The following is a 51123-nucleotide window of genomic DNA, read 5'->3' on the forward strand; positions in this document are numbered from 1 at the left end:
GCGAGCAATGGTCTGACGGCTCCGAACGGTCCGTCGCAGCAGCGGGTGATCCGGCAGGCGCTGGCGAGTGCCGGGCTGTCGGCTGCCGATGTGGATGCGGTGGAGGCGCACGGTACGGGTACCCGGCTGGGTGACCCGATCGAGGCGCAGGCGCTGCTGGCGACGTACGGTCGTGAGCGGGGCGGGGGTCGTCCGCTGCTGTTGGGTTCGGTGAAGTCGAACATCGGGCACACGCAGGCCGCGGCCGGTGTGGCCGGTGTGATCAAGATGGTGCTGGCCATGCAGCATGGGGTGCTGCCGCAGACCCTGCACGTGGATGCCCCGACTCCGCACGTCGACTGGTCGGCCGGAGACGTCGAGCTCCTGACGGAGGCCGTGGACTGGCCGCAGACCGACCGGCCGCGCCGCGCCGGCATCTCCTCGTTCGGCATCAGCGGCACCAACGCCCACACCATCATCGAGCAGGCACCGGACCCCGAACCGTCGGCGGACACCGCCCCCCGCCCGGCCGACCGACCTACCGCCGCCCGCTTCCTTCCGTACCTCCTTTCCGGCAAGACCGAGGAAGCCCTCCAGGCGCAGGCGGCAGCCCTGGCCGCCCACCTCGACGCCGCCGTCGACCGGGCCGACGTGGCCGACGTGGCCTACTCGCTCGCCACGAGCCGCGCGCACCTCGACCACCGCGCCGCCACCCTCCTGACCGGCGGGAACGAAGAGGACCTGCGGGACGCACTGGCCCGGCTCGCCGCCGGCGAGTCCGCGCCCCGGACGGTGACGGGCTCGACCAGTGACGGCCGTACCGCCTTCCTGTTCACCGGGCAGGGCAGCCAGCGGCTCGGCATGGGCCAGGAACTGTACGACGCCCTCCCGGCATTCGCGGACGCGCTGGACGCGGTCTGCGCACACCTGGACGCGGTGCTCGACATGCCGCTGAAGGAGGTGCTGTTCGGTTCCGATGCCGCTGTTCTGGACCGCACCGAGTACACGCAGCCGGCGCTGTTCGCGGTCGAGGTGGCGTTGTTCCGGCTCGTCGAGAGTTGGGGTGTGCGGCCGGACTTCGTCGCCGGGCACTCGATCGGTGAGATCGCCGCCGCGCATGTGGCGGGTGTGCTGTCGTTGGACGACGCGTGTGCGCTGGTCGCGGCCCGTGGTCGGCTGATGCAGGCGCTGCCGGTCGGTGGCGTGATGATTGCCGTCCAGGCTTCGGAGGACGAGGTCCTGCCGCTGCTGACGGACCGGGTGAGCATTGCTGCGGTCAATGGTCCGCAGTCGGTCGTGGTCGCGGGTGACGAGGACGCTGTTGTCGCCGTTGCCGAGAGCTTCCAGGTGCAGGGTCGGAAGACCAAGCGGCTGACGGTGAGCCACGCGTTCCACTCGCCGCACATGGACGGCATGCTGGCCGACTTCCGTCAGGTGGTGGCGGGGCTGGCGTTGGCGGCCCCCACCATCCCGGTCGTGTCGTGCCTGACCGGTGTCGTCGTCACCGATGAGATGGCCTCGGCTGAGTTCTGGGTGCGGCACGTTCGGGAGGCCGTGCGGTTCGTCGACGGCGTCCGCGCCCTGGAAGCGGCCGGCGTGACCACGTACGTCGAGCTCGGCCCGGACGGCGTGCTCTCCGCGCTCGCCCAGGAATGCCTCACCGACACCCCGCACGCCGTCTTCGCACCCGTGCTTCGATCCGGTCGCCCCGAGGCCGAGACGGTCGTCACCGCTCTCGCGCAGGCGCACGTCCACGGCGTGACCGTCGACTGGGACGCGTTCTTCGCGGGCTCGGGTGCCCGCCGGGTCGCGCTTCCGACGTACGCCTTCCAGCGGCAGCGGTTCTGGCCGAGTGCGGCGGCGTTCGTCGCCGGGGATCCGGAGTCGATCGGTCTGGGCGATGCCGGTCACCCGCTGCTCGGCGCGGCGGTCGCGCTCGCCGACTCGGAGGGTGTGCTGCTCGCCGGCCGGCTGTCGCTCGACACGCAGCCCTGGCTCGCCGACCACACCATCCATGGTTCTGCCCTCCTGCCGGGAACGGCCTTCGTCGACCTGGCGATCCGTGCCGGTGACCAGGTCGGTTGCGATGTGGTGGAGGAGCTGACGCTGGAGGCGCCGCTCGTCCTGCCCCAGCGGGGCGGTGTTCAGCTTCAGCTCGTGGTCGAGCCGCCCGCGGCCTCCGGTAGCCGGCCGTTCGCGGTGTACTCCCGCCGTCAGGACGCTGTTGCCGAGGAGCCGTGGACCCGCCACGGGTCGGGTGTCCTCGCGGTCGGTGGCCGGCCGGAGGCCGAGTTGGGCTTCGGTGAGCTGGCCGCCTGGCCGCCTGCCGGCGCCGTACCGGTCGACGTGCGCGGGCTCTACCCGCAGCTGGCCGACGAGGGCGTTTCCTACGGGCCGCTGTTCCAAGGTCTGACGGCGGCCTGGCGCCGCGGTAACGAGCTGTTCACCGAGGTCGTGCTCCCGGAGGACGGCCGCGGGGACGCGGCCCGGTTCGGGCTGCACCCGGCACTCCTCGACGCCGGCCTGCACGCCATCGGACACGGTGACACCGCCGAACAGAGCGATGCCGGCGCCCTGCTGCCCTTCTCCTGGGCGGGTGTCTCGCTCTACGCGGTGGGCGCCTCCGCCCTCCGCATGCGTCTGACCCCTGCTTCGCCCGACGACCCCCACACCCTGGCCCTGCTGGTCGCCGACGAGACCGGACGCCCGGTGGCGGCCGTGGAGTCGCTGACGCTGCGCCCGGCCTCCGCCGATCAGGTCCACGCGGCCGGCGGCAACCTGGAGTCGCTGTTCCGGGTGGAGTGGCTGCCCGTGCCCGCGGCCCCCGCCGCCTCGGCCGCGGCATCCGGCGGTATCCGGTGGGCCGTGCTGGGACGGGACGAGATCGGCCTGGCCGGTACGGGCGCCCAGGTCACCGAGTACGCCGACCTGGCCGGGCTCGGTGCGGCACTCGCGGCCGGCGCTCCGGCTCCGGACGCCGTCTTCGTCCTCCCGGCAGCCGCCGACCAGTTCGAGGACATGGTCGGCCGCGTCCACGGAGCCGTGAACGAGGCACTCGCAGTCGCCCAGGAGTGGCTGGCCGACGAGCGTTTCGCGGCCACGCCCCTGGTGTGGCTGACGTCGGGTGCCGCAGCCGTCGAGCGCGGTGCGGGAGTGCAGGATCTGCCGGGCAGTGCGGTGCGCGGCCTGCTGCGCTCCGCGCAGTCGGAGAACCCCGGCCAGTTCCTCATACTGGACCTCGGTTCGGACGTCGACGGGGCGTCGCTGGCAGCGGTTCCCGCCGCGCTGGCGGCCGGGGAGCCGGAGCTGGCGATCCGTGGCGGTGTCGTCACCGCCCCGCGCCTGGTCCGTGTGGCGTCCCCGGAGAGCGCGGGCGGGCCGTCGGCCGTGGTGCTCGGCGACCGGGCCGGCACGGTGCTGGTCACGGGTGCGACGGGTGGTCTGGGCCGGCTGTTCGCCCGGCACCTGGTGACCGCGTACGGGGTACGGCGGCTGCTGCTCACCAGCCGGCGCGGTACGGCTGCTGCCGGTGCCGCCGAACTGGTGGCGGAGCTGGAGCTGTTGGGTGCGCAGGTGGACCTCGTCGGCTGTGACGTCGCGGACCGGGAGGCGCTGGCCGGGCTGCTGGCGTCCGTACCGGCCGAGCATCCGCTGATCGCCGTCGTGCACACGGCGGGCGTCCTGGACGACGGCGTTCTGGCCTCGCTGACCCCGGAGCGCGTGGCGACCGTACTGCGCCCCAAGGTGGACGCGGCATGGAACCTTCACGAGCTCACCCGCGATCTCGACCTGTCCGCCTTCGTCCTCTTCTCCGGCGCGGCCGCTGCGTTCGGCGCGGGCGGTCAGGCGAACTACGCCGCCGCCAACGCCTTCCTGGAGGCGTTGGCCGAGCAGCGGCGTGCCGAGGGGCTGACCGCGACGTCGCTCGCCTGGGGCCTGTGGGCCCCGCAGACGGGTGTCGACGGTGGCATGGCGGGGCAGCTCGACGAGGTCGACCTGCGCCGCATCGCCCGGGACGGTGTCGCCGCTCTCGCCGCCGGCGAGGGCCTGGCCCTCTTCGACACGGCGATGACGGTCGACGCGGCAGTGCTGCTGCCCATGCACCTCGACGTGGCGGTGTTGCGTGCGCAGGCGGTGTCGGCGGGCTCGACCCCGGCCCTGCTGCGGGCCCTGGTACGCGTACCCGCGCGCCGCACGGTCGAACGGCGCAGTGGTGGCGGCACGGATGCCGGCTCGCCGTTGGTGGCACGGCTGCTGGCCCTCCCGGCGGCCGAGCACGAGGGTGTGCTGCTGGACCTGGTGTGCGGCCGGGTCGCGGCGGTGCTGGGGCACTCCGGTGGCGGCGCGGTCGACGCCGAACGCGCCTTCCGTGACCTCGGCTTCGACTCCCTCACCGCCGTCGAGCTGCGCAACGTCCTCAAGGCGGAGACGGGCCTGCGGCTGCCGCCGACCCTGATCTTCGACTACCCGACGCCGGCCGCACTGGCCCGGCACCTGCTGGCGGAGCTCGCGCTGTCCGCCGACCTTGACGGCCGCGGCGGTGTACGCGGGCAGCTCTCGGCGCCGGTACGGACGATCACCTCCGTTACCGACGACCCGATCGTGATCGTCGGCATGGGCTGCCGCTTCCCCGGCGGCATCCGGACCCCCGAGGACCTGTGGCAGCTCGTCGCCACCGGCGGCGACGGGATCACCGCGTTCCCGGCCGACCGCGGCTGGAACGTGGAGGCCCTGTACCACCCCGACCCGGACCATGCGGGTACGTCCTACACCCGTGAGGGCGGGTTCCTCCTCGACGCGGCCGAGTTCGACCCGGCGTTCTTCGGGATCTCGCCGCGCGAGGCCCTGGCCATGGACCCGCAGCAGCGGCTCCTGCTGGAGACCTCCTGGGAGGCGTTCGAGCGGGCCGGCATCGACCCCACGTCGATGCGCGGCAGCCGTACCGGCGTCTTCGCCGGCGTCATGTACCACGACTACGTCTCGGGTATCGGCATCGGCGACAGCGCAGGCTCCGGCGACGACCTTCCCGAAGGCGTCGAGGGCTACCTCGGCACCGGGAACGCGGGCAGCATCGCCTCCGGCCGGATCGCCTACACCTTCGGGCTGGAAGGCCCGGCGGTCACCGTTGACACGGCATGCTCGTCGTCGCTGGTCGCGCTGCACTGGGCGATCCAGGCCCTGCGCAACGGCGAGTGCGACATGGCGCTCGCCGGCGGTGTCGCGATCATGGCGACGCCCGAGACCTTCGTCGACTTCAGCCGCCAGCGCGGACTCGCCGTGGACGGCCGCTGCAAGTCGTTCGCGGAGGGCGCGGACGGTACGGGCTGGGCCGAGGGTGCGGGCATGCTGCTCGTCGAGCGTCAGTCGGACGCCGTGCGCAACGGTCATCCGATCCTGGCCGTGGTGCGGGGTTCGGCGATCAACCAGGACGGTGCGAGCAACGGTCTGACGGCCCCCAACGGCCCCTCCCAGCAGCGCGTCATCCGCGAGGCCCTGGCCGTGGCCGGCCTGTCGGCCGACGATGTGGATGCGGTGGAGGCCCACGGCACGGGGACGCGGCTCGGTGACCCGATCGAGGCGCAGGCGCTGCTGGCCACGTACGGTCAGGACCGGCCCGAGGGCCGCCCCCTGTTCCTGGGCTCGATCAAGTCGAACATCGGGCACACGCAGGCCGCGGCCGGTGTCGCCGGCGTGATCAAGATGATCATGGCGATGCGGTACGGAGTGCTGCCGCAGACCCTCCACGTCGATGCCCCGTCGAGCCGGATCGACTGGGAGGCCGGCGACGTCAGCCTCCTGCGGGAGGCCGTGGACTGGCCGGAGACCGGGCGTCCGCGCCGGGCCGGTGTCTCGTCCTTCGGCATCAGCGGCACCAACGCCCACACCATCATCGAGCAGCCGCCGGCCGCGGCACCGGCGACGGTGTCCGACGCACACTCGGCGCTGCCCGTCCTTCCGTGGGTGCTCTCGGCGAAGGGCGAGGAGGCCCTTCGTGCGCAGGCCCGTCAGCTCCAGGACTTCGTCCTGTCCGCGCCGGATGCGCCGCACCCGGTGGACATCGCGTGGTCGCTGACGGCGGGCCGGGCGCAGTTCGAGGACCGGGCGGCGGTCGTGGCCGCGGACCGCGAGGGCCTGCTGGCCGGCCTAGCGGCCCTGGCGGCGGGCGGTTCGGCGGCAGGCCTGGTCACGGGCTCGCCGGTCGGCGGGAAGCTCGCCTTCCTGTTCACCGGGCAGGGCAGCCAGCGCCTCGGCATGGGCCACGAGCTCTACGACTCCTTCCCGGTGTTCGCGGACGCGCTCGACGCGGTGTCCGAGCGTCTCGCCCTCGAACTGCCGCTCAAGGAGGTGCTGTTCGGATCCGAGGCTGATCTGCTCGATCGGACGGAGTACACGCAGCCGGCGCTGTTCGCGGTCGAGGTGGCGTTGTTCCGGCTCGTGGAGTCGTGGGGTGTGACGCCGGACTTCGTCGCCGGCCACTCGATCGGTGAGATCGCCGCCGCGCATGTGGCGGGCGTGCTGTCGCTGGACGACGCGTGCACGCTGGTCGCGGCCCGTGGCCGGCTGATGCAGGCCCTGCCCGCCGGCGGCGGGATGATCGCCGTCCAGGCTTCGGAGGACGAGGTCGCGCCGCTGCTGACCGAGACCGACCGGGTGAGCATCGCTGCGATCAACGGCCCGCAGTCGGTCGTCATCGCCGGTGACGAAGTCGCTGCCGCCGCCGTCGTGGAGGCCTTCGAGGGCCAGGGTCGGAAGACCAAGCGGCTGACGGTCAGCCACGCGTTCCACTCGCCGCACATGGACGGCATGCTGGACGGCTTCCGCGAGGTGGTGGCTGGTCTCTCCTTCGCCGCGCCGCGGATTCCGGTCGTGTCGAACCTGACCGGTGCCGTTGTTACCGATGAGATGGCGTCCGCCGAGTTCTGGGTGCGGCACGTCCGCGAGGAGGTCCGCTTCCTCGACGGCATGCGGGTCCTGGAGGACGCGGGCGTCACGACGTACCTCGAACTCGGCCCGGGCGGTGTGCTCTCGGCCATGGGCCAGGAGTGCGTGACGGGCGAGGGCGCCGCCTTCGTGCCGGTTCTGCGGAGCGGGCGATCCGAGACCGAGACGGTCGTCGCTTCGCTGGCTCAGGCCCATCTGCGTGGTCAGAGCGTGAACTGGCAGGCGTTCTACGCCAGTTCCGGTGCCCGGCGGGTGGAGCTGCCGACGTACGCCTTCCAGCGGCAGCGCTACTGGCTGCAGCTGACGGGCACGGGGCGGAACGCTTCCGGCCATGACGTCGATGCCCGCTTCTGGGACGCGGTCGAGCGCGAGGACCTGGAGTCGCTCGCCGGAACGCTGAACGTGGACGACGAGAACGCCTGGGGCCAGGTGCTCCCTGCCCTGTCGGCCTGGCGCCGTGGCCTGCGGACGCAGTCCGAGGTGGACCGCTGGCGTTATCGGGTGTCGTGGCAGCCGCTGACGGACGTGGCCTCCGGTGCGCGTCTGTCGGGGGCCTGGCTGGTCGTGGCGCCTGCTGCCGCGGGCGTGGACGACGCCGCTGTGGTGGGCGCCCTGGCCGGGCGCGGTGCCGAGGTCCGGCGGGTCGTGGTCGAGGGCGGTGCGGATCGTGTTGCGCTGGCCGGGCTGTTGGCCGAGGGCGAGGCCGAGGGTGTTGCCGGTGTGGTCTCCCTGCTGGCCCTGGACGAGGCCGCGGGTGTGGTGGCCACGGCTGGTCTGGTGCAGGCGTTGGGTGATGCCGGGGTGGAGGCGCCGCTGTGGTGCCTGACCCGTGGCGCGGTGAGCGTGGGTCGCTCGGACCGCCTGGTCTCGGCGGTACAGGCCCAGACGTGGGGTCTGGGCCGCGTGGCCGCCCTTGAGCTGCCCGAGCGTTGGGGCGGTCTGGTGGACCTGCCCGAGGTGTGGGACGAGCGGGCGATGGGCCGCCTGGTCGGGGTACTGGCCGGTGGCGCGGCCGGTGAGGACCAGGTCGCGGTGCGGTCGTCCGGTCTCTTCGGACGCCGGCTGGTCCGCGCTGCCGGAGGCAGCACGGGCTCGTGGGAGCCGTCCGGGACGGTGCTGGTGACCGGTGGCACGGGAGCCCTCGGCGGGCGTGTGGCTCGCTGGCTGGCCGGTGCGGGCGCGGAGCGGCTGGTGCTGACCAGCCGCCGGGGCCCGGATGCGCCGGGCGCCGCCGAGCTGGCGGCCGAGCTCTCCGAGCTCGGTGTGGAGGTGTCGGTCGTCGCGTGCGACGCCGCTGACCGCGAGGCCCTCCGCAACCTCCTGGCCGCCGAGGCCGAGACGCTCACCGCTGTCGTGCACACCGCTGGTGTCCTCGACGACGGTGTCCTGGACGCCCTGACGCCGGAGCGGTTCGACGGAGTTCTCCGGGCGAAGGCCACCTCGACGCTCAACCTCCACGACCTCACCGTCGAGCTGGGCATCGAACTGAACGCCTTCGTGCTCTTCTCCTCGATGAGCGGCGTGATCGGTGCGCCGGGCCAGGCGAACTACGCTGCTGCGAACGCCTACCTGGATGCCCTCGCCGAGCAGCGGCGCGCGGCCGGACTCGCCGCGACCTCGCTCGCGTGGGGTCCGTGGGCCGAGGGCGGCATGGCCGCCGACGAGGCGCTGGACGCGCGGATGCGGCGCGAGGGGCTGCCGCCCATGGCGCCGGAGACGGCGTTGGCGGTCCTGCGGCAGAGTGTTGCGGCCTCGTCCGATGCGGCTCTGCTGGTCGCCGACGTGGACTGGCAGCGGTTCGGTCCCGCGTTCGCCGTCGTCCGTCCCAGCGCCCTCATCGCCGAGCTGGTGGAGAGCCGTCCCGCCGGGGCCACCGGCACCTCCGAGGCCGGGGCGGGTTCTCCGGTCGAGCGGTTCGCGGGTCTTGGCGCGGCTGAGCTGGAGCGGGAGCTGCTCGGTCTGGTCCGGGCGCAGGTCGCAGCGGTCCTGGGCCACGACGGCTCGGAGGCGGTCGGCGCTGACCGCGCCTTCAAGGAGCTCGGGTTCGACTCGCTGACCGCGGTGGAGCTGCGCAACCGGCTCGGTGCCGCGACCGGTGTGACGTTGCCGGCGACTTTGATCTTCGACTATCCGTCCGCTGCTGCCCTGACGGCGTTCCTCCGGGACGAACTGCTGGGCAGCCAGGCCGAGATCGCCGGCCCGGTGGCCGGGGCCGTTGATGACGATCCGATCGCGATCGTGGCGATGAGCTGCCGCTTCCCGGGTGGGGTCCGGTCTCCGGAGGACTTGTGGCAGCTGCTCGCAGCCGGCGGTGACGCCATCGGTGAGTTCCCGGCCGACCGCGGTTGGGACCTGGAGCGGCTCTACAGCCCGGACCCGGACCAGCAGGGCACGTTCTACGCCCGTGAGGGTGGCTTCCTCTACGACGTCGCCGACTTCGACGCCGACTTCTTCGGCATCTCGCCGCGCGAGGCCCTGGCGATGGATCCGCAGCAGCGTCTGCTGCTGGAGACCACGTGGGAGGCGTTCGAGCGGGCGGGGATCGACCCGGTGAGTGTCCGCGGCAGCCAGGCCGGTGTGTTCGTCGGCACCAACGGCCAGGACTACGACTCTTCCTTCCAGGTGATCCCGGACGGTATCGAGGGCTTCCTCGGCACCGGCAACGCGGCGAGTGTCGTCTCGGGCCGTCTCTCGTACGCGTTCGGGCTGGAAGGCCCGGCCGTGACCGTCGACACCGCCTGCTCGGCGTCGCTGGTCGCCCTGCACTGGGCGATCCAGGCCCTCCGCAACGGCGAGTGCTCCCTCGCCCTGGCCGGTGGTGTGACGGTCATGTCGTCGCCGGGTGCGTACATCGACTTCAGCCGCCAGCGCGGCCTCGCCGCGGACGGCCGCATCAAGGCCTTCGCCGCGGGCGCCGACGGCACCGGCTGGGGCGAAGGCGTCGGCATGCTGCTCGTGGAGCGGCTGTCGGACGCCCGCCGCAACGGCCACCCCGTGCTGGCGGTGATCCGTGGTTCGGCGATCAACCAGGACGGTGCCAGCAACGGGCTCACCGCCCCGAACGGCCCGTCCCAGCAGCGCGTCATCCGTGCCGCCCTCGCCAGCGCCGGCCTGTCGGCCACGGAGATCGACGCGGTCGAGGCGCACGGCACGGGTACCCGGCTGGGTGACCCGATCGAGGCCCAGGCCCTGCTCGCAACCTACGGCCAGGACCGCCCGGCGGACCAGCCGCTCCACCTCGGCTCCATCAAGTCGAACATCGGGCACACCCAGGCCGCGGCCGGTGTGGCCGGTGTGATCAAGATGGTGCTGGCCATGCAGCACGGGGTGCTGCCGCAGACCCTGCACGTGGCCGAGCCCACCCCGCACGTCGACTGGACCGCCGGCGACATCGCGCTCCTCACCGAGCAGCGGGCGTGGCCGGAGACCGGCCGTCCGCGCCGGGCCGGTGTCTCCTCGTTCGGCTTCAGCGGCACCAACGCGCACACCATCATCGAGCAGGCCCCGGAAGCCGACGCCGTCACGCCGGCCGAGCTCCCGCAGCAGCGGCCCGGGCTCCTGCCCTGGGTACTGTCCGCGAAGACCGACACAGCCCTCCAGGCGCAGGCCGAGCGCCTGGCAGCCCGGATCGCCGCCGACGAGACCCTCGAACCCGCGGACGTGGCCTACTCCCTGGCCACCTCCCGGTCGGCGCTCGACCGCCGGGCCGTCGTCGTCGCGGGGAAGCAGGACGAGTTCCTCACTGCCCTCACCGCGCTGGCTGCTGGTGAGCAGACGACCGGCCTGGTGCGTGGAACCGCGACCGGCGGCGGAGCCTCCGCCTTCCTGTTCACCGGGCAGGGCAGCCAGCGCCTCGGCATGGGCCGTGAGCTGTACGACGCCTTCCCGGCGTTCGCCGATGCCCTCGACGCCGTCTGCGCCCGCATGGACGCCCACCTCGAACTGTCCCTGAAGGAGGTGCTGTTCGGTTCCGATGCCGCTGTGCTGGACCGCACCGAGTACACGCAGCCGGCGCTGTTCGCGGTTGAGGTGGCGTTGTTCCGGCTCGTCGAGAGTTGGGGTGTGCGGCCGGACTTCGTTGCCGGGCACTCGATCGGTGAGATCGCTGCCGCGCATGTGGCGGGTGTGCTGTCGTTGGACGACGCGTGTGCGCTGGTCGCGGCCCGTGGTCGGCTGATGCAGGCGCTGCCTGCGGGTGGCGTGATGATCGCGGTGCAGGCTTCGGAGGACGAGCTCGCGCCGCTGCTGACCGAGACCGACCGGGTGAGCATCGCTGCGATCAACGGCCCGCAGTCGGTCGTCATCGCCGGTGACGAAGTCGCTGCCGCCGCCGTCGCGGAGGCCTTCGAGGGCCAGGGCCGGAAGACCAAGCGGCTGACGGTCAGCCACGCGTTCCACTCGCCGCACATGGACGGCATGCTGGACGACTTCCGTCAGGTGGTGGCGGGGCTGGCGTTGGCGGCCCCCACCATCCCGATCGTGTCGTGCCTGACGGGTGCCGTCGTCACCGATGAGATGGCCTCGCCCGACTTCTGGGTGCGGCACGTCCGCGAGGCCGTCCGCTTCCTCAACGGCATCCGCGCTCTGGAAGCCGCTGGCGTGACCACGTACGTCGAGCTCGGCCCGGACGGGACCCTGTCCGCGTTGGCCCAGGGCTGCACGGGCGGTGACACCGACGGCATGGTGTTCGCACCCGTGCTCCGTTCCGGTCGCCCTGAGGCCGAGACGGTCGTCACCGCTCTCGCGCAGGCGCACGTCCACGGCGTGGCCGTCGACTGGGACGCGTTCTTCGCGGGCTCGGGTGCCCGGAGGGTGGAGCTTCCGACGTACGCCTTCCAGCGGCAGCGGTTCTGGCCGAGTGCGGTGGCGTTCGTCGCCGGGGATCCGGAGTCGATCGGTCTGGGCGATGCCGGTCACCCGCTGCTCGGCGCGGCGGTCGCGCTCGCCGATTCGGAGGGTGTGCTGCTCGCCGGTCGGCTGTCGCTCGACACGCAGCCCTGGCTCGCCGACCACACCATCCACGACAGTGTCCTGCTGCCGGGAACGGCCTTCGTCGACCTGGCGATCCGGGCCGGTGACCAGGTCGGTTGCGATGTGGTGGAGGAGCTGACGCTGGAGGCGCCGCTCGTCCTGCCCGAGCGGGGCGGTGTTCAGCTTCAGCTCGTGGTCGAGGCGCCTGCGGCCTCCGGTAGCCGGCCGTTCGCGGTGTACTCCCGCCGTCAGGACGCTGTTGCCGAGGAGCCGTGGACCCGCCACGGGTCGGGTGTTCTCGCGGTCGGTGGCCGGCCGGAGGCCGAGCTGGGCTTCGGTGAGCTGGCCGCCTGGCCGCCGGCCGGCGCCGTACCGGTCGACATCGACGGCCTGTACCAGGAGCTCGCCGGCGACGGCATGGCCTACGGGCCGCTGTTCCAGGGCTTGACGGCGGCCTGGCGCCGCGGCAGCGAGCTGTTCACCGAGGTCGTGCTCCCGGAGGACGGCCGCGGGGACGCGGCCCGGTTCGGGCTGCACCCGGCACTCCTCGACGCCGGCCTGCACGCCATCGGACACGGTGACACCACCGAACAGACCGATGCCGGCGCCCTGCTGCCCTTCTCCTGGGCGGGTGTCTCGCTCTACGCGGTGGGCGCCTCCGCCCTCCGCGTGCGTCTGACCCCTGCTTCGTCCGACGACCCCCACGCCCTGGCCCTGCTGGTCGCCGACGAGACCGGACGCCCGGTCGGGGCCGTGGAGACGCTGATGCTCCGCCCCGCTTCCGCGGGCCAGGTCCAGGGGTCCGGTGCCGCACACATCGAGTCGCTGTTCCGCGTGGAATGGGTGGGCGTGCCCGCCGCGGTCGTGCCGGCGGCTGCCGACCTCCGGTGGGCCGTGCTCGGCCGCGACGAGATCGGCCTGGCCGGTACGGGCGCCCAGGTCACCGAGTACGCCGATGCGGGCGAGCTCGCTGCGGCCCTCACCGCCGGCGCACCGGCTCCGGACGCGGTGTTCGTCCTTCCGGCCGCCGCCGACGCCCGGCCGGGCGACACGGTGCCAGCCGTCCACGCGGCGGTGAACGCAGCACTGGCATCGGTACAGGGATGGCTGGCCGACGAGCGCTTCGCCGGCACGCCCCTGGTGTGGCTGACGTCGGGTGCGGTGGCCGTCGAGCGCGGCGCGGGCCTGCGGGACCTGGCGGGCAGTGCGGTGCGCGGCCTGCTGCGCTCCGCGCAGTCGGAGAACCCCGGCCAGCTCGTCATGATCGACCTGGACCTGGACCTGGACCTGGACCTGGAGCCGGACCGGGCGGCGTCGCTGGCAGCGGTTCCCGCCGCGCTGGCGGCCGGGGAGCCGGAGCTGGCGATCCGTGGCGGTGTCGTCACCGCCCCGCGCCTGGTCCGTGTGGCGTCCGCGGAGAGCGCGGGCGGGCCGTCGGCCGTGGTGCTCGGCGACCGGGCCGGCACGGTGCTGGTCACGGGTGCGACGGGTGGTCTGGGCCGGCTGTTCGCCCGGCACCTGGTGACCGCGTACGGGGTGCGGCGGCTGCTGCTCACCAGCCGGCGCGGTGCGGCTGCTGCCGGTGCCGCCGAACTGGTGGCGGAGCTGGAGCTGTTGGGTGCGCAGGTGGACCTCGTCGGCTGTGACGTCGCGGACCGGGAGGCGCTGGCCGGGCTGCTGGCGTCCGTACCGGCCGAGCATCCGCTGATCGCCGTCGTGCATACGGCGGGCGTCCTGGACGACGGCGTTCTGGCCTCGCTGACCCCGGAGCGCGTGGCGACCGTACTGCGCCCCAAGGTGGACGCGGCGTGGAACCTCCACGAGCTCACGCGGGATCTCGACCTGTCCGCCTTCGTCCTCTTCTCCGGCGCGGCCGCTGCGTTCGGCGCGGCCGGTCAGGCGAACTACGCCGCCGCCAACGCCTTCCTCGACGGCCTGGCCGAACTGCGCCGCGCCCAGGGCCTGCCGGCGACCTCGCTCGCCTGGGGCCTGTGGGCCCCGCAGCCCGGCAACGGCGCCGACGGTGGCGGCATGGCCGCGAGCCTCGACGACGCCAACCTGCGCCGTCTCGCCCGGGAGGGCGTGGCCGCCCTCGCCGCCGAGGAGGGCCTGGCCCTCTTCGACAAGGCGATGACGGTGGACGCAGCAGTGCTGCTGCCCATGCACCTCGACGTGGCGGTGTTGCGTGCGCAGGCGGTGTCGGCGGGCTCGACCCCGGCCCTGCTGCGGGCCCTGGTACGGGTGCCCGCGCGCCGCACGGTGGAGCGGCGCGACGGTGGCGGCACGGATGCCGGCTCGCCGCTGGTCGCACGCCTCACGGGTCTGCCGGTCGCCGAGCACGAGGGTGTGCTGCTGGACCTGGTGTGCGGCCGGGTCGCGGCGGTGCTGGGGCACTCCGGTGGCGGCGCGGTCGACGCCGAACGCGCCTTCCGTGACCTCGGCTTCGACTCCCTCACCGCCGTCGAGCTGCGCAACGTCCTCAAGGCGGAGACGGGCCTGCGGCTGCCGCCGACCCTGATCTTCGACTACCCGACGCCGGCCGCGCTGGCCCGGCACCTGCTGGCGGAGCTCGGGGTGACCGGCGGTTCCGGTGATCACGGGGGTACGGCGCAGGGCGCCCGGACGCCGGTGCGGACCACCGCGGGGGTCGCGGAGGACCCGATCGTGATCGTCGGCATGGGCTGCCGCTTCCCCGGCGGGGTCCGGACGCCCGAGGACCTGTGGCAGCTCGTCGTCACGGGCGGCGACGGGATCACCGCGTTCCCGGCCGACCGCGGCTGGAACGTGGAGGCCCTGTACCACCCCGACCCGGACCACGTGGGAACCTCGTACACGCGTGAGGGCGGGTTCCTGCTCGACGCGGCCGAGTTCGACCCGGCGTTCTTCGGGATCTCGCCGCGCGAGGCCCTGGCCATGGACCCGCAGCAGCGGCTCCTGCTGGAGACGTCCTGGGAGGCCTTCGAGCGGGCCGGCATCGACCCGACGTCGATGCGCGGCAGCCGTACCGGCGTCTTCGCCGGCGTCATGTACCACGACTACGCGACGGGCTACGGAAACGGCGAGGAGCTGCCCGAGGGCGTCGAAGGCTACCTCGGCACCGGCAACTCCGGCAGCATCGCCTCCGGCCGCGTCTCGTACGCCTTCGGCCTGGAGGGCCCGGCGGTGACGGTCGACACCGCGTGCTCGTCGTCGCTCGTCGCGCTGCACTGGGCGATCCAGGCCCTGCGCAACGGCGAGTGCGACATGGCGCTCGCCGGTGGCGTCGCGATCATGGCGACCCCTGAGACGTTCATCGACTTCAGCCGCCAGCGCGGCCTCTCGGCCGACGGCCGCTGCAAGTCCTTCGCGGAGGCCGCGGACGGTACGGGCTGGGCCGAGGGTGCGGGCATGCTGCTCGTCGAGCGTCAGTCGGACGCCGTGCGCAACGGTCATTCGATCCTGGCCGTGGTGCGGGGTTCGGCGATCAACCAGGACGGTGCGAGCAACGGTCTGACGGCCCCCAACGGCCCCTCCCAGCAGCGCGTCATCCGCGAGGCCCTGGCCGTGGCCGGCCTGTCGGCCGACGATGTGGATGCGGTGGAGGCCCACGGCACGGGTACGCGGCTCGGTGACCCGATCGAGGCGCAGGCGCTGCTGGCCACGTACGGTCAGGACCGGCCCGAGGGCCGCCCCCTGTTCCTGGGCTCGATCAAGTCGAACATCGGGCACACGCAGGCCGCGGCCGGTGTCGCCGGCGTGATCAAGATGATCATGGCGATGCGGTACGGAGTGCTGCCGCAGACCCTCCACGTCGATGCCCCGTCGAGCCGGATCGACTGGGAGGCCGGCGACGTCAGCCTCCTGCGGGAGGCCGTGGACTGGCCGGAAACCGGGCGTCCGCGCCGGGCCGGTGTCTCGTCCTTCGGCATCAGCGGCACCAACGCCCACACCATCATCGAGCAGCCGCCGGCCGCGGCACCGGCGACGGTGTCCGACGCGCACTCGACGGGGCCTCTCGTCCCCTGGGTGCTCACCGGCAAGGGCGAGCAGGCGCTCCGGGCGCAGGCCCGTCGACTCCAGGACTTCGTCCTGTCCGCGCCGGAGGCCCGTCCGATCGACATCGCCTGGTCGTTGGCGGCGGGCCGGGCCCGGTTCGAGGACCGGGCGGCGGTCGTGGCCGCGGACCGCGAGGGTCTGCTGGCCGGTCTCGCCGCCTTGGCGGAGGGGCACTCGGCGGCAGGCGTCGTCACCGGCTCACCGGTCGGTGGGAAGCTCGCCTTCCTGTTCACCGGGCAGGGCAGCCAGCGCCTCGGCATGGGCCGCGAGCTCTACGACTCCTTCCCGGTGTTCGCGGACGCGCTCGACGCGGTGTGCGAACATTTCGAACCGCTCCTCGAACTGCCGTTGAAGGACGTCCTGTTCGGGGTGGACAAGGAGCTCCTGGACCGCACCGCGTACACCCAGCCCGCCCTGTTCGCGGTTGAGGTGGCGCTGTTCCGCCTCGTCGAGTCGTGGGGTCTGCGGCCCGACCTCCTGGCGGGTCACTCCATCGGCGAGATCACTGCCGCGCACGTGGCGGGTGTGCTGTCGCTGGACGACGCGTGTGCGCTGGTCGCGGCCCGTGGCCGGCTGATGCAGGCGCTCCCGGCCGGCGGCGTGATGATCGCGGTGCAGGCCTCGGAGGACGAGGTCCTGCCGCTGCTGACCGGGACCGACCGGGTGAGCATTGCCGCGATCAACGGCCCGCAGTCGGTGGTCATCGCCGGTGACGAGGACGCCGCGGTCGCGATCGCAGAGTCGTTCGCGGGTCGCAAGACCAAGCGGCTGACGGTGAGCCACGCGTTCCACTCGCCGCACATGGACGGCATGCTGGACGGCTTCCGCGAGGTGGTGGCTGGTCTCTCCTTCGCCGCGCCGCGGATTCCGGTCGTGTCGAACCTGACCGGTGCCGTTGTTACCGATGAGATGGCGTCCGCCGAGTTCTGGGTGCGGCACGTTCGCGAGGAGGTCCGCTTCCTCGACGGCATGCGAGCTCTGGAGGACGCGGGCGTCACGACGTACCTCGAACTCGGCCCGGGCGGTGTGCTCTCGGCCATGGGCCAGGAGTGCGTGACGGGCGAGGGCGCCGCCTTCGTGCCGGTTCTGCGCAGCGGCCGCTCCGAGGCCGACACCGTCGTGGCCTCGCTGGCCCAGGTCCACGCGTGCGGCGTCGAGGTGGACTGGACGTCCTTCTACGCCGGTTCGGGCGCGCGGCGGGTGGAGCTGCCGACGTACGCCTTCCAGCGGCAGCGCTACTGGCTGCCGATGGCGAGCGGCGGCACGCGGCCCGGCACCGCCGACGAGCTGGACGCCCGGTTCTGGGACGCCGTCGAGCGCGAGGACCTGGAGTCGCTCGCCGCCGCCCTGGACGTGGCCGACGAGAACACCTGGAGCACGGTCCTGCCGGCGCTCCCGGCCCTGTCGGCCTGGCGGCGTGGCCTGCGGACGCAGTCCGAGGTGGACCGCTGGCGCTACCGGGTGTCGTGGAAGCCGCTGGCCGACAGCACCTCCGGTGTGCGGGTGTCCGGTTCCTGGCTGGTCGTGGTTCCGGCCGCCGGCGTGGACGACACCGCCGTCGTGGGCGCCCTCGGCGGGCGTGGTGCCGAGGTCCGGCGGGTTGTCGTCGGGGCCGGTGCTGACCGTGCTGCCCTGGCCGGACTGCTGGCCGAGGGCGAGATCGACGGCGTCGCCGGTGTGGTCTCCCTCCTCGCGCTGGACGAGGCCGCCGGTGTCGTTGCGACGGCTGGTCTGGTGCAGGCGTTGGGTGATGCCGGGGTGGAGGCGCCGCTGTGGTGCCTGACCCGTGGCGCGGTGAGCGTGGGTCGCTCGGACCGGCTCGTCTCCGCCGTTCAGGCCCAGACGTGGGGTCTGGGCCGCGTGGCCGCCCTGGAGCTGCCCGAGCGCTGGGGCGGTCTGGTCGACCTGCCCGAGACCTGGGACGAGCGCACCATGGCCCGCCTGGTGGGCGTACTGGCCGGTGGCGCGGCCGGCGAGGACCAGGTCGCCGTCCGGTCCTCCGGTGTCTTCGGACGCCGACTGGTCCGTGCCTCCGGCGGCCAGGCCGACCGTGCCTGGGCCCCGAACGGGACGGTGCTGGTGACCGGCGGCACGGGCGCTCTGGGAGGCCGGCTCGCCCGCTGGCTGGCCGGTGCGGGGGCCGAGCGGCTGGTGCTGACCAGCCGCCGCGGCCCGGACGCCCCGGGCGCCGCCGAGCTGGCGGCCGAGCTCTCCGAACTCGGTGTGGAGGTGTCGGTCGTGGCGTGCGACGCCGCTGACCGCGAGGCCCTCCGCAACCTCCTGGCCGCCGAGGCCGAGACCCTCACGGCCGTCGTGCACACCGCTGGTGTCCTCGACGACGGTGTCCTGGACGCCCTGACACCGGAGCGGTTCGAGACCGTGCTGCGGGCCAAGGTCGACTCGGCCCGCAACCTTCACGAGCTGACCGTCGAGCTCGGCATCGAGCTCTCCGCCTTCGTGCTCTTCTCCTCGATGAGCGGCATGACCGGCGCGGCCGGCCAGGCCAACTACGCCGCCGCCAACGCACATCTGGACGCCCTCGCCGAGCAGCGGCGCGCCGCCGGGCTCGCCGCGACCTCCCTCGCCTGGGGTCCGTGGGCCGAGGGCGGCATGGCCGCCGACGAGGCGCTGGACGCGCGGATGCGGCGCGAGGGGCTGCCGCCCATGGCGCCGGAGACGGCCATGGCCGTGCTGCGGCAGAGCGTCGCGTCGCCCGCCGATGCGGCTCTGCTGGTCGCCGACGTGGACTGGGAGCGGTTCGGCTCCGCGTTCACCGTCGTCCGTCCCAGCGCCCTCTTCGCCGAGCTGGTGGAGACCCGGCCCGCCGGGCCCGCCGGCCCTGCCGAGTTCGGCGCCGGTACGGGGGTCGAGCGGTTCGCCGGTCTCGGCGCGGCTGAGCTGGAGCGGGAGCTGCTCGGTCTGGTCAGGGCGCAGGTCGCGGCGGTCCTGGGCCACGACGGCTCGGAGGCGGTCGGCGCTGACCGCGCCTTCAAGGAGCTCGGGTTCGACTCGCTCACCGCGGTCGAGCTGCGCAACCGGCTGGGCGCGGCGACCGGTGTGAGCCTGCCGGCGACGCTGATCTTCGACTACCCGTCGGCCTCGGCCCTGACGGCGTTCCTCCGGGACGAACTGCTGGGCACCCAGTCCGAGATCGCCGGGCCGGTGGCCGCGGCCGCCCTCGGAGTGGACGACGATCCGATCGCCATCGTGGCGATGAGCTGCCGCTTCCCCGGCGGCGTCCGGACCCCCGAAGACCTGTGGCAGCTGCTCGCCACCGGTGGTGACGCCATCGGGGAGTTCCCGGCCGACCGCGGTTGGGACCTGGAGCGGCTCTACAGCCCGGACCCGGACCAGCAGGGCACGTTCTACGCCCGGGAAGGCGGTTTCCTCTACGACGTCGCCGACTTCGACGCCGACTTCTTCGGCATCTCGCCGCGCGAGGCCCTGGCGATGGACCCGCAGCAGCGTCTGCTGCTGGAGACCTCGTGGGAGGCGTTCGAGCGGGCGGGTATCGACCCGGTGAGTGTCCGCGGCAGCCAGGCCGGCGTGTTCGTCGGCACCAACGGCCAGGACTACGGGACCATGCTCGACTCCGTCCCGGACGGCATCGAGGGCTTCCTCGGCACCGGCAACGCGGCGAGTGTCGTCTCGGGCCGTCTCTCGTACGCGTTCGGGCTGGAAGGCCCGGCCGTGACCGTCGACACCGCCTGCTCGGCGTCGCTGGTCGCCCTGCACTGGGCGATCCAGGCCCTCCGCAACGGCGAGTGCTCGCTTGCGCTGGCCGGTGGTGTGACGGTCATGTCGTCGCCGGGTGCGTACATCGACTTCAGCCGCCAGCGCGGCCTCGCCGCGGACGGCCGCATCAAGGCCTTCGCCGCGGGCGCCGACGGCACCGGCTGGGGCGAAGGCGTCGGCATGCTGCTCGTGGAGCGGCTGTCGGACGCCCGCCGCAACGGCCACCCGGTCCTCGCGCTCGTCCGCGGTTCGGCGATCAACCAGGACGGCGCGAGCAACGGCCTGACGGCCCCGAACGGCCCGTCGCAGCAGCGCGTGATCCGCGCCGCCCTCGCGAACGCCGGCCTGTCGCCCGCCGAGGTCGACGCGGTCGAGGCGCACGGCACCGGCACCCGCCTCGGTGACCCCATCGAGGCGCAGGCGCTGCTGGCCACGTACGGCCAGGCCCGCCAGGCCGCCCAGCCGCTCCACCTCGGCTCCATCAAGTCGAACATCGGGCACACCCAGGCCGCGGCCGGTGTCGCCGGCGTCATGAAGATGGTCCTCGCCATGCAGCACGGGGTGCTGCCGCAGACCCTGCACGTGGACGAGCCCACCCCGCACGTCGACTGGGAGGCGGGGGAGATCGCCCTGCTGACCGAGCGGCGGGCGTGGCCGGAGACCGGCCGTCCGCGCCGGGCGGGCATCTCCTCGTTCGGTTTCAGCGGCACCAACGCGCACACGATCATCGAGCAGGCCCCGGAAGCCGACGACGTCACGCCGGCCGAGCTCCCGCAGCAGCGGCCCGGGCTCCTGCCCTGGGTACTGTCCGCGAAGACCGACACCGCCCTCCAGATGCAGGCCGAGCGGCTCGCGGCGCAGATCGCCGCGGACGAGACGCTCGAACCCGCGGACGTGGCCTTCTCCCTGGCCACCTCCCGGTCGGCGCTCGATCACCGGGCCGTCGTCGTCGCGGAGGAGCGCGAGGAGTTCCTGGCCGCCCTGAAGGCCCTGGCGGCCGGTGAGCAGCCGGCAGCGCTCGTACGCGGACGGGTGTCCGCAGGCGCCTCGGCGTTCCTGTTCACCGGGCAGGGCAGCCAGCGCCTCGGCATGGGCCGCGAGCTGTACGACGCCCAGCCGGCGTTCGCAGTCGCACTGGACGCGGTCTGCGCCCGGATGGACGCCCACCTCGAACTGCCCCTGAAGGACGTCCTGTTCGGCGCCGATGCCGTGGTGCTGGACCGGACCGAGTACACGCAGCCGGCGCTGTTCGCGGTCGAGGTGGCGTTGTTCCGGCTCGTCGAGAGCTGGGGCGTGCGCCCGGACTTCCTCGCCGGACACTCGGTCGGTGAGATCGCCGCCGCGCACGTCGCCGGGGTGCTGTCCCTGGACGACGCCTGCACCCTGGTCGCGGCCCGCGGCCGGCTGATGCAGGCCCTCCCGGCCGGCGGTGCGATGATCGCGGTGCAGGCTTCGGAGGACGAGGTCCTGCCGCTGCTGACCGGGACCGACCGGGTGGACATCGCTGCGGTCAACGGACCGCAGTCCGTCGTCATCGCCGGTGACGAGGACGTGGCGGTCGCCGTCGCGGAGGCCTTCGCGGCCGAGGGTCGGAAGACCAAGCGGCTGACCGTCAGCCACGCGTTCCACTCGCCGCACATGGACGGCATGCTGGACGACTTCCGCCAGGTCGTCGAGGGGCTGTCCTTCGACGCGCCGCGCATCCCGGTCGTGTCGAACCTGACCGGCGCCCTCGTCACCGACGAGATGGCCTCCGCCGACTTCTGGGTCCGGCACGTCCGGGAAGCCGTCCGCTTCCTCGACGGCATCCGCGCCCTGGAAGCCGCCGGCGTGACCACGTACGTCGAGCTCGGCCCCGACGGGACCCTCTCCGCGCTCGCCCAGGACTGCGCCACGGAGCAGGCCGCCTTCGTGCCCGTGCTCCGCAAGGGCCGCGACGAGACCGGGACACTGGTCACCGCACTCGCCCGGGCGCACGTCCAGGGCCTGGCCGTGGACTGGTCGGCGTATTTCTCCGGCACCGGAGCCCGCCGCGTCGACCTGCCCACCTACGCCTTCCAGCGCAGGCGGTACTGGCTGGAGGAGCCCACCCGCACCCCGGCGGCAGCGCCCGCGACCGCGGCCGGCGGTGCGGCGGACGCGGCGTTCTGGGAGGCCGTCGACAACGCCGACCTCGCCGCCCTCACCGCCACCCTCGACATCGACGCGGAGCAGCCGCTGAGCGCCCTGCTGCCCGCCCTGTCCGCCTGGCGGCGACAGCGCACGGAGCGATCGGTCGTCGACGGCTGGCGCTACGGGGTGACCTGGAAGCCGCTGGGTGACCCGGCCGGGGCCGCCCGCCCCGCCGGCACCTGGCTGCTCGTCACCGCCGCCGGCGGCGAGACCCCCGGGCCCGACCGGCTCCTCGGGATCGCGGACGCGCTGCGGGCCCAGGGCGTGGACGTGCGCGAGGTCGACCTCGGCCTTGCCGCGACCGACCGGGCCGTCGTCGCCGACCGGCTGCGCACGGCACTCGCCGGGAACCGGGCCGACGGCGTGCTGTCCCTGCTGGCGCTCGCCGAGGCCCCGCACCCGGCCCACCCCGCGGCGCCCGCCGGACTGCTGCTGACCGGGGCGCTGGTCCAGGCCCTCGGGGACGCCGGCGTCGACGCACCCCTGTGGTGCGTCACCTCCGGCGCCGTGGCGACCGGTCCCGCCGACCGGGTCCGCAGCGCCGCACAGGCCGCGCTGTGGGGCTTCGGCCGCGCGGTCGCCCTGGAGCACCCCGAGCGCTGGGGCGGCCTCGTGGACCTGCCCGGCCGGGTGGACGCACGTGTGCTCGACCGGCTGCTCGCCGTACTCGGCGGCGCCGCCGGACACGGGAACGCGCAGACGTACGGGCAGGGGTACGGGCAGGGGCACGAGGACCAGGTCGCCGTACGCTCCGCCGGGCTCCTCGCCCGCCGCATCGGTCGCGCCGCCACCCCGGCGGCCGCCGACGGCGGCGCCCCCGGGACCGACCGCGCACCGTGGCGGCCCCGCGGCACCGTCCTCGTCACCGGCGGTACGGGCGCCCTCGGCGCCCACGTCGCCCGCTGGCTCGCCGCACACGGCGCCGAGCACCTGGTGCTGGCCGGCCGACGCGGACCGCAGGCCCCGGGCGCCGAAGCCCTGGTCGCGGAACTGTCGCAGCTCGGCGCCCGGGCCACGGCCGTCGCCTGCGACGTGACCGACCGGCAGGCCCTCCGTGACCTGCTCGCCGCCCTCCGCGACGGCGCCGACACCCCCGCCCTCACCGCGGTCTTCCACACGGCGGGCGTCGGCCAGCTCGCGCCGCTCGCCGAGACCGCACCGGAGGACATCGCCGCGGTCCTCGCCGCCAAGGTCGCCGGCGCCGAGCTCCTCGACGAGCTGCTCGGCGACGCGGAGCTGGACGCCTTCGTCCTCTTCTCCTCCATCGCCGGCATCTGGGGCAGCGGCGGCCAGGCCGCCTACGCAGCTGCCAACGCCCACCTCGACGCCCTGGCGCAGCAGCGCCGCGACCGCGGGCTGGCGGCCACCGCCGTGGCCTGGGGGCCGTGGGGCGAGGGCGGGCTCGTCGGCGACGACGAGGCGGTCGGGCAGCTGCGCCGCCGCGGACTGCCGGTGATGGCCCCCGACCTGGCCGTCGCCGCCCTCCGGCAGGCCCTCGACGCGGGCGACACGACGGTGACGGTCGCCGACGTCGACTGGGACCTGTTCGTCCCGGCCTTCACCGCGGCCGGGCCGCGCCCGCTGATCGCCGACCTCCCCGAGGTGCGCCGCATCCTCGACGCCGAGCAGCACGCCGGCACCGGCACCGGCAACGGCACCGGCAACGGCGCCGGCGGCGACGGTGTCGCGGCGGACGCGGACCGGCTGGTCGCCGAGCTGCGCGGCATGAGCGCCGACGAGGCCGAACGGACCCTGCTCGGCCTGGTCCGTACCCACGTCGCCGCGGTCCTCGGGCACGACGGGGCCGCCGCGGTCGAGGCGAGCCGCGCCTTCAAGGACTTCGGCTTCGACTCCCTCACCGCCGTCGAGCTGCGCACCCGCCTCGGCTCGGCCACCGGGCTGCGGCTGCCCGCCAGCCTCGTCTTCGACCACCCCACCCCCGCCGCCCTGGCCGCGCACTTCCGCGCCGAACTCCTCGGCGAGGACACGGCGCCCGCCCTGCCGGCGCTCGCGGAGATCGACAAGCTGGAGTTCGCCCTCGCCTCGGTCCCCGAGGACGACGCCGCCGAACGCGCCCGCGTCACGGCCCGGCTCGAAGCGCTCCTGGCGAACTGGAACAGGACCGAACGCGCCGCGCACGCCCGGGAGGACGAGGAAACAGCCATCGAATCGGCGTCCGCCGAGGACCTCTTCGACATCATCAACAACGAATTCGGAAAATCCTGACCTTTGATGCCCGATCCGATGCCCCAGCCGAATCCCGCATGCAATCCGCAGTTCTCCAGGAGGTGACGTTCCAGTGGCCGGCACGAACGAAGAAAAGCTTCTCGAAAACCTGAAGTGGATGACCACGGAGCTCCGACGGGCCCGCCGCCGTCTCCAGGAGGTCGAGCAGGACGCCCACGAGCCCATCGCCATCGTCGCGATGAGCTGCCGCTTCCCCGGCGGCGTACGGTCCCCCGAGGACCTGTGGCGACTGGTCTTGGAGGGCGGTGACGCCATCACCGGATTCCCCGACGACCGCGGCTGGGACATCGCCTCCCTCGCCGACCCCGACCCCGACCGCAAAGGCACCTTCTACAACACCGGCGGCGGATTCCTCGACGACGCCCCCGTGTTCGATCCCGGATTCTTCGGCATATCGCCGCGCGAGGCCCTCGCCATGGACCCGCAGCAGCGCCAGATCCTCGAAACCTCCTGGGAGGTGTTCGAGCGCGCCGGAATCGACCCGGCGTCCGTGCGCGGAAGCCGCACCGGCGTCTACATCGGCGCCGGCGCCATGGGGTACGGGGCCGACCTGAAGGAGGTCCCGGAGGGCCTCGAAGGGCTGCTCCTGACCGGCGGCGCCACCAGCGTGCTGTCCGGCCGGGTCAGCTACGTCCTCGGCCTCGAGGGGCCCGCCGCCACCATCGACACGGCCTGCTCTTCCTCTCTGGTCGCCCTGCACCTGGCCACCCAGGCGCTGCGCGGCCGGGAGTGCTCGCTCGCCCTGGTCGGCGGCGTGTGCGTGATGCCCAGCCCCGACGTGTTCGTGGAGTTCAGCCGCCAGCGCGGCCTCGCCGCCGACGGCCGCTGCAAGTCCTTCGCCGCGGCCGCCGACGGCACCGGCTGGTCCGAGGGCGTCGGCGTCCTCCTCGTGGAGCGGCTCTCGGACGCCCGCCGCAACGGGCACCCCGTGCTGGCCGTCGTGCGCGGCTCCGCCGTCAACCAGGACGGCGCCAGCAACGGCCTCACCGCCCCCAACGGACCGTCCCAGCAGCGCGTCATCCGCCAGGCCCTCGAAAACGCCCGCCTCTCGACCGCCGAGGTCGACGCGGTCGAGGCGCACGGCACGGGCACCCGGCTCGGCGACCCCATCGAGGCGCAGGCGCTGCTCGCCACCTACGGCCAGGACCGCCCCGCCGGCCGGCCGCTCCGCCTCGGCTCCCTCAAGTCGAACCTCGGGCACACCCAGGCCGCCGCAGGCGTCGCCGGCATCATCAAGATGGTCATGGCGATGCGCCACGGCGTCCTCCCGCAGACCCTCCACGTCGACGAGCCCACCCCGGACGTCGACTGGTCGGCGGGAGCGGTGTCGCTCCTCACCGAGCCCATGGCCTGGCCCGAGACCGGCGCCCCGCGCCGCGCGGCCGTGTCCGCCTTCGGCGTCAGCGGCACCAATGCGCACACCGTCATCGAGCAGGCCCCCGAAGAGGAACCGCCGGGCGAGGAGCAGGAACCCGCTCCGTCCCAGGCTCCCGCTCCGTCCCGGCCTCCCGCTCCGTCCAGGCCCGCCGTGCTGCCCTGGACCCTGTCGGGCCGCGGCGCCACCGCGCTGCGCGCCCAGGCCGCCCGGCTGATCGCCGCCCGGGAGCAGAGCACCGCCGGCACCTCGGCCCTCGACCTCGGGTACGCGCTCGCCACCACCCGCGCCGCCCTGGAACACCGCGCGGTGCTCCTCGGCCGTACCGACGACGACCTCGACACCGCCCTCGCCGCCCTCGCCGCCGGCGAAGACGCCGCGGGCCTGGTCACGGACACCGCGGCCGAAGGCAAGACCGCATTCCTGTTCACCGGGCAGGGCAGCCAGCGCCTCGGTGCGGGCCGCGAACTGTACGACACCCACCCGGCGTTCGCGGACGCGCTCGACGCGGTGTGCGGCCGCCTCGACCCGCTCCTCGAACTCCCCCTCAAGGAGGTCCTGTTCGGATCGGACCCGGCCCTCCTGGACCGGACCGAGTACGCGCAGCCGGCCCTGTTCGCGATCGAGGTCGCGCTGTTCCGCCTCATGGAGAGCTGGGGCCTGCGGCCGGACGCGGTCGCCGGGCACTCCGTCGGCGAGATCGCCGCCGCCCACGTGGCCGGCGTGCTGACCCTCGACCACGCGTGTGCCCTGGTCGCCGCCCGCGCCAGGCTGATGCAGGAACTCCCCGCGGGCGGCGCCATGATCGCCGTCCAGGCCGCGGAGGACGACGTGCTGCCGCTGCTCACCGACCGGGTGGGCATCGCAGCCGTCAACGGCCCCCGCTCGGTCGTGGTCGCCGGCGACGAGGACGCCGCCCTCGCCATCGCGGCGGAGTTCGAGGCGCAGGGCCGCAAGACCAAGCGGCTCACCGTCAGCCACGCCTTCCACTCGCCCCGCATGGACGGCATGCTCGACGCCTTCCGCCGGGTGGCGCAGGGGCTCACCTACCAGGCCCCGCAGATCCCGGTCGTGTCCTGCCTGACCGGCGCCCCCGTCACCGGCGAGATGGGCTCGGCGGACTTCTGGGTGCGGCACGTCCGGGAGACGGTCCGCTTCCTCGACGCCGTCCGCGCCCTGGAGGCGGCCGGTGCGACGACGTACGTCGAACTCGGGCCCGACGGGGTGTTGTCCGCGCTCGCCCAGGCGTGCGTCACCGGCGGGGGCGCCGCGTTCGTCCCCGCGCTGCGCGCCGGGCGGCCCGAACCCGAAACGGCCCTCGAAGCCCTCGCCCGCGCCCACGCCCACGGCGCCACCGTCGACTGGTCGGCCTTCTTCGCCGGCACCAGCGCCCGCCGCACCGACCTGCCCACCTACGCCTTCCAGCACGAGCGCTACTGGCTGGAGCCCGGTGCCGCCACGGCCGGCGACGTGAGCGTGGCCGGCCTCGACCCCGCCGCGCACCCGCTGCTCGGAGCCGCCGTCACCCTCGCCGGCTCCGACCGCGTGCTGTGCACCGGCAGGCTCTCCCTGCGCACCCAGCCCTGGCTCGCCGACCACGCCCTCGCCGGTACGGCGGTACTGCCGGCCGCCGCGTTCGTCGAACTCGCCGTCCGCGCAGGCGACCGGGCCGGCTGCGGCCACGTCGCGGAGCTGGTGCTCGACACCCCGCTCGCGCTGCCCTCCGACGGTGCCGGCGTACGGGTCCAGGTGCTCGTCGAGGACCCCGACGAGCAGGGCCACCGCGTCTTCACCGTCTCCGCCCGACCGGAGGACGGCGACGCCGACCTCGGCGGGGACGGCGGCTGGACCCGCCACGCCCGCGGCGTCCTCGCCCCCGGGGCACCGGACACGACCGCCCCCGCGTCGTCCGACCTCGCCACGTGGCCGCCGGCCGGGGCGGAACCCCTCGACATCGGCCACTTGTACACGGATGCCGATGCCGATGCCGGCGCGGACGACGGCCTGCGGCGCGGCCCGTCGTTCCGGGCCATGGAGGCGGCCTGGCAACTGGACGACACCTACTTCGTACAGGTCCGGCTGCCCGAAGGCGGGCCCGAGGCCGCCGCGTTCGGTCTGCACCCGGTTCTGTTGGAAGCCGCCGCGCACGCCGCGGCCGTCCTGGTGTCCGACGGCCCGGATGCCGACGCCCGCGGCGCGGGCCTCGGACCCGGCAGCGTCTGGTCCGGCGTGACCCTGCACGCGGACGGCGCGGGCGCCCTGCGCGTCCGCATCCGGCCGGCCGCCGACGGCACCGCCGACCCGGCGTTCGCCCTGGACCTCGCCGACGACCACGGCGACCCGGTGGCCACCGTCGGCCGCCTGGCCCCGCAGCCGTTCACGGCCCCCGCCGCCGGCACCCCGCAACCCGTACCGGCCGTCGTGCGCGAGGCGCTGTTCCAGCTCGACTGGACCCGGCTGCCGCAGCCCCTGCCGACCGCCACCGGTGCGGCGTCCGACCCGGCCGGCGGCTGGGCCGTCCTCGGCCCCGCCGGGTTCGGCACGGCCACCCGCCACGCCGACCTGGCGGAGCTGGCCGCGGCCGCCGACGCCGGGGCCCCCGTACCCGGGTACGTCCTGGCCCCCTTCCCCCAGCAGGCCGCCGGCACCGGCCCGGACGCCCTGCGCGAGGCCACGCACCGGGCGCTCGCCCTCGTGCAGGCCTGGCTCGCCGACGACCGGTTCGCGGCCTCCCGCCTGGTCGTGCTGACCAGCGGCGCGGTCGCCGCTCCCGGCGCAGGCGGCGCGGACCTGCCGCACGCCGCCGTCCGCGGCCTGCTGCGCTCCGCGGAGACGGAGAACCCCGGCCGTTTCGTCCTCGCCGACGTCCCCGACCTCGCCGACCCGGCCGTGGCGGCCCTCCTCGCCGCGGCCCTCGCCTCCGGCGAGCCGGAGCTGCTGCTGGGCGACGGCACCGTCCACGTCCCGCGGCTGCACCGCACCCGCGTGACCACCGGCGCGACCGGAGGCGCCGCCATCGACCCGGCCGGCACCGCGCTGATCACCGGTGGCTCCGGCACCCTCGCCGGGATCGTCGCCCGCCACCTCGTCACCGCCCACGGCGTGCGCCGGCTGCTGCTGCTCAGCCGCCGCGGCGCCGACGCGCCCGGCGCCGCCGAACGCACCGCGGAACTCGCCGCGCTGGGCGCCGAGGTCGCCTGGGCCGCCTGCGACGCAGCCGACCGCGACGCCCTGGCCGCCGTCCTCTCCGCGATCCCCGCCGAGCACCCCCTCACCACCGTGGTCCACACGGCGGGCGTCCTCGACGACGGCGTGATCGGCTCCCTCACCCCCGAACGCCTGGACACCGTCCTGCAGCCGAAGGCCGTCGCCGCCCTCCACCTGCACGAGCTGACCCGCGACCTGCCGGTCACGGCGTTCGTCCTCTACTCCGCCGTCGCCGGCACCCTCGGCAGCGCCGGCCAGGCCAACTACGCCGGCGCCAACGTCCTCCTGGACGCCCTCGCCGAGCACCGCCACCACCGGGGCCTGCCCGCCACTGCGCTGGCCTGGGGCCTGTGGGCCGACGCCAGCGGCATGACCGGCGGACTCGACGAGGCCCACCTGCGCCGCATGGAGCAGCAGGGCATGGGCGCCCTCACCGCCGCCGACGGCATGGCCCTGCTCGACGCCGCACTCGCCTCCGGCCGGCCCGCCCTCGTCCCGGCCCGCCTCGACCCGGCCGCCCTCCGCGCCGCCGCCGCGCCCGGCCCGGTCGCCCCCGTGTTCCGGGAGCTCCTGGGCCCGGCGGGACGCCGTACCGCGCGCACCCGTACCGACGGCGGCACCCCGCTCGCCGAACGGCTCGCCGGCCTCACCCGCCCCGAACAGGACCGTGTCCTGCTCGACCTCGTACGGGCACAGGTCGCCTCCGTCCTCGGCCACGCCTCGGCCGAACACATCGAGCCCGCCAAGGCGTTCAAGGACCTCGGCTTCGACTCGCTGACGGCCGTCGAGCTCCGCAACCGGCTCGGCGCGGCCACCGGTCTGCGCCTGGCCAGCACGCTCGTCTTCGACTACCCGACGCCCACGGCGCTCGCCCACCAGATGCACGCCGAACTCCTCGGCGGGGAGGACGAGTCCGTCCGGGACGGGGCACCGGGCACGGCCGGGGCGGCCGCCGTCGACGACCCCATCGCCATCGTCGCCATGAGCTGCCGCTACCCCGGAGGCGTCCGCAGCCCCGAGGAGCTGTGGCGGCTCGTCGAGACCGGCGGCGACGCCATCGCCGGACTCCCCGGCAACCGCGGCTGGGACACCGCCGAGCTGCGCGCCGCCGAGGCGGGCCACGGCCGGGCCTTCCAGGGCGGATTCCTCTACGACGCCGACTCCTTCGACGCCGACTTCTTCGGGATCTCGCCGCGCGAGGCCCTGGCCATGGACCCGCAGCAGCGGCTCCTGCTGGAGGCCTCCTGGGAGACGGTCGAGCGGGCCGGCATCGACCCGTCGACGCTGCGCGGCAGCCGCGCGGGCGTGTTCGTCGGAGCCTCCTACACCGGCTACGACGCCCAGCTGGAGCGGTCCGCCGACGTGGACGGCGTCCTCGGCCACGTGATGACCGGCAACGCGGGCAGCATCATGTCCGGCCGCGTCGCCTACGCCCTGGGCCTGGAGGGCCCGGCCGTCACCGTCGACACCGCCTGCTCCTCCTCGCTGGTCGCCCTGCACTGGGCGATCCAGGCGCTGCGGGCCGGTGAGTGCAGCCTGGCGCTCGCGGGCGGCGTGACGGTCATGTCGACGCCGGGCACGTTCAGCGAGTTCAGCCACCAGGGCGGACTCGCCCCCGACGGCCGCTGCAAGGCGTTCGCGGCTGGCGCGGACGGCACCGGTTGGGGTGAGGGCGTCGGGATGCTGCTCGTGGAGCGGTTGTCGGACGCCCGGCGCAACGGGCATCCGGTGCTCGCGGTCGTGCGTGGCTCGGCGGTGAACCAGGATGGTGCGAGCAACGGTCTGACGGCTCCGAACGGTCCGTCGCAGCAGCGGGTGATCCGTGCCGCGCTCGCCAGCGCGGGCCTGTCGGCCGCGGAGGTCGACGTGGTCGAGGCGCACGGCACGGGTACCCGGCTCGGTGACCCGATCGAGGCGCAGGCGCTCCTGGCTACCTACGGCCGGGAGCGGACCGAGGGGCAGCCGCTGCTCCTCGGCTCGATCAAGTCGAACATCGGGCACACGCAGGCCGCGGCCGGCGTGGCGGGTGTCATCAAGATGGTCATGGCGATGCGCCACGGGGTGCTGCCGCAGACCCTGCACGTCGACGAGCCCACCCCGCACGTCGACTGGACCGCCGGCGACATCGCCCTGCTGACCGAGGCCACGGCCTGGCCCGAGACCAGCCGGCCGCGGCGCGCCGCGGTGTCCTCGTTCGGCATCAGCGGCACCAACGCCCACACCATCATCGAGCAGGCCCCGCAGCCCGCGGACCGGTCCGCGCCGGCCCCGACGGCTCCCGCCGCCGGACCGTTCCCGTACGTCCTGTCGGCCCGGAACCCGCAGGCGCTCCGTGCCCAGGCCGCCCGGCTGCTTCCCGTCGCCGAAGCCGCCGCCGAGGCCGGTGGCGCGGCCGGTGGCGAGAACGGCTCCGGTCTCGTCGACCTGGCGTACTCCCTGGCCACCGGCCGCACGGGCCTCGAACACCGGGCGGCGTTCACCGCCGCCGACCGCGCGGGCCTGCTGGGCGCGCTCACCGCCCTCGCGGCCGACGAGCAGACCCCGGGGCTGATCCGCGGTTCGGTGACCGGCGGCCGCCTGGCGTTCCTCTTCACCGGGCAGGGCAGCCAGCGGCTCGGGACGGGCCGGGAGCTGTACGCGTCCCAGCCGGAGTTCGCGGCCGCGCTGGACGCGGTGTGCGAGCAGCTCGACGCGCACCTCGAACTGCCTCTGAAGGACGTGCTGTTCGGCACCGACGCCGATCTGCTGGACCGGACCGGGTACGCCCAGCCGGCCCTGTTCGCCGTCGAGGTCGCCCTGTTCCGGCTCGTGGAGAGCCGGGGCCTGGTGCCGGACTTCCTGTCCGGCCACTCGATCGGCGAGATCACCGCCGCGCACGTCGCCGGGGTGCTGTCCCTGGACGACGCCTGCACCCTGGTCGCGGCCCGCGGCCGGCTGATGCAGGCACTCCCGCCCGGCGGCGTGATGATCGCCGTCCAGGCCTCGGAGGACGAGGTCGCGCCCCTGCTCACCGACCGGGTGAGCATCGCCGCGGTCAACGGCCCGCAGTCGGTCGTCATCGCCGGCGACGAGGACGCGGCGGTCACCGTCGCCGAGTCGTTCGCCGACCGGAAGACCAAGCGGCTCAGCGTCAGCCACGCCTTCCACTCGCCGCACATGGACGGCATGCTGGCCGACTTCCGCAAGGTGGCCGAGGAACTGTCGTACGGCACCCCGCGCATCCCGGTCGTGTCGAACCTGACCGGCGCCCTCGTCACCGACGAGATGGCCTCCGCCGACTTCTGGGTGCGGCACGTCCGCGAGGCGGTCCGCTTCCTCGACGGCATCCGCGCCCTGGAGGCCGCGGGCGTCACGACGTACCTGGAACTCGGGCCCGACGGAGTGCTCTCGGCCCTCGCCCAGGACTGCGTGACCGAGGACGCTGTGTTCGCGCCCCTGCTGCGCCCGGGCCGACCCGAGGCCGAGACCGTCGTCTCCGCCGTCACCCGGGCCCATGTCCACGGCGCCGCCGTCGACTGGTCGGCGTTCTACGCCGGTACCGGCGCCCGCCGCGTCGACCTGCCCACCTACCCCTTCCAGTCGCGGCGCCACTGGCCCGAGCCCGCCGCCGCGCCCGCGGCCGGGACGGCTCAGGGCGGCCCCGCCCTGAGCGAGGCCGACGCCCGGTTCTGGGACGTCGTGGAGCGGTCCGACCTGGCCGCGCTCGCCGACGAGTTCGCCGTCGACGGCGACCAGCCGCTCGGCACCGCCCTGCCCGCCCTCTCCGCCTGGCGGCGCGGCCGGCAGGCCCAGGCGCAGGCCGACTCCCTCCTCTACCGCGTCACCTGGCAGCCGTGGACCGGGACCGGCGACCGGGCCACCGCACCGGCAGCCCCCACCGGCACCTGGCTGGTCGCCGTACCGGCCGCACAGGCGGACGACCCGTGGGTCCGCGCCCTCACCGACCACATGGGCGACGGCGGCGCCCGGATCCTGCCGCTCCCGCTCGACACCGCGGACGGCGACCCGGCCGTGCTGCGGGCCCGCCTGCACGAGCGGCTGCGCGAGACGGGAGCTGCGGGAGCGGTCACCGGCATCCTGTCGCTCCTCGCGCTCGACGAGCGGCCGCACCCGGAGCACCCCGGGGTGCCCGTCGGGCTGGCCCTCACCCACGCCCTAGCCGCCGTGCTCACCGGCCCCGACGCGGACGCCGGCTGCGGTGACGCCCCCTTGTGGTGCGTCACCCGCGACGCCGTCGCCGCCGCCCCCGGCGATACGCTCGGCGGCGCCGCCCAGTCCCAGGTCTGGGGCCTGGGCCGGGTCATCGCCCTGGAGCACCCCGCCCGCTGGGGCGGACTCGTCGACCTGCCCGAGGTGTGCGACGAGCGCGCCCTGTCGCGGTTCGCCGACGCCCTCACCGGCGCCGGCGACGAGGACCAGCTCGCGATCCGCTCCGCCGGCACCCTCGTACGACGCCTCGGACGCGCCACCCCGGCCGACCGCGGCTCCACCGCCCGGTGGACCCCGCGCGGCACCGTGCTCGTCACCGGTGGCACGGGCGCCCTCGGCCGGCACGTGGCCCGCCGCCTCGCCGAACGCGGTGCGGAACGGCTCGTGCTCGTCAGCCGCAGCGGCGCCGACGCGCCCGGCGCCGCCGAGATCCGCACGGAGCTCGAAGCACTCGGCACGACCGTGACCGTCGCGGCCTGCGACGTCACCGACCGGGACGCGCTCGCGGCGCTCGCCGCCGGCCTCGCGGCCGACGGCACCCCGGTCCGCGCCGTGGTCCACGCCGCGGGCGTCTCCCAGCCGCCCGGCACCGGCACCGACCTGCCCGGCTTCGCCCGGGTCGTCACCGCCAAGACCGCCGGCGCCGTCCACCTCGACGCGCTGTTCGACGCGCCGGACTCCCTCGACGCGTTCGTCCTCTTCTCGTCCATCGCCGGCACCTGGGGCAGCGGCGGCCAGGGGGCGTACGCGGCCGCGAACACCTTCCTCGACGCGCTCGCCGAACGCCGCGCCGCCCGCGGGCTCGCCGCCACGGCGATCGCCTGGGGACCGTGGGCCGACGGCGGCATGGCCACCGAAGGCGACGCGGAGGAGCAGCTCACCCGGCGCGGACTGCCGCCCGTCGCCCCGGCGACGAACCTCCTCGCCCTGGAAAGCGCCCTCGCGGGCCCGGACCCGGCGGTGACCGCCGCGGACGTCGACTGGGCGCGGTTCGCGCCGGTGTTCGCTGCGGCCCGGCGCCGCCCGCTCATCGACGACCTGCCCGAGGTACGCGCCGCACTGTGCCAGGACCCGGCGACCGGCAGCCCGGCCGCGGCCGGCGACCCGTCCGCGGACCTGCTCCGCCGGCTGGCAGACCTGTCCGGGGACGACCGGGACACCGCCCTCCTCGACCTCGTGCGCGAGCACGCGGCCGCGGCCCTCGGCCACCCGTCCGCCGACGCCGTCGCACCCGACCGGGCGTTCAAGGACCTCGGCTTCGACTCCCTGACCGCCGTCGACCTGCGCAACCGCCTCGGCGCCGCGTGCGGACTGCGGCTCCCGTCCAGCCTCGTCTTCGACTACCCCAACCCGCAGGCCCTGACCCGCCACCTGCTGCGCACCCTCTTCACCGAGGGGCCCGGCGGTGCGGCGGCCGGCGCGACCGGCGGAGCGGCGGACCTGGACACCGACCCGCAGGACGCCGAGCTGCGGCGGACGCTGGCCACCATCCCCCTCGGCCGCATCCGTGCCGCAGGACTCCTCGACACCCTCCTCCAGCTCGCCGGACCCGACACCCCGGCCGACGCCGACGCCGGCCCGGACACCGCCGAACCCGTCGCGTCCATCGACGAGATGGACCTCCAGGACCTCCTCGACCTCGCCCTCGACGGCGGCGGCGACCCCGGGGACGACGACACCCCCGGCAACACGACCAGCAACAGCAACTTCTGACGTGCCCGAAGTGCGGAGCAAATGATGACCACCCCGAACGAAAAAGTCGTTGAAGCGCTGCGGGCCTCCCTCAAGGAAACCGAGCGGCTGCGCCGCCGGAACCAGGAGCTCACCGACGCCTCCCGCGAACCCGTCGCGATCGTCGGCATGAGCTGCCGCTTCCCCGGCGGAGTCGGCTCGCCCGAGGACCTGTGGAAGCTCGTCGAGAACGGCGGCGACGCCATCTCGGGCTTCCCCGCCGACCGCGGCTGGGACGTCGAGTCGCTGTACGACCCCGACCCCGACCACCCCGGCACCACCTACGCCCGCCACGGCGGATTCCTCTACGAGGCCCCCCAGTTCGACCCGGCCTTCTTCGGGATCTCCCCGCGCGAGGCCCTCGCCATGGACCCGCAGCAGCGGCTCCTGCTGGAGACCACCTGGGAGGTCTTCGAGCGGGCCGGCATCGACCCGGCGACCCTGCGCGGCAGCCGGGCCGGCGTCTTCGTCGGCGCATCCGCCAACGCGTACGGCGCCGGCTCGGGCGACCTGCCCGACGGGGTGGAGGGACACCTCCTCACCGGCACCGCCTCCAGCGTCGTCTCCGGCCGCCTCGCCTACGTGTTCGGGCTGGAGGGCCCCGCCGCCACCGTCGACACGGCCTGCTCGTCCTCCTCCGTCGCCCTGCACATGGCCGTCCAGGCACTCCGCCAGGGCGAATGCTCCCTGGCCCTGGCCGCCGGCGTCACCGTCCTCGCCGGCCTGGACGTCTTCGTCGAGTTCAGCCGCCAGCGCGGCCTGTCGCCCGACGGCCGCTGCAAGTCCTTCGCCGAGGCCGCCGACGGCACCGGCTGGTCCGAGGGCGTCGGCGTGCTCCTCGTGGAGCGCCTGTCCGACGCCCGCCGCAACGGCCACCGGATCCTGGCCCTCGTCCGCGGCTCCGCCGTCAACCAGGACGGCGCGAGCAACGGCCTCACCGCCCCCAACGGGCCCGCCCAGCAGCGCGTCATCCGCCAGGCCCTCGAAAGCGCCCGCCTCACCCCCGCCGACATCGACGTCGTCGAGGCCCACGGCACCGGCACCACCCTCGGCGATCCCATCGAGGCGCAGGCCCTGCTCGCCACCTACGGCCAGGACCGCCCGGCGGACCGACCGCTCTGGCTGGGCTCCCTGAAGTCGAACATCGGGCACACCCAGAACACCGCAGGCATCGCCGGCATCATCAAGATGGTCATGGCGATGCGGCACGGGGTCCTGCCGAAGACCCTGCACGTGGACGCGCCGACCTCGCACGTCGACTGGGAGGCCGGCGCGGTCAGCCTGCTCACCGAGCAGCGGCCGTGGCCCCGGTCCGGGCGCCCGTACCGGGCCGGCGTCTCCGCCTTCGGCGTCAGCGGCACCAACGTCCACACCATCATCGAGCAGGCGCCGGAGGCCGACCGCGCCCCGGAGCAGCAGCCCGGGGACACCGCACCGCAGCCGCCGCAGATCGTGCCGTGGCTGCTCTCGGCGAAGGGCCGGGACGCCCTGCGCGAGCAGGCGGCACGGCTGCTCGCGTACGCCCGGGAGCACGACGGGACCGCCCCGCTCGACATCGCGTCGTCGCTGGCGGCGGGCCGGGCACAGTTCGAGGACCGGGCCGCGGTCGTGGCCGCGGACCGCGAGGGCCTGCTGGCCGGACTGGCGGCGCTGGCGGAGGGCGGCTCCGCAGCGAGCGCCGTGACGGGCTCGCCGGCCGGCGGGAAGGTCGCCTTCCTGTTCACCGGGCAGGGCAGCCAGCGGCTCGGCATGGGCCGCGAGCTGTACGAGGCGTTCCCCGTGTTCGCCCAGGCCCTCGACGCCGTCTGCGAACGGCTGGAACTCCCGCTGAAGGAGGCCCTGTTCGGGTCGGACGCGGAGCTGCTGGACCGGACCGGGTACACCCAGCCCGCCCTGTTCGCGATCGAGGTGGCGCTGTTCCGCCTCGTCGAGTCGTGGGGCCTGAAGCCGGACTTCGTGGCCGGTCACTCGATCGGTGAGATCGCGGCGGCGCACGTCGCCGGGGTGCTGTCCCTGGAAGACGCCTGCACCCTGGTCGCCGCCCGCGGCCGGCTGATGCAGGCGCTCCCGGCCGGCGGTGTGATGATCGCCGTCCAGGCGTCGGAGGACGAGGTCCTGCCGCTGCTGACCGAGGGCGTGGGCGTCGCCGCCGTCAACGGCCCGCAGTCGGTGGTCGTCGCGGGAGACGAGGACGCCGCCGTCGCCCTCGCGGCCGGCTTCGAGGCCCAGGGCCGCAAGACCAGGAAGCTGACCGTCAGCCACGCCTTCCACTCGCCGCACATGGACGGCATGCTGGACGACTTCCGCCAGGTGGTGGCCGGGCTGACCTTTGAGGCCCCCCGCCTCCCGGTCGTGTCCTGCCTGACCGGCGCACTCGTCACGGACGAGATGGGCACGGCGGACTTCTGGGTGCGGCACGTCCGCGAGGCCGTCCGCTTCCTCGACGGCATCCGCGCCCTCGAAGCCGCCGGCGTGAAGGCGTACCTCGAACTCGGGCCCGACGGGGTGCTGTCCGCCCTCGCGCCGGAGTGCGTCACCGAGGACGCGGTCTTCGTACCCGTCCTCCGCAAGGGCCGCGACGAGGCCGAGACCCTCGTCACCGCCCTCGCCCGGGCCCATGCCCACGGCGTCCGCGTCGACTGGCAGGCCTTCTTCGCCGGCACCGGCGCCCGCCGGGTCGACGACCTGCCCACCTACGCCTTCCAGCGGCAGCGGTACTGGATCGAGCCCGGTAGCCGGATCGGCGACCTCACCGCCGCCGGCCTGGCCGCGGCCGCGCACCCGCTGCTCGGTGCGACGGTCGCCCTCGCCGACTCCGACGGCTTCGCCTTCACCAGCCTGCTGTCCGCCGCCACCCACCCCTGGCTGGCCGACCACCAGGTGATGGGCAGCATCCTGCTCCCCGGCACGGCCTTCGTCGACCTGGCGGTCTGGGCCGGTGACCAGGTCGGCTGCGACACCCTCGAGGAACTGACCCTCGAGGCACCGTTCGTCCTGCCCGAACGCGGCGGCGTACAGCTCCAGATCAACGTGAGCGCACCCGACGCCGACGGCTCCGGCCGGCGCTCCTTCAGCCTGTCCTCCCGCCCGCAGGACAGCGCCGCAGACGAGCCGTGGACCCGGCACGCCGGAGGTGTCCTCGCCCGCGCCGCCGTCCCCGCCCGGTCGGTGTTCGCGGCCGGCCAATGGCCCCCGGCCGACGCCGAACCCCTCGCCACGGACGGCCTGTACGCCGACCTGGCCGAGGTCGGCATGGGCTACGGCCCGACCTTCCGCGGCCTCACCGCAGCCTGGCGGCACGGCGACGGCGTCTACGCCGAGGTCGCCCTGCCCGAGGAAACCGCCGCCGCGGCCCGCGACTTCGGCCTCCACCCGGCGCTGCTGGACGCGGCACTGCACACCCTCGGCCTCGGCGTCCTGGGCGGCACCGAGGGCGAGGGCCGGCTCCCGTTCGCGTGGAGCGGCGTGACCCTCCACGCGAGCGGCGCCGACGCCCTGCGCGTCCACCTCGCCCCGACCGGCGCCGGCGACGGCGTCCGCCTGGAGATCGCGGACGTGACGGGCGCACCCGTCGCGACCGTCGACTCGCTCGTCCTGCGGGCCGTTTCGGCCGAGCAGGTCCGGGCGGCGCGCACCGCGCACCACGAGGCGGTGTTCCGCACGGAGTGGACGGCCCTGCCCGCCGCCACCGCGCCCACCCCCGACGCCGACACCCACGGGGACGGCGACGGGGACGGGGATGCGTACGGGCGCGGTCGTTGGGCGGTCCTGGGGGCCGAGGTTCCCACCACCCTGCTCGGCACGGACGCCGCCCACGACGCCGACGGCGTCGCCGTCTACGCGGACCCGGCCGAACTGGCCGCCGCGGTCGACGCCGGAGCACCCGTCCCGGACGTCGTGTTCGCCGTCTACGCACCGGCCGGCGCCGCCGCGCCGGAACTGTCCGCCGAGGCCGTGCACCGGGCCACGCACCACGCCCTCGCCCTCGCCCGGACCTGGCTGGGGGAGGAGCCGTTCACCGGCGACCGCCTCGCCGCCACCCGCCTCGTCGTCCTCACCTCGGGCGCGGTCGCGACCGGTGTCGGCACCACCGGAGCCGACACCGTCACCGACCCCGTCCACGCGGCCGTACGCGGCCTGCTGCGCTCCGCACAGGCCGAGCACCCCGACCGGCTGCTGCTGCTCGACACCGACGGCACCGAGGACTCCGTACGCGCCCTGCCCGCCGCCCTCGCCGCAGCCCGGGCCGCCGGCGAGCCGGAACTCGCCCTGCGCTCCGGCACCGCCCTCGCACCCCGCCTCGCCCGCGTGGCCCGGCGATCCGACGAGGCGGAGCAGGAGCAGCAGGAGCGGCAGGCCCCGTCCGGTGTTCGGTACGCGCCGGACTCGACCGTGCTGATCACCGGCGCCGGCGGCCTCCTCGGCGGGCTGATCGCCGGCCGCCTCGTCGCCGAGCACGGCGTACGGCACCTGCTGCTCGTCGGCCGCCGCGGCGGCTCCACCCCCGAGGCCCGGCACCTCACCGACGAACTCACCGCCGCGGGCGCCTCGGTGACCTGGGCCGCCTGCGACGTCGCCGACCGCGACGAGCTGGCCGCCGTACTGGCGGCCGTACCCGCCGAGCACCCGCTCGGTGCGGTCGTCCACACCGCCGGCGTCCTGGACGACGGCGTGATCACCTCCCTCACCCCCGAGCGCCTGTCGGCCGTCCTGCGCCCCAAGGTCGACGCGGCCGTCCACCTGCACGAGCTGACCCGCGACCTCGACCTCTCCGCCTTCCTCCTCTTCTCCTCCATCGGCGGCGTCTTCGGCGGCGCCGGCCAGGGCAACTACGCGGCCGCCAACGTCTTCCTCGACGCCCTCGCCCGGCACCGCCGGTCCCTCGGGCTCCCCGCCACCTCCCTCGCCTGGGCCCTGTGGGCCGACGGCTCGGGCATGGCCGGCAGCCTCACCGAAGCCGACGTCAGCCGCATGACCCGCGGTGGACTGCCCCCGCTCACCTCGGCCGAGGGCCTCGACCTGTTCGACCTCGCGCACCACCTCGACGAGCCCGTGCCCGTCCTGATGCGCGTCGACCCCGCCGGGCTGCACCCCCAGGCCCAGGCCGGCACCCTGTCCCCGCTGCTCCGCGGACTCGTCCGGGTACCCGCCCGCCGGTCCGCGGGCGCCGCGGCCGCCGCCGCGGGCGCGGCCGGTCTGCAGCAGCGCCTGGCCGGCCTCACCGCCGCCGAGCAGGAGCGCACGCTCCTCGACCTCGTCCGCAAGCAGGTCGCCGCGGCCCTCGGCCACCCGAACGCGGCCGCCGTCGAGCCGGGCCGCTCCTTCAAGGAGCTGGGCTTCGACTCGCTCACCGCCGTCGAACTGCGCAACCTGCTCGGCGAGGCCACCGGCCGCCGCCTGCCCGCCACCCTCGTCTTCGACTACCCGACGGCCACCGCCCTCGCCCAGTACCTCCGCGAGGAGCTCCTCGGCGACCTCGCCGACGACACCGCCGACGCCGGCACCGCACCGGGCGCGGCCGGCGCCGGCCGCCTCCCGGCCCGCCGACGGGCCGCCTCCGCGGCACGCGCCGCCCACGACGCCGCCGACGACCCGATCGCCATCGTCGCGATGAACTGCCGCTTCCCCGGCGGCATCACCTCCCCCGAGGACCTGTGGCGGATGCTCGCCGAGGGCCGCGACGGCATCACCGCCTTCCCCGCCGACCGCGGCTGGGACCTGGACACCCTCTACAGCGACGACCCCGACCGCGAAGGCACCAGCTACGTCCGCGAGGGCGGCTTCCTGCACGAGGCCGCCGACTTCGATGCCGCCTTCTTCGGGATCTCCCCGCGCGAGGCCCTCGCCATGGACCCGCAGCAGCGCCTGCTGCTGGAGACCACCTGGGAGACCTTCGAACGCGCGGGCATCGACCCGACCGGCCTGCGGGGCAGCCGCACCGGCGTGTTCGTCGGCTCCAACGCCCAGGACTACCTCCAGCTCTGGCTCGACGACGCCAACGCCGCCGACCTCGAAGGCCACCTCGGCACCGGCAACGCGGCCAGCGTCGTCTCCGGCCGCATCTCCTACACCTTCGGCCTGGAGGGCCCGGCCGTCACCATCGACACGGCCTGCTCCTCGTCACTCGTCACCCTGCACCTCGCCGCCCAGGCCCTGCGCCGCGGCGAATGCACGATGGCCCTCGCCGGCGCCGTGACCGTCATGTCCACGCCCGGCGCGTTCACCGAGTTCAGCCGCCAGCGCGGCCTGGCCGGCGACGGCCGCATCAAGGCGTTCGCCGCCGCCGCCGACGGCACGATCTGGTCCGAAGGCGTCGGCCTGCTCCTCCTGGAGCGGCTCTCCGACGCCCGCCGCAACGGCCACCCGGTCCTCGCCGTGGTCCGCGGCACCGCCGTCAACCAGGACGGCGCCTCCAACGGGCTCACCGCCCCCAACGGCCCCTCGCAGCAGCGCGTCATCCGCGAGGCCCTCGCCGACGCCGGCCTGTCGGCCGCCGAGGTCGACGCCGTCGAGGCGCACGGCACGGGCACCCGGCTCGGCGACCCGATCGAGGCGCAGGCCCTGCTCGCCACGTACGGGCAGGACCGGCCGGAAGACCGTCCGCTGTTCCTGGGCTCGGTGAAGTCCAACATCGGGCACACCCAGGCCGTCGCCGGCGCCGCCGGCATCATCAAGATGGTCATGGCCATGCGGCACGGGCTGCTCCCGCAGACCCTCCACATCGACGAGCCGACCCCCTACGTCGACTGGTCCGCCGGCGACATCGAGCTGCTGACCGAGCAGCGGCCGTGGCCCGAGACCGGACGCCCGCGCCGCGCCGGCATATCCTCCTTCGGATACAGCGGCACCAACGCCCACGCCGTCCTCGAACAGGCACCGCAGGCGGGCGAGACGGCGTCGCCCACGGAGCCCGCCACGCCAGCCGGGGCCGGGCTGTCGGTCCTCCCGGTCCCGCCGGTCCTCCCGGTCCTGCCGTGGACGGTCTCCGGTCGCACGGCAGCCGCCCTGCGCGCCCAGGCGGCGCGCCTGCTCCCGGCCGCGGCCGACGTGCTGGCGGCTTCCGGAGCCCGGGGCGCGCTCGACCTCGGCCACTCCCTGGCCGTGCACCGGGCCGCCCTGGAGCACCGCGCGGTGGTGTTCGGCGAGCCGTCGGACGGCGAGGCACTCGTCGCCCGCCTGGACGCCCTCGCGACCGGCGAGCAGCTTCCGGGACTGGTACAGGGCTCGGTGTCGGGCGGCGGGCTGGCCTTCCTGTTCACCGGGCAGGGCAGCCAGCGGCTCGGCATGGGCCGCGAGCTGTACGACGCCTTCGCCGTGTTCGCCCGGGCCCTCGACGCCGTCTGCGAGAAGCTGGCACTTCCGCTGAAGGACGTGCTGTTCGGGACGGACGCGGGCCTGCTGGACCGGACGGAATGGACGCAGCCGGCGCTGTTCGCCGTCGAGGTGGCGCTGTTCCGCCTCGTCGAATCGTGGGGTGTGCGACCGGACTTCGTGGCCGGCCACTCGATCGGCGAGATCGCCGCCGCGCACGTCGCGGGCGTCCTGTCCCTGGACGACGCCTGCACGCTGGTCGCGGCCCGCGGCCGGCTGATGCAGGCACTTCCGGCCGGCGGCGCCATGATCGCGGTGCAGGCCTCGGAGGACGAGGTCCTGCCGCTGCTCACCGACGGGGTGGGCATCGCCGCGGTCAACGGCCCGCAGTCGGTGGTCATCGCCGGTGACGAGGACGCCGTGGTCGCGATCGCAGAGTCGTTCGCGGGTCGCAAGACCAAGCGGCTGACGGTCAGCCACGCGTTCCACTCGCCGCACATGGACGGCATGCTGGACGACTTCCGCGAGGTGGTGGCGGGGCTGGCGGTGGCGGCCCCCACCATCCCGGTCGTGTCGTGCCTGACCGGTGCCGTCGTCACCGAGGAGATGGCCTCGCCCGACTTCTGGGTGCGGCACGTCCGCGAGGCCGTCCGCTTCCTCGACGGCATCCGCGCCCTGGAAGCCGCCGGCGCGACCACCTTCATCGAGCTCGGGCCGGACGGCGTGCTCTCCGCACTCGCCCAGGAATGCCTGACGGGCACGGCCGACATCGCCTTCGTCCCCGTACTGCGTGCCGGCCGCCCGGAGGCGGAGACGGCGGTCGCCGCCGTCGCCCGGGCCTACGTGCGGGGCGTGGAGGTGGACTGGTCCGCGTTCTTCGCCGGTACCGGCGCACAGCGCGTCGGGCTGCCGACGTACGCCTTCCAGCGGCAGCGCTACTGGCCGGAGAAATCACTGTCGGCAGGCAGCACGGTGCCCGCCGCGGCACCCGGCGCCGTGGACGCCCGCTTCTGGGAGGCGGTGGAGCACGGGGACCTCGCGTCGCTGGCCGCCGAGCTGGAGGTGGCCGCCGATGCGCCGTTCAGCGAGCTCGTCCCCGCCCTGTCCGCATGGCGGCGACAGGGCCAGGAGCAGTCCGAGGTGGACGGCTGGCGCTACCGGGTGTCGTGGAAGCCGCTGACGGATGTCGCGGTCGCCGCGCGACTGTCCGGTGTCTGGCTGGTCGTGGCTCCTGCTGCCGGTGTCGACGGCACCGCGGCCGTGGTGGACGCTCTGGCCGCGCGTGGTGCCGAGGTCCGTCAGCTGGTGGTCGAGGCCGGTGCCGATCGTGGCGTGGTGGCCGGGCTGCTGTCGGGGGCCGGTGCCCCGGTGGCCGGTGTGGTGTCGCTGCTCGCGCTGGACGAGGCCGCGGGTGTCGTGGCCACGGCCGTGTTGGTGCAGGCGCTCGGTGATGCGGGGGTGGAGGCGCCGTTGTGGTGCCTGACCCGCGGTGCGGTGAGTGTGGGTCGTTCGGACCGGCTCGTCTCTGCGGTTCAGGCGCAGGTGTGGGGTCTGGGCCGGGTGGCTGCCCTTGAGCTGCCCGAGCGTTGGGGCGGTGTGGTGGACCTGCCGGAGGTGTGGGACGAGCGGGTGATGGGTCGGCTGGTCGGTGTACTGGCCGGCGGTGTCGCCGGTGAGGACCAGGTCGCGGTCCGCTCCTCGGGTGTCTTCGGACGCCGCCTGGTCCGGGCGGCCCGCCCGGAGGGCCTTGCGCCCTGGATCCCGTCCGGGACGGTGCTGGTGACCGGTGGTACGGGCGCTCTGGGTGGGCGGGTGGCCCGCTGGTTGGCCGGTGCGGGCGTGGAGCGGTTGGTGCTGACCAGCCGTCGGGGCGTCGATGCGCCGGGCGCCGCCGAACTGGCCGACGAGCTGGCGGAACTCGGTGTCGACGTGTCGGTCGTGGCGTGCGACGCCGCCGACCGGGACGCCCTCCGCACGCTGCTGGCGGCCGAGGCGGAGACCCTGACGGCCGTCGTCCACACCGCCGGAATCCTGGACGACGGCATCCTGGACGCGCTGACGCCGGACCGCTTCGAGAACGTCCTGCGGGCGAAGGCGACCTCCGCGCTCCACCTCCATGAGCTGACCGTCGAACTCGGCATCGAGCTGTCGGCGTTCGTGCTGTTCTCCTCCATGAGCGGCACCATCGGCGCCGCCGGACAGGCCAACTACGCCGCCGCCAACGCACACCTCGACGCCCTCGCCGAGCAGCGCCGGGCCGCCGGACTCGCGGCGACCTCCCTCGCCTGGGGCCCGTGGGCCGAGGGCGGCATGGCCGCCGACGAGGCCCTCGAAGCGCGGATGCGTCGGGGCGGCGTACCGCCCATGAACGCCGACCTCGCCCTCACTGCGCTCCGCCAGGCCGTCGGCTCCGACGACGCCGCCCTCACGATCGCCGACTTCGACTGGGCGACGTTCGCGCCCGGCTTCACGGCGGTACGCGCCGGGCGGCTGCTCGCCGACCTCCCCGAGGCCGAGGCCGCCACCGTCGGTGCACAGCCCGCGGGCGACCACACCGGCCGCTCGGGCGGGTCGCTCGCCGCGCACCTCGGGACCCTGACCGAGGGCGACCGGGAGCCGTTCCTGCTCGACCTCGTCCGCACTCAGGTCGCCGATGTCCTCGGCCACACGGGCGCCGAGGACATCGAGTCCGGGCGGGCCTTCCGCGAGATCGGCTTCGACTCGCTCACCGCCGTCGAACTCCGCAACCGGCTCGGCGCGGCCAGCGGACTGCGGCTGCCGGCCACGCTCGTCTACGACTACCCGACCCCGGCCGCCCTCGCCGCCCACCTGCTCTCCGAACTCCTCGGCACGCAGGACGAGGTGACCGGCCCGGTGGCCGCGGCCACCGCCGACGACCCGATCGCGATCGTCGCCATGAGCTGCCGCTTCCCCGGCGGGGTGCGCACACCCGAGGACCTCTGGCAGCTGCTGGCGTCCGGCACCGACGCGATCTCGGACCTCCCCCTGGACCGCGGCTGGGACCTCGACGCCCTGTACGACGCCGATCCCGGCGCACAGGGCACCTCGTACACCCGGCAGGGCGGCTTCCTCTACGACGCCGCCGACTTCGACGCCGACTTCTTCGGCATCTCGCCCCGCGAGGCCCTCGCCATGGACCCGCAGCAGCGGCTCCTGCTGGAAACCTCCTGGGAGGCGTTCGAACGGGCCGGCATCGACCCCGAGACCCTGCGCGGCAGTCAGGCCGGCGTGTTCGTCGGCACCAACGGCCAGGACTACCTGTCCGTGCTCCTGGAGGACCCGTCAGGCCTCGAAGGCCACCTGGGCACCGGAAACGCGGCCAGCGTCGTCTCCGGCCGCCTGTCGTACGTGTTCGGCCTCGAGGGCCCGGCCGTCACCGTCGACACCGCCTGCTCCTCGTCGCTGGTCGCCCTGCACTGGGCGATCCAGGCGCTCCGCAACGGCGAATGCGACCTGGCGCTCGCCGGCGGCGTCACCGTGATGTCGACGCCCGGCACGTTCATCGAGTTCAGCCGGCAGCGTGGGTTGGCCGCCGACGGCCGCATCAAGGCCTTCGCGGCGGCCGCGGACGGCACCGGCTGGGGCGAGGGCGTCGGCATGCTGCTCGTCGAGCGACTGTCGGACGCGCAGCGCAACGGCCACCCCGTGCTGGCCGTCGTCCGCGGCTCGGCCGTCAACCAGGACGGTGCGAGCAACGGCCTGACGGCGCCCAACGGCCCGTCGCAGCAGCGGGTGATCCGCGCCGCGCTCGCCAGCGCGGGCCTGACGGCCGCCGACGTGGACGCCGTCGAGGCCCACGGCACGGGCACGACCCTGGGCGACCCGATCGAGGCGCAGGCGCTGCTCGCCACCTACGGCCGGGACCGCCTGGACGGCGAGCCGCTCTTCCTGGGCTCGGTGAAGTCGAACATCGGGCACACGCAGGCCGCCGCCGGTGTCGCGGGCATCATCAAGATGGTGCTGGCCATGCAGCACGGCGTGCTGCCCCAGAGCCTCCACATCGACCAGCCCTCGCACCGGGTGGACTGGGAGGCGGGCGCGATCGAGCTGCTCACCGAGCGCCGGGAGTGGCCGGAGACCGGCCGTCCGCGCCGGGCCGGCATCTCCTCGTTCGGTTTCAGCGGCACCAACGCACACACGATCATCGAGCAGGCCGCCCAGCCGGTGCGGACGGCAGCCGAGGCGGAGGCGACCCCCCTGCCGCTGCCCCTGCTGCTCTCCGCGAAGAGCGAGGCGGCACTCCGGGCCCAGGCCGACGGCCTGCGCGCACGGCTGCTCGCCGACCCCGCACTCCGCGCGACCGACGTCGGCGTGACCCTCGCGACCGGCCGCTCGACGTTCGAAGAGCGCGCGGCCGTGGTCGCCGCCGACCGTGCGGGCCTGCTCGCAGGCCTCACCGCGCTGGCGGCGGGCGACTCGGCGGCCGGACTGGTCACGGGATCGCCGGCCGGCGGCAAGGTCGCCTTCCTGTTCACGGGACAGGGCAGCCAGCGGCTCGGCATGGGCCGCGAGCTGTACGACGCCTTCCCCGTGTTCGCGGACGCGCTGGACGAGGTCTGCACCTGGTTCGACCTCGACGTGCCGTTGAAGGACGTCCTGTTCGGAACGGACGCGGCTGCGCTGGACCGAACCGCTGTGCTGGACCGGACGGAATACACCCAGCCGGCCCTGTTCGCCGTGGAGGTGGCGCTGTTCCGGCTCGTGGAGAGCTGGGGCCTGAAGCCGGACTTCCTGTCCGGCCACTCCATCGGCGAGATCGCAGCGGCGCACGTCGCCGGGGTCCTCTCGCTGCCGGACGCGTGCGCGTTGGTCGCGGCCCGCGGCCGGCTGATGCAGGCCCTCCCGGCCGGCGGTGCGATGATCGCGGTGCAGGCCTCGGAGGACGAGGTCCTGCCGATGCTGACCGGGACCGACCGGGTGGACATCGCTGCGGTCAACGGACCGCAGTCCGTCGTCATCGCCGGTGACGAGGACGTGGCGGTCGCCGTCGCGGAGGCCTTCGCGGCCGAGGGTCGGAAGACCAAGCGGCTGACCGTCAGCCACGCGTTCCACTCGCCGCACATGGACGGCATGCTGGACGACTTCCGCCAGGTCGTCGAGGGGCTGTCCTTCGACGCGCCGCGCATCCCGGTCGTGTCGAACCTGACCGGCGCCCTCGTCACCGACGAGATGGCCTCCGCCGACTTCTGGGTCCGGCACGTCCGGGAAGCCGTCCGCTTCCTCGACGGCATCCGCGCCCTGGAAGCCGCCGGCGTGACCACGTACGTCGAGCTCGGGCCGGACGGCGTGCTGTCCGCCCTCGGCCAGGCATGCGTCCGCGAGACCGGAGCCGCGTTCGTGCCCGCCGTACGCAAGGGCCGTCCGGAGGTCGAGACGGTGATGGCCGCCCTGGCCCGGAGCCATGTCCGGGGGACCTCCGTCGACTGGCAGGCCGTCCACGGGGCCGGTGCCGTACGGGTGGACCTGCCGACGTACGCCTTCCAGCGCCGCCGGTACTGGCCGGAGACCGCACTGGTGCAGCGGCGCACGGCCGCGGGCGGCGGCGGGTCGGATGCGGACGGCTGGCGCTACCGGGTGTCGTGGAAGCCGCTGGCGGATGTCACCGCCGGTGGTGCACGGCTCTCGGGGACGTGGCTTCTGGTGACGCCCGCTGCGGACGTGGACGACACCGCTGTGGTGGGTGCGCTGGCCGGGCGTGGTGCCGAGGTCCGGCGGGTCGTGGTCGAGGCGGGTACGGACCGTGCTGCGCTGGCCGGGCTGGTGTCGGGGGTCGGTGCCCCGGTGGCCGGTGTGGTGTCGCTGCTCGCGCTGGACGAGGCCGCGGGTGTGGTGGCCACGGCCGTGTTGGTGCAGGCGCTCGGTGATGCGGGGGTGGAGGCGCCGTTGTGGTGCCTGACCCGCGGTGCGGTGAGTGTGGGTCGTTCGGACCGGCTCGTCTCCGCGGTTCAGGCGCAGGTGTGGGGTCTGGGCCGGGTGGCCGCCCTTGAGCTGCCCGAGCGTTGGGGCGGTGTGGTGGACCTGCCGGAGGTGTGGGACGAGCGGGCGATGGGCCGGCTGGTCGGTGTACTGGCCGGCGGTGTCGCCGGTGAGGACCAGGTCGCGGTCCGCTCCTCGGGTGTCTTCGGACGCCGCCTGGTCCGGGCGGCCCGCCCGGAGGGCCTTGCGCCCTGGATCCCGTCCGGGACGGTGCTGGTGACCGGTGGCACGGGTGCCCTGGGTGGGCGGGTGGCCCGCTGGTTGGCCGGTGCGGGCGTGGAGCGGTTGGTGCTGACCAGCCGTCGGGGCGTCGATGCGCCGGGCGCCGCCGAACTGGCCGACGAGCTGGCGGAACTCGGTGTCGACGTGTCGGTCGTGGCGTGCGACGCCGCCGACCGGGACGCCCTCCGCACGCTGCTGGCGGCCGAGGCGGAGACCCTGACGGCCGTCGTCCACACGGCCGGAATCCTGGACGACGGCGTCCTGGACGCGCTGACGCCGGACCGCTTCGAGAGCGTCCTGCGGGCGAAGGCGACGTCCGCGAACCACCTCCACGAGCTGACCGTCGAACTCGGCATCGAGCTGACGGCGTTCGTGCTGTTCTCCTCCGTCACCGGGACGTGGGGAACCGCCGGACAGGCCAACTACGCGGCCGCCAACGCCTACCTGGACGCGCTCGCCGAGCAGCGCCGGGCCGCCGGACTCGCGGCGACCTCCCTCGCCTGGGGTCCGTGGGCCGAGGGCGGCATGGCCGCCGACGAGGCTCTCGAAGCGCGGATGCGCAAGGGCGGCGTACCGCCCATGAACGCCGAACGGGCCGTCGACGCCCTCCAGCGCGCCCTCGACGCGAACGACACCGTCGTCGCCGTCGCAGACGTGGACTGGGAGCGCTTCGCCGCCGGCTTCACGGCGGTGCGCCCCAGCCGCCTCCTCACCGAACTGCCAGAGGCCCGGGGTGCCTTCGCCGCCACTCGGGGCGGCAGCGAAGGCCCGGGCGACACGCCCGCGGGTGGCGGCCGGGACTCCCTCGCGCAGCGGCTGGCGGGCCTCGCCGCCGCCGAACGTGACCGGCTGCTCCTCGACCTCGTACGCAAGGAGGTCGCCGCGGTCCTCGGCCATGCCGGCGCGGAGAGCATCGCCGCGGCACGGGCGTTCAAGGAGCTCGGCTTCGACTCGCTGACCGCCGTCGAGCTGCGCAACCGGCTCGGTGCGGCCAGCGGGCTCCGCCTCCCGGCGACACTGATCTACGACTACCCGACCTCCGCCGACCTGGCGGACCACCTGCGCGGAGAACTCCTCGGTACCGAGGACGAGCCGGCCGCCCACACCCCGGCGGCCCGGGCCGCCGACGACGATCCGATCGCGATCGTCGCGATGAGCTGCCGCTTCCCCGGCGGGGTGCGTACTCCCGAGGAGCTCTGGCAGCTGCTGGCCGCCGGCGGCGACGCCATCGGCGAGTTCCCGGCCGACCGCGGCTGGGACGCCGAGGAACTGTTCGGGCCCCGGTTCGGTCAGGACGCCTCGTACGCCCGCGAAGGCGGGTTCCTCTACGACGTCGCGGAGTTCGACCCGGCGTTCTTCGGGATCTCGCCGCGCGAGGCCCTCGCCATGGACCCGCAGCAGCGGCTCCTGCTGGAGACCTCGTGGGAGGCGTTCGAGCGGGCCGGCATCGACCCCTCGTCCGTGCGGGGCAGCCAGACCGGTGTGTTCGTCGGCACCAACGGCCAGGACTACCTGTCGCTCGTGCTGAACTCCGCCGACGGCGGCGACGGCTTCATGAGCACCGGCAACTCCGCCAGTGTCGTCTCCGGCCGCCTCTCCTACGTCTTCGGGCTCGAAGGCCCGGCCGTCACCGTCGACACCGCCTGCTCGGCGTCCCTCGTGGCGCTGCACCTCGCGGTGCAGGCGCTCCGCAACGGCGAGTGCTCGATCGCACTGGCCGGCGGTGTGACCGTGATGTCGACTCCGGGTGCCTTCGTCGAGTTCAGCCGGCAGGGCGGACTCGCCGCGGACGGCCGGATCAAGGCGTTCGCGGCCGGCGCGGACGGCACCGGTTGGGGTGAGGGCGTCGGGATGCTGCTCGTGGAGCGGTTGTCGGACGCCCGCCGCAACGGGCATCCGGTGCTCGCGGTCGTGCGTGGCTCGGCGGTGAACCAGGATGGTGCGAGCAACGGTCTGACGGCTCCGAACGGTCCGTCGCAGCAGCGGGTGATCCGTGCCGCGCTCGCCAGCGCGGGCCTGTCGGCCGCGGAGGTCGACGTGGTCGAGGCGCACGGCACGGGTACCCGGCTCGGTGACCCGATCGAGGCGCAGGCGCTCCTGGCCACCTACGGCCGGGAGCGGACCGAGGGGCAGCCGCTGCTCCTCGGCTCGATCAAGTCGAACATCGGGCACACGCAGGCCGCGGCCGGCGTGGCGGGTGTCATCAAGATGGTCATGGCGATGCGCCACGGGGTGCTGCCGCAGACCCTGCACGTCGACGAGCCCACCCCGCACGTCGACTGGACCGCCGGCGACGTCGAGCTCCTCACCGAGCGGCGGGCCTGGCCCGAGACCGGGCGTCCGCGCCGGGCCGGCGTGTCCTCGTTCGGTGTGAGCGGTACGAACGCCCACACCATCCTGGAGCAGGCACCGGCGGCCGCGGCGCCCGAGCCGGCCGAGCCCGAGAGCCCCGGCACATGGCCGTGGATCCTGTCGGGCCGGACGGAGACGGCCCTGCGCGACCAGGCCGCCCGGCTCCTCGCACACATCGGCGGGCACGGCGGGCACGGCGAGCTGCGGCCGGTGGACATCGGCCACTCGCTCGCGGCCGGCCGAGCGGTCCTCGACCACCGCGCCGTGATCGTCGCGGGAGCGGGGGAGGAGTACCGCGAGGCGCTGACCGCGCTGGCGGCGGGCGACTCCGGCGCCCGGCTCCACCAGGGCGTTGCGCGGACGGAACGGCAGGTGGCCTTCCTGTTCACCGGCCAGGGCAGCCAGCGCCCCGGCATGGGCCGGGAGCTGTACGACACCCACCCGGTGTTCGCGGACGCCCTGGACGCGATCTGCGCCCGCATGGACGTCCACCTCGAACTGCCGCTGAAGGAGGTGCTGTTCGGCGACGACGCGGCCGTGCTGGACCGTACGGAGTACACGCAGCCGGCGTTGTTCGCCGTCGAGGTGGCGCTGTTCCGGCTGCTGGAGTCCTGGGGCGTGAGGCCGGACTTCCTGTC

3 protein-coding genes are annotated in these 51123 nt (G+C 74.6%); all 3 read left to right on the plus strand.

All coding sequences use genetic code 11. The features are described 5' to 3' along the window. Positions 1 to 24060 (plus strand): type I polyketide synthase (locus ACFVGY_RS31280; protein WP_385683739.1); only part of this gene is annotated, 24060 nt, incomplete at its 5' end. Positions 24061 to 24133: 73 nt separating this feature from the next. Next, a complete protein-coding gene (locus tag ACFVGY_RS31285) occupies positions 24134 to 34585 on the plus strand; it encodes a type I polyketide synthase (protein ID WP_385683742.1) in 10452 nt (3483 codons plus the stop codon). Between the two features lie 21 nt (positions 34586 to 34606). After that, on the plus strand, positions 34607 to 51123 hold a 16517-nt coding region (locus ACFVGY_RS31290; protein WP_385683745.1), incomplete at its 3' end, for a type I polyketide synthase.

The organism is Streptomyces sp. NPDC127106 (assembly GCF_042677605.1).
Classification (GTDB): Bacteria; Actinomycetota; Actinomycetes; order Streptomycetales; family Streptomycetaceae; genus Streptomyces.